Annotated in this window: 61 protein-coding genes and 2 tRNA genes (2 of these 63 running past the window's edge); 18 read left to right on the forward strand and 45 right to left on the reverse strand. The window is 63.6% G+C overall.

Translation table 11 applies throughout. The features are described 5' to 3' along the window. The 3 genes in view from V0U35_RS11620 to V0U35_RS11630 are tightly spaced (each overlapping or abutting the next) and all read right to left on the reverse strand, a layout consistent with a single transcriptional unit that may run on beyond the window. Positions 1–77: the start of a phage tail assembly chaperone gene (locus V0U35_RS11620; RefSeq protein ID WP_330196888.1), read on the reverse strand. 97 nt of this gene lie to the left of the window's left edge; the window shows 77 of its 174 coding nt (coding positions 1–77); it begins with the start codon at positions 75–77; its stop codon lies off the left edge, out of view. Next, positions 74–364 carry a GTA-gp10 family protein gene (locus tag V0U35_RS11625; RefSeq protein ID WP_330196889.1) on the reverse strand — a complete coding sequence of 97 codons (291 nt, stop codon included), beginning with the start codon at positions 362–364 and terminating at the stop codon, positions 74–76. The genes V0U35_RS11620 and V0U35_RS11625 overlap by 4 nt, the downstream gene beginning before the upstream one ends. Continuing rightward, positions 361–777 (reverse strand): phage major tail protein, TP901-1 family, encoded by a 417-nt coding sequence (locus tag V0U35_RS11630; protein WP_330196890.1) that lies wholly within the window; start codon positions 775–777, stop codon positions 361–363. Before V0U35_RS11630 ends, V0U35_RS11625 begins: the two co-directional genes overlap by 4 nt. 54 nt (positions 778–831) lie before the next feature. On the opposite strand from V0U35_RS11630, the gene V0U35_RS11635 reads away from it, so the two are divergent. Next, positions 832–1,251, forward strand: coding sequence for a hypothetical protein (locus tag V0U35_RS11635; RefSeq protein ID WP_330196891.1), 420 nt, complete (start codon positions 832–834; stop codon positions 1,249–1,251). A 12-nt stretch (positions 1,252–1,263) separates the two neighbouring features. Here the strand turns inward: V0U35_RS11635 and V0U35_RS11640 are convergent, their stop codons facing one another. The 9 genes from V0U35_RS11640 to V0U35_RS11680 form a co-directional block, all read right to left on the reverse strand. Then, entirely contained in the window at positions 1,264–1,680 is a 417-nt protein-coding gene (locus tag V0U35_RS11640; RefSeq protein WP_330196892.1) for a DUF3168 domain-containing protein, read from the reverse strand. Then, positions 1,677–2,261: a head-tail connector protein gene (locus V0U35_RS11645; protein WP_330196893.1), complete on the reverse strand. Its 585-nt coding sequence runs from the start codon at positions 2,259–2,261 to the stop codon at positions 1,677–1,679. Before V0U35_RS11645 ends, V0U35_RS11640 begins: the two co-directional genes overlap by 4 nt. Positions 2,262–2,358: 97 nt before the next feature. Further along, a complete protein-coding gene (locus V0U35_RS11650) occupies positions 2,359–3,582 on the reverse strand; it encodes a phage major capsid protein (protein WP_330196894.1) in 1,224 nt (407 codons plus the stop codon). Positions 3,583–3,612: 30 nt separating this feature from the next. Beyond that, positions 3,613–4,074: an HK97 family phage prohead protease gene (locus V0U35_RS11655; RefSeq protein WP_330196895.1), complete on the reverse strand. Its 462-nt coding sequence runs from the start codon at positions 4,072–4,074 to the stop codon at positions 3,613–3,615. A 23-nt stretch (positions 4,075–4,097) separates the two neighbouring features. Continuing rightward, complete coding sequence (locus V0U35_RS11660) at positions 4,098–4,346, reverse strand: hypothetical protein (protein WP_330196896.1); 249 nt, start codon at positions 4,344–4,346, stop codon at positions 4,098–4,100. Next, positions 4,343–5,506 (reverse strand): phage portal protein, encoded by a 1,164-nt coding sequence (locus V0U35_RS11665; RefSeq protein ID WP_330196897.1) that lies wholly within the window; start codon positions 5,504–5,506, stop codon positions 4,343–4,345. The genes V0U35_RS11660 and V0U35_RS11665 overlap by 4 nt, the downstream gene beginning before the upstream one ends. A gap of 12 nt (positions 5,507–5,518) precedes the next feature. Beyond that, on the reverse strand, positions 5,519–6,766 hold the full coding sequence (locus V0U35_RS11670; protein ID WP_330196898.1) for a DNA-packaging protein: 1,248 nt from the start codon (positions 6,764–6,766) through the stop codon (positions 5,519–5,521). Next, entirely contained in the window at positions 6,678–7,205 is a 528-nt protein-coding gene (locus tag V0U35_RS11675; RefSeq protein WP_330196899.1) for a hypothetical protein, read from the reverse strand. The genes V0U35_RS11670 and V0U35_RS11675 overlap by 89 nt, the downstream gene beginning before the upstream one ends. Positions 7,206–7,322: 117 nt before the next feature. After that, entirely contained in the window at positions 7,323–7,766 is a 444-nt protein-coding gene (locus V0U35_RS11680) for a YcgN family cysteine cluster protein (protein ID WP_330196900.1), read from the reverse strand. Between the two features lie 67 nt (positions 7,767–7,833). Here V0U35_RS11680 and V0U35_RS11685 point away from each other — a divergent pair, with 67 nt between their 5' ends. Further along, a complete protein-coding gene (locus V0U35_RS11685; RefSeq protein WP_330196901.1) occupies positions 7,834–9,795 on the forward strand; it encodes a transglycosylase domain-containing protein in 1,962 nt (653 codons plus the stop codon). Here the strand turns inward: V0U35_RS11685 and V0U35_RS11690 are convergent. After that, positions 9,738–10,625 (reverse strand): ion transporter, encoded by an 888-nt coding sequence (locus V0U35_RS11690; protein ID WP_330196902.1) that lies wholly within the window; start codon positions 10,623–10,625, stop codon positions 9,738–9,740. The genes V0U35_RS11685 and V0U35_RS11690 overlap by 58 nt on opposite strands. A 147-nt stretch (positions 10,626–10,772) precedes the next feature. Here V0U35_RS11690 and V0U35_RS11695 point away from each other — a divergent pair, with 147 nt between their 5' ends. Next, the gene (locus tag V0U35_RS11695) at positions 10,773–11,852 is read left to right on the forward strand and encodes a DUF2336 domain-containing protein (protein ID WP_330196903.1); all 1,080 of its coding nucleotides are present in this window, start codon (positions 10,773–10,775) and stop codon (positions 11,850–11,852) included. Here V0U35_RS11695 and V0U35_RS11700 read toward each other — a convergent pair. The 3 genes from V0U35_RS11700 to V0U35_RS11710 all read right to left on the reverse strand — a co-directional run bounded on the left by V0U35_RS11700 (position 11,849) and on the right by V0U35_RS11710 (position 15,090). Next, positions 11,849–13,072, reverse strand: coding sequence for a mechanosensitive ion channel family protein (locus V0U35_RS11700; RefSeq protein ID WP_330196904.1), 1,224 nt, complete (start codon positions 13,070–13,072; stop codon positions 11,849–11,851). The two genes, V0U35_RS11695 and V0U35_RS11700, sit on opposite strands and share 4 nt — an antisense overlap. Beyond that, on the reverse strand, positions 13,069–14,673 hold the full coding sequence (locus V0U35_RS11705; RefSeq protein WP_330196905.1) for a peptide chain release factor 3: 1,605 nt from the start codon (positions 14,671–14,673) through the stop codon (positions 13,069–13,071). Before V0U35_RS11705 ends, V0U35_RS11700 begins: the two co-directional genes overlap by 4 nt. Before the next feature lie 78 nt (positions 14,674–14,751). Then, positions 14,752–15,090: a DUF1491 family protein gene (locus tag V0U35_RS11710; RefSeq protein WP_330196906.1), complete on the reverse strand. Its 339-nt coding sequence runs from the start codon at positions 15,088–15,090 to the stop codon at positions 14,752–14,754. A gap of 58 nt (positions 15,091–15,148) precedes the next feature. Between V0U35_RS11710 and V0U35_RS11715 the strand changes: the two genes are divergently transcribed. Together V0U35_RS11715 and V0U35_RS11720 are read left to right on the forward strand one after the other, a co-directional pair. Next, positions 15,149–16,744, forward strand: coding sequence for a hypothetical protein (locus V0U35_RS11715; protein WP_330196907.1), 1,596 nt, complete (start codon positions 15,149–15,151; stop codon positions 16,742–16,744). A 35-nt stretch (positions 16,745–16,779) separates the two neighbouring features. After that, on the forward strand, positions 16,780–17,664 hold the full coding sequence (locus tag V0U35_RS11720; RefSeq protein ID WP_330196908.1) for a hypothetical protein: 885 nt from the start codon (positions 16,780–16,782) through the stop codon (positions 17,662–17,664). Here V0U35_RS11720 and V0U35_RS11725 read toward each other — a convergent pair. Next, on the reverse strand, positions 17,644–19,281 hold the full coding sequence (locus V0U35_RS11725) for a sensor histidine kinase (RefSeq protein WP_330197061.1): 1,638 nt from the start codon (positions 19,279–19,281) through the stop codon (positions 17,644–17,646). The genes V0U35_RS11720 and V0U35_RS11725 overlap by 21 nt on opposite strands. 267 nt (positions 19,282–19,548) lie before the next feature. Here V0U35_RS11725 and V0U35_RS11730 point away from each other — a divergent pair, with 267 nt between their 5' ends. From V0U35_RS11730 to V0U35_RS11740, 3 genes are all read left to right on the forward strand, one after another. Continuing rightward, positions 19,549–20,583, forward strand: a complete 1,035-nt coding sequence (locus V0U35_RS11730) for a hypothetical protein (protein WP_330196909.1) — start codon at positions 19,549–19,551, stop codon at positions 20,581–20,583. A 199-nt stretch (positions 20,584–20,782) separates the two neighbouring features. Continuing rightward, positions 20,783–21,061, forward strand: a complete 279-nt coding sequence (locus V0U35_RS11735; protein ID WP_330196910.1) for a hypothetical protein — start codon at positions 20,783–20,785, stop codon at positions 21,059–21,061. A 39-nt stretch (positions 21,062–21,100) separates the two neighbouring features. Next, on the forward strand, positions 21,101–21,532 hold the full coding sequence (locus V0U35_RS11740; protein ID WP_330196911.1) for a SufE family protein: 432 nt from the start codon (positions 21,101–21,103) through the stop codon (positions 21,530–21,532). Here V0U35_RS11740 and V0U35_RS11745 read toward each other — a convergent pair. Both V0U35_RS11745 and V0U35_RS11750 read right to left on the reverse strand, forming a co-directional pair. After that, a complete protein-coding gene (locus V0U35_RS11745; RefSeq protein WP_330196912.1) occupies positions 21,502–22,251 on the reverse strand; it encodes a DUF6456 domain-containing protein in 750 nt (249 codons plus the stop codon). The genes V0U35_RS11740 and V0U35_RS11745 overlap by 31 nt on opposite strands. A gap of 23 nt (positions 22,252–22,274) precedes the next feature. Further along, complete coding sequence (locus tag V0U35_RS11750) at positions 22,275–22,625, reverse strand: helix-turn-helix domain-containing protein (protein WP_330196913.1); 351 nt, start codon at positions 22,623–22,625, stop codon at positions 22,275–22,277. A 327-nt stretch (positions 22,626–22,952) separates the two neighbouring features. On the opposite strand from V0U35_RS11750, the gene V0U35_RS11755 reads away from it, so the two are divergent. After that, positions 22,953–23,636, forward strand: coding sequence for an NYN domain-containing protein (locus tag V0U35_RS11755; RefSeq protein WP_330196914.1), 684 nt, complete (start codon positions 22,953–22,955; stop codon positions 23,634–23,636). Here V0U35_RS11755 and V0U35_RS11760 read toward each other — a convergent pair. After that, positions 23,633–23,758 (reverse strand): hypothetical protein, encoded by a 126-nt coding sequence (locus tag V0U35_RS11760; RefSeq protein WP_330196915.1) that lies wholly within the window; start codon positions 23,756–23,758, stop codon positions 23,633–23,635. The genes V0U35_RS11755 and V0U35_RS11760 overlap by 4 nt on opposite strands. Here V0U35_RS11760 and V0U35_RS11765 point away from each other — a divergent pair. Beyond that, positions 23,757–24,404: a hypothetical protein gene (locus V0U35_RS11765; RefSeq protein WP_330196916.1), complete on the forward strand. Its 648-nt coding sequence runs from the start codon at positions 23,757–23,759 to the stop codon at positions 24,402–24,404. The genes V0U35_RS11760 and V0U35_RS11765 overlap by 2 nt on opposite strands. 69 nt (positions 24,405–24,473) lie before the next feature. Here the strand turns inward: V0U35_RS11765 and V0U35_RS11770 are convergent, their stop codons facing one another. The 11 genes from V0U35_RS11770 to V0U35_RS11820 form a co-directional block, all read right to left on the reverse strand. Further along, positions 24,474–26,186 (reverse strand): Na(+)/H(+) antiporter subunit D, encoded by a 1,713-nt coding sequence (locus V0U35_RS11770; protein WP_330196917.1) that lies wholly within the window; start codon positions 26,184–26,186, stop codon positions 24,474–24,476. Further along, on the reverse strand, positions 26,179–26,511 hold the full coding sequence (locus V0U35_RS11775; protein ID WP_330196918.1) for a hypothetical protein: 333 nt from the start codon (positions 26,509–26,511) through the stop codon (positions 26,179–26,181). The genes V0U35_RS11770 and V0U35_RS11775 overlap by 8 nt, the downstream gene beginning before the upstream one ends. Further along, positions 26,508–27,971 (reverse strand): proton-conducting transporter transmembrane domain-containing protein, encoded by a 1,464-nt coding sequence (locus V0U35_RS11780; protein WP_330196919.1) that lies wholly within the window; start codon positions 27,969–27,971, stop codon positions 26,508–26,510. Before V0U35_RS11780 ends, V0U35_RS11775 begins: the two co-directional genes overlap by 4 nt. Next, on the reverse strand, positions 27,968–29,497 hold the full coding sequence (locus V0U35_RS11785; protein WP_330196920.1) for a monovalent cation/H+ antiporter subunit D family protein: 1,530 nt from the start codon (positions 29,495–29,497) through the stop codon (positions 27,968–27,970). The genes V0U35_RS11780 and V0U35_RS11785 overlap by 4 nt, the downstream gene beginning before the upstream one ends. Continuing rightward, positions 29,494–29,961: a cation:proton antiporter subunit C gene (locus tag V0U35_RS11790; protein WP_330196921.1), complete on the reverse strand. Its 468-nt coding sequence runs from the start codon at positions 29,959–29,961 to the stop codon at positions 29,494–29,496. The genes V0U35_RS11785 and V0U35_RS11790 overlap by 4 nt, the downstream gene beginning before the upstream one ends. 1 nt (position 29,962) lies before the next feature. Further along, a complete protein-coding gene (locus tag V0U35_RS11795) occupies positions 29,963–30,406 on the reverse strand; it encodes a Na(+)/H(+) antiporter subunit B (RefSeq protein WP_330196922.1) in 444 nt (147 codons plus the stop codon). Then, the gene (locus tag V0U35_RS11800) at positions 30,403–30,981 is read right to left on the reverse strand and encodes a DUF4040 domain-containing protein (RefSeq protein ID WP_373696409.1); all 579 of its coding nucleotides are present in this window, start codon (positions 30,979–30,981) and stop codon (positions 30,403–30,405) included. The genes V0U35_RS11795 and V0U35_RS11800 overlap by 4 nt, the downstream gene beginning before the upstream one ends. Then, complete coding sequence (gene mnhG, locus V0U35_RS11805) at positions 30,981–31,349, reverse strand: monovalent cation/H(+) antiporter subunit G (RefSeq protein WP_330196924.1); 369 nt, start codon at positions 31,347–31,349, stop codon at positions 30,981–30,983. The genes V0U35_RS11800 and mnhG overlap by 1 nt, the downstream gene beginning before the upstream one ends. Next, entirely contained in the window at positions 31,346–31,663 is a 318-nt protein-coding gene (locus tag V0U35_RS11810) for an MrpF/PhaF family protein (RefSeq protein WP_330197062.1), read from the reverse strand. The genes mnhG and V0U35_RS11810 overlap by 4 nt, the downstream gene beginning before the upstream one ends. Then, complete coding sequence (locus V0U35_RS11815) at positions 31,663–32,154, reverse strand: Na+/H+ antiporter subunit E (RefSeq protein ID WP_330196925.1); 492 nt, start codon at positions 32,152–32,154, stop codon at positions 31,663–31,665. The genes V0U35_RS11810 and V0U35_RS11815 overlap by 1 nt, the downstream gene beginning before the upstream one ends. A gap of 167 nt (positions 32,155–32,321) precedes the next feature. Continuing rightward, entirely contained in the window at positions 32,322–33,431 is a 1,110-nt protein-coding gene (locus V0U35_RS11820; RefSeq protein WP_330196926.1) for a DUF2336 domain-containing protein, read from the reverse strand. A 139-nt stretch (positions 33,432–33,570) separates the two neighbouring features. Between V0U35_RS11820 and V0U35_RS11825 the strand changes: the two genes are divergently transcribed. From V0U35_RS11825 to V0U35_RS11835, 3 genes are read left to right on the forward strand one after another with little or no spacing between them, the layout of a single operon-like run. Next, entirely contained in the window at positions 33,571–34,845 is a 1,275-nt protein-coding gene (locus V0U35_RS11825) for an MFS transporter (protein WP_330196927.1), read from the forward strand. After that, positions 34,842–35,249, forward strand: a complete 408-nt coding sequence (msrB, locus tag V0U35_RS11830; RefSeq protein WP_330196928.1) for a peptide-methionine (R)-S-oxide reductase MsrB — start codon at positions 34,842–34,844, stop codon at positions 35,247–35,249. The genes V0U35_RS11825 and msrB overlap by 4 nt, the downstream gene beginning before the upstream one ends. 54 nt (positions 35,250–35,303) lie before the next feature. Then, positions 35,304–37,586 carry a S9 family peptidase gene (locus V0U35_RS11835; RefSeq protein WP_330196929.1) on the forward strand — a complete coding sequence of 761 codons (2,283 nt, stop codon included), beginning with the start codon at positions 35,304–35,306 and terminating at the stop codon, positions 37,584–37,586. Between the two features lie 77 nt (positions 37,587–37,663). On the opposite strand, the gene V0U35_RS11840 is transcribed toward V0U35_RS11835, so the two are convergent. The 9 genes from V0U35_RS11840 to V0U35_RS11880 all read right to left on the reverse strand — a co-directional run bounded on the left by V0U35_RS11840 (position 37,664) and on the right by V0U35_RS11880 (position 44,885). Continuing rightward, the gene (locus V0U35_RS11840) at positions 37,664–38,266 is read right to left on the reverse strand and encodes an energy transducer TonB (RefSeq protein ID WP_330196930.1); all 603 of its coding nucleotides are present in this window, start codon (positions 38,264–38,266) and stop codon (positions 37,664–37,666) included. A gap of 242 nt (positions 38,267–38,508) precedes the next feature. Then, positions 38,509–40,056, reverse strand: a complete 1,548-nt coding sequence (locus V0U35_RS11845) for a tetratricopeptide repeat protein (protein ID WP_330196931.1) — start codon at positions 40,054–40,056, stop codon at positions 38,509–38,511. A gap of 35 nt (positions 40,057–40,091) precedes the next feature. After that, the gene (locus V0U35_RS11850) at positions 40,092–40,712 is read right to left on the reverse strand and encodes an energy transducer TonB (protein ID WP_330196932.1); all 621 of its coding nucleotides are present in this window, start codon (positions 40,710–40,712) and stop codon (positions 40,092–40,094) included. Positions 40,713–40,723: 11 nt separating this feature from the next. Next, positions 40,724–41,128, reverse strand: coding sequence for an ExbD/TolR family protein (locus V0U35_RS11855; protein WP_330196933.1), 405 nt, complete (start codon positions 41,126–41,128; stop codon positions 40,724–40,726). Positions 41,129–41,145: 17 nt separating this feature from the next. Next, positions 41,146–41,553 carry an ExbD/TolR family protein gene (locus V0U35_RS11860; RefSeq protein WP_330196935.1) on the reverse strand — a complete coding sequence of 136 codons (408 nt, stop codon included), beginning with the start codon at positions 41,551–41,553 and terminating at the stop codon, positions 41,146–41,148. A gap of 3 nt (positions 41,554–41,556) precedes the next feature. Then, entirely contained in the window at positions 41,557–42,078 is a 522-nt protein-coding gene (locus tag V0U35_RS11865; RefSeq protein ID WP_330196936.1) for a MotA/TolQ/ExbB proton channel family protein, read from the reverse strand. Between the two features lie 15 nt (positions 42,079–42,093). After that, positions 42,094–43,497 (reverse strand): MotA/TolQ/ExbB proton channel family protein, encoded by a 1,404-nt coding sequence (locus V0U35_RS11870; protein ID WP_330196937.1) that lies wholly within the window; start codon positions 43,495–43,497, stop codon positions 42,094–42,096. A 24-nt stretch (positions 43,498–43,521) separates the two neighbouring features. Beyond that, positions 43,522–44,292, reverse strand: a complete 771-nt coding sequence (locus V0U35_RS11875; RefSeq protein WP_330196938.1) for a DUF3450 domain-containing protein — start codon at positions 44,290–44,292, stop codon at positions 43,522–43,524. A 518-nt stretch (positions 44,293–44,810) separates the two neighbouring features. Beyond that, positions 44,811–44,885 (reverse strand) — tRNA-Gln (locus V0U35_RS11880). 121 nt (positions 44,886–45,006) lie between these two features. Here V0U35_RS11880 and V0U35_RS11885 point away from each other — a divergent pair. Both V0U35_RS11885 and sppA read left to right on the forward strand, forming a co-directional pair. Further along, positions 45,007–45,083 (forward strand) — tRNA-Pro (locus tag V0U35_RS11885). Positions 45,084–45,199: 116 nt separating this feature from the next. Continuing rightward, entirely contained in the window at positions 45,200–47,011 is a 1,812-nt protein-coding gene (gene sppA / locus V0U35_RS11890; protein ID WP_330196939.1) for a signal peptide peptidase SppA, read from the forward strand. A 6-nt stretch (positions 47,012–47,017) separates the two neighbouring features. Here the strand turns inward: sppA and V0U35_RS11895 are convergent, their stop codons facing one another. Next, positions 47,018–48,232 (reverse strand): DUF3667 domain-containing protein, encoded by a 1,215-nt coding sequence (locus tag V0U35_RS11895; protein ID WP_330196940.1) that lies wholly within the window; start codon positions 48,230–48,232, stop codon positions 47,018–47,020. Between the two features lie 76 nt (positions 48,233–48,308). Next, positions 48,309–49,961 carry a peptide ABC transporter substrate-binding protein gene (locus tag V0U35_RS11900; protein ID WP_330196941.1) on the reverse strand — a complete coding sequence of 551 codons (1,653 nt, stop codon included), beginning with the start codon at positions 49,959–49,961 and terminating at the stop codon, positions 48,309–48,311. A 137-nt stretch (positions 49,962–50,098) separates the two neighbouring features. Between V0U35_RS11900 and V0U35_RS11905 the strand changes: the two genes are divergently transcribed. Together V0U35_RS11905 and V0U35_RS11910 are read left to right on the forward strand one after the other, a co-directional pair. After that, the gene (locus V0U35_RS11905; RefSeq protein WP_330196942.1) at positions 50,099–50,713 is read left to right on the forward strand and encodes a hypothetical protein; all 615 of its coding nucleotides are present in this window, start codon (positions 50,099–50,101) and stop codon (positions 50,711–50,713) included. 23 nt (positions 50,714–50,736) lie between these two features. Beyond that, a complete protein-coding gene (locus V0U35_RS11910) occupies positions 50,737–51,459 on the forward strand; it encodes a hypothetical protein (RefSeq protein WP_330196943.1) in 723 nt (240 codons plus the stop codon). Positions 51,460–51,535: 76 nt separating this feature from the next. Here V0U35_RS11910 and V0U35_RS11915 read toward each other — a convergent pair whose 3' ends face one another. Genes V0U35_RS11915 through V0U35_RS11925 form a run of 3 tightly spaced genes read right to left on the reverse strand, consistent with a single transcriptional unit; the run spans position 51,536 to position 53,613 of the window. Next, entirely contained in the window at positions 51,536–52,441 is a 906-nt protein-coding gene (locus tag V0U35_RS11915) for an ABC transporter permease (RefSeq protein WP_330196944.1), read from the reverse strand. Next, a complete protein-coding gene (locus V0U35_RS11920) occupies positions 52,438–53,373 on the reverse strand; it encodes an ABC transporter permease (protein WP_330196945.1) in 936 nt (311 codons plus the stop codon). The genes V0U35_RS11915 and V0U35_RS11920 overlap by 4 nt, the downstream gene beginning before the upstream one ends. Positions 53,374–53,427: 54 nt before the next feature. Next, positions 53,428–53,613 carry a hypothetical protein gene (locus V0U35_RS11925; RefSeq protein ID WP_330196946.1) on the reverse strand — a complete coding sequence of 62 codons (186 nt, stop codon included), beginning with the start codon at positions 53,611–53,613 and terminating at the stop codon, positions 53,428–53,430. Between the two features lie 102 nt (positions 53,614–53,715). Between V0U35_RS11925 and V0U35_RS11930 the strand changes: the two genes are divergently transcribed. After that, positions 53,716–53,812 carry the 5' end (the start) of an ATP-grasp domain-containing protein gene (locus V0U35_RS11930; RefSeq protein WP_330196947.1) on the forward strand. 845 nt of this gene lie beyond the right edge of the window, so only the first 97 of its 942 coding nucleotides appear in the window; the start codon lies at positions 53,716–53,718; its stop codon lies beyond the right edge, outside the window.

Below are 53,812 nucleotides of genomic sequence, written 5' to 3' on the forward strand. Positions count from 1 at the left end.
AGCCGCCAGAACGCCGCTGGCATCAGGCCGAGCCGCAGCGCCAGGCACAGCCAGTCGTCAAAGGGAATGGCCGTCACAACGCCCGCTCGAAGGCGTCCGCCACGGCGCGCGCGGCCTCGGCGAAGTCGAGCTGCGCCGCTACCAGCGTCCGGGCCGCATCCGCCTCCCCGCCACCGCGCAGCAGCGCCGCCAGCACGGCGGCAAGATCGCCCGCCGAAAGGGTCTTGAGACGGTCGGCGAGCGCGGCGAAGCCGCTCGCGCCCAGCGCCGTCTCGATTTCGGCGAGCGCCCCCAGCGTCAGGCAGAGCGTGCGCTCCATCCCGTCGATGACGAGGCTCACCTCGCCGCGATGCGCGTTGGTCATGCCGCGGCGAAGCTCAGCGCGCCGGCGGACGCGAGGCTCATCGCATAGGCCGCCTCGCCGTCATGGCGGCCGGAATATTCCAGCGCCGCGATCAGGAAGGGACCTTCGATGGTACCGAAGTCGGGAATGACCAGCCGCCAGGTGTCGGCGCTCTGCGCGAAGAAAGCCTGGCGCACCGTCTCGTCGGCCGCCGCATCGACGAAAATGCCCGAGCCCGATACGGCACAGGATTTCACGCCCGCTCCGGCAATCAGTTCGCGCCAGGCGCCGGGACTGTCGGCATGGGTCGCATCGACCGTGCGGGCGTTGAGGCTGATCGTCTTGGCACGCAGCCCGGCGACCGAGGCGAAGCTTTCCGGCTCGCCGCCATCGCCGATTTTCAAGAGGATGTCTTTTCCGCTTTGGGCGGTCATGGGTTAGCCTTTCGGTTCGGATGGTTCTGAAGCAACGGGAGGTCTTCGGCCGCGGTGGACAAGTTTCGGGAATTTCTCGGTGCCATCGCGATCTACGCGGCGATGTTCATCGGCGTCATGGCCGCGAATTGGGCGGCGCGTTTCGAATTGCAAAACGGTCTGGACAGCCAGATGCTCTGGCTCATCCCTCTGGCAATTGCTGTTTTCGGCTGGGGTCTCGCCGCTGCCATGTGGAAGGCGATGATCGAGCTGGGCCTGCCCCGAGCCGTCATCCGCTGGCCGCGCTGGGCGATTATTCCCGTGCCCGTCCTCATCCTTTTCACAATCGCAATCTACGGCGTTGTCGTATTCCTGCCGGCCATATCGCGCCGGGAAATGCTGTGGGCGCTCGCCGTGATCCCATTGATTCCGGCCGGACAAATGGCGTACCGGCGCTTGCGCCGCGAATTCGACGAGGACTTCGAGGCCGAGTGAAAGGCGGCCCGTTCAGCTCTGCCTCGCGATCAGCGCCTTGAAGCGCAGCACGCCGTGGGCGATGCGCGCATCGGCGGTGCGAAAGGCGTCGGCATAGACCGCGCGGCAGGAAACGAGACTCCACCCGCCCTCGAGCGCGAAGACCTGTTCGTGCGCGGCCTCGCGCATCGCCGCGACGATGGCCTTGGCCTCGTGCCGCCCGCCATGACGGGTCCAGACATGCAGGGTCAGCCGGTGCTCGATCATCATCGCACCGTCCGCGCCGCGATCCTCACTCACCGCCCGGCCAAGCGTTGCAAACGGATAGGCCGCGCCCGCCGGGGCCTCGTCATAGAGCCGCGCCGGATCGCCGATCAGGGCCTGCACGTCCGCATCACCGGCCAGGCGCGCGGTCAGCGCGTCCTGAAAGGCGGCTTCCGGCCCGCTCACAGCCGCACCCGGCGGTAAGGGGCGATCAGGCTGACGACGCTCAGGGGCAGCGGTCTTGAAAGAGCGCCATCCCGGTCGGGATAGCCTTCGCCGACAAGGCGCAGCACCGCCTCTTTCAGCGCCGCCGGAACGTCCTCGGGGCCGTCGCCATATCCGGCGGTGAAATCGATCCTTATGCCCGCGATGCGCCGGCCCGGACGCGGAAACCCTGACCGCCCACGCACCGCAATCCGTCCCGGGTCGGAGTCGGTATCCACAATATAATCGTCCGCGCTCCACACCGTTTCGCTGTCATCGGCGGCGATCAGCGTGATGCCCGTCACCGCCTGCAGGGGCGGCGATGGCAGTTTCAGCGTGCCGGGCGGCGAGAACCGGCCCTCCACCGCCCAGTCGTCGAGCGTTTCGCGGCAGGTCCGAGTGATCAGCGCGCGGCCCGTTTCGGCCTCGACACGTTCGCGTGCCGCCACGATCAGATCGGTGATAAGCTGGTCTTCATCGGCGTGGGTTACACGCAGGAAGGCCTTCGCCTGGTCGAGCGAAACCGGCTCGACGCCCGGCGGCGCGAGAATCTGGAGTGTCATGGAAATCGGCTTTCAGATCATGGAAAACCCGGACGCGGCCCAGTCCGGAGACTGACCCGCGCCCGGAATCCGGCTGTCGTCGTCAGGGAGGGGGGACCTACGACTCGCCGAATTTCATCAGCTTGATGGCGTCGAAATTCTGCACCCCGCCGCCAACGCGCTTGGTGGTGTAGAAAAGGACGTAGGGCTTGGCCGAATAGGGATCGCGCAGTACCTGCACGCCCTGGCGGTCGACGATGAGATAGCCCTTCCCGAAATCGCCAAAGGCAATCGCGAAACTGTCCGACCCGATATCGGGCATGTCCTCGGCCTCGGTCACCGGATAGCCCAGGAGCGTCGCCTGCCCGCCCTCGGTCAGCGAGGGCCGCCAGATATAATCGCCATTGGAATCCTTGAACTTGCGCACCGTCGAGACCGTGCGCCGGTTCATCACGAAGCGCGCATTGGCGCGGTAACCGGGTTTGGGCGCATAGATGAGGTCGATCAGGTCGTCCGCCGGATCGCTGGCAGCGAAATCACCATCGACTCCCGTCGCGACATAGCCGATCTCGCCCCACACCGCCGAGGCATCCGCCGTCTTGGTATAGGCGAGGAAGCCCTTCGGCTTGTTGGTGCCATTGCCGTTGACGAAGGCCGCGCTCTCCTGCGCCGCGAAAACGTCGCGCACCTCTTCGGCGAGCCACAGGTCGATATCGACCAGCGCATCGTCCAGCAGGGCCGTCGTCGCTGCCGGCATGGCGTAGAGTTCAGCCGTCGGGAAATCGAGCAGGTCGAGGCCCGGGCTGTCGGTCTCGGGCCGTTCGGCGGATTCCGCCACCCAGCCGGAGGCCGCACCACCGAGGCTGACCGGCTTCTTGAACACGTTCGCCGTGGTCTGGCGCACACCGGCAATCGCGCGGATCGGCGAGGCCTCGGTCAGCAGACGGTCGATGGCCGCCTGCGTCTCCGCCGGCGCGACATAGCCGCCATCGCCGGGCGTTCCAACAGACAGTGACTTGCATTCTGCAAGTTTGTGAGTCTGACCGGTTCGCATGAACCCGTCCCAAGCCGCTTTTGCTTCGCTGATACCGGCCTGCCCGGCCTCCAGCCCCGGCCGTCCGGCATCGAGCGAGAGCCGGTCGAGCCGCGACTGCGCGGTGTTCAGCGCTGCGTCTATCCGCGCCAGTTTCTCCTCCAGCAGCGGATCGGCCGCACGTTTCGCCTCGATTTCGCCGAGACGCCTGTCATTGGCGTCCTTGAACGCCTCGAAGGCGCACAACACTTCGCTCAGCGCCGCGCGGGTTTCCGCCGACGGCACCGCCATCTTGGTTTCTTTCGTCATGGATGTCCTTTCAGGTTCGACGAATTCCCGTCACGCCGCGATCAGCGCCGCCGGTTTCACCAGCCGCAGGCGGGCCTGCGGCAGCATCGGGAAGGTCACGATCGACACCTCCCAAAGATCAATTTCGAGAAGCTCGCGCCCGCCGCCCGTGCGTGGGGCAAACCGCCGCGTGCGGAAGCCAATGGAGAGACCATCGACAGCCTCCTGCGCGACCAGTCCTGCCGTCGCCCGGCCGCGCGGCCCGGCAGTCAGGATACGCCCACTGACGAAGAGGCCGCGCGCGTCCTCGCGCAGTTCGTCCCACACGCCGACCGGTTCGCCCGCCTCGTGCTGGAACAGCATGCGCACACCGCGCGCGCCGCTGCGTTTCAGGCTGGCGGTAAAGGCCCCTTTCCGCACCACGTCGCCATTGAGGTCGGCGAGGTCAAAAAGGCTCGCATAGCCTTCAATGCGTACCGGGGCGCTCTCCGGCGCGGGCGAGTCGGGCTCCATCGCATTTCTCCATGTCTGTTAGGTCAGTCCCGGTCGAGCCGGCGTTCGATCCGCGCGAGGCTTTCGCGCGCCTGTTCCATCTGTTCTTCAAGACGGGCGAGGCGTTCGCTGGTCGCGGCCACCGGAGCCATCTCGCGTTCCAGCCGGTCGAGCCGCTCGCCCGCTGCGCCCGCCCAGATGAGCGCGCCGCCGGTCTGCAGCGCCAGCGCCACCACGACGCCCAGCGTCACAGAACGCTCCACCCGCCACTGCCGCAGAGCCGTCTCGGTCATGCCGCGCCATCCGACAGGCCCAGCAGGGCGCGCTTTTCCGCATCGCTCAGGAAGTCGGCCATCGTGATCCTCGCCCAGCGCGAGGCTCGTTCCTCGGCGAGCGCGGGCAGGCCATCCTCGTCGCAGACAATATCGAGATCATCCCCGAACCAGGGCCGTAGCCATCCGGTCATCGCCGCGGCAGACTTGCGCGCCAGCGGCAACACGGTCTGGCGCCAGAAGGCGAGATTGGCCTCCTTGTAGTTCGCATACGTATTATCGCCGGGGAGGCCCAGCAGAAGCGGCGGCACACCATAGGCGAGCGCGATCTCGCGCGCCGCCTCGCGCCTTGCGGCGATGAAGTCCATGTCCGCCGGGGTCAGCGCCATCGGCTTCCAGTCGAGCCCGCCTTCCAAGAGCAGCGGTCGCCCGGCATTCGACGGCCCGGTGTGCAGCTCGGATAGTTCCTCTTTCAGGCGTTCATACTGGTCGTCGGTCAGGCGGCCCTCGCCCTCCTTGGCCGTCACCACCAGCGCGCCCGATGGCCGCGCCGCATTGTCGAGCAAGGCTTTGGCCCAGGCCCCGCCCGCATTGTGAACATCGACCGCCATCGCCGCGGCCTCCAGTGGTGAGAAGCCGTAATGATCGTCGCCGGGATGGAAGAGCCGCATATGCAGGATCGGGCTGCGCCCGTTCGCCTTGTCGCGCACGAAGCGGACCGAGCGCCCGCCGGTCGAGTATTCCCAGCCATCGGGCCAGCCCCGCGTGCCGGGCAGAACCTTCATCCGGTCGGGCCGCAGCGCGTAGAGCTCGCGCGGCACGCCGTCGATGGCCGCGAGTTCCGCATAGGCATTTCCGGCGACCTGCAGGAAGCCGAAATGGGTTTCCAGGAATTCCGCGCCGGACTGGTCCGGATTGGGCTCGGCGAGCAGGCGCGCTGCCGGGTCATTGTCGCGTTCCACGCCAGCGCGGCGCACGGTCAGCGGCACCGATGCCCCGGCCTCTGCGATCAGGCGGACGCAGCGATGGGCTATCGGGTTTTTCGAAAACCCCTCCCGCGCCAGCGCGCCATAATCGCGCGGCGTCCACGCCGCCCGGCCCCCGAAGGTGAGCGCGATCAGCGGCTTGGCCGCACTGGTCTTGGTCTCGCGCCCCAGCGCGAGTTTCATCCCGTCGAACATTCGTGTCTCCGTTTACAGCCGCCGAAGGCGCGGTTCGCGCCCGGTATTGAGCAACAGCACCGAGACCGCCCAGACCAAGGCATCGACCCGATCAGGACTGGACTTCGGCGCGTCAGGCGCGCCAAACGCGCACATCTGGTCTTCCAGCTCCCGGAACCGCCCAGTGTGCTTCACCCGGCCCGCCGCATAGAGCGCGGCGACCGGCTCGGCCCTCACATGCTTGCCCCGGCTGGCACGCACCGCGCTCACCGGTAATCCGGCCCCGGTCGCGGCCAGCACCGACATCACCATGTCGCCACCCTGGTTGACCTCGGCGACCACGCGGTCGGCCTCGAACTCCTCGTAAGACTGCGCCACGACCCGCGCCCAGGCTTCCGGGCTCGCCGGTCCGAAAGACTTGTCGGCGAGAATAGTCGCCACCCGTCCCGGCCCGCTGCCGCGTGCCCCGGCGACGACAATGCCGCACTCGTCCGACCCGGCATGCGCCGAGGCGGGCGGATCGACTGCGACGACGATGCGGTCGAAGTCTCCCCGCTCTCCCGTGATCGCCGCCTCGATATCATCGCGCGTCCACAGCGCGCCGGGCGGATCCTCGATCAATTCGCCGTCCAGCTCCTGCCGGCCCAGCCGCGAGCCGCCATAACTTGCCTCCATCGCCGCCAGGAACCCCGGCGCGAGATTGTTAGCGTTCTGCGCCGTGCCGCCCCGCGTCACCGCGACGCCGGGCTGCGTTATCAGGCGTTTCAGCGCCGGGATCGGGCGCGGCGTTGTTGTCACCGCCAGCCGTGGATTGTCACCCAACCTCAGGCCCAACCGCAGATTATCGAGCGTCGCCTGAGGTGCCGCCCAGGCGGCAAACTCATCGGCCCAGGCACAATCAAATTGCGGGCCGCGCAGCGAGTCGGCGTCCTCAGCCGAAAACACATAACCGATCGCACCATTCGGCCAGACCAGCCGGCGGCGCGAGACCTCAAACACCGGGCGCTCACCCCAAGGGCTCACCTGTTTCAGGCCCGAGGGTCCGTCGACCATCACCTCGCGGGCATCGCCCAAAGTCGGCGCGACCAGCGCCACTCTGCGGCAGCCCGCCCGGACCTGCGCCGAGACCCACTCGGCTCCGGCGCGGGTCTTGCCCGCACCCCGCCCGCCCAGGAAGAGCCAGATCGACCAGTCAGTCTCCGGCGGGTGCTGTTCGGTCCGGCCCCAGAACGTCCAGTCCGCCAGCATCGCCATCAGCTCGCGCTGGCCCATTTTCGCCATGACCGCACGCCGCTGCTCTGCCGGCATCGAGTGCAGCAAAGCGGCGTTCGAGTTCGGCGCAGAGGTCTTCGACGCTGGGCATGTCGTCATCCGTTGGTTCGGCCTTCGTGTCCTTGGGTGTCATCCATCCCTCCAGATCCTTGCTGGCTTTCAGAACCGCGCTGAACGCCCGCGCCCGGCGCGCGACATCGGCCGGGGCCTCGTCGCGGAACGCCGCCTGGATGCGGGCGAGGTCTGCTTCCATCGCCGCGCGCTGGCGCGCTAGCCGCACGGCGGGGGTGTCCTTGGCCATCTGACCGAGCTTCCTGTAGGTCCAGCTTTCCGACAGCCCGGCACGGTCGGCGATCTCGCCCACCGGAACACCCGCCAGTCTCAATTGCTCGAGAACGGCCCACTCACCCGGGGAGAGTTGCCGCTTCCTGACGCGTTTTCCGACCATGCCGGTTTATAGCCTGAAACCGGATCAGCCGGATTATTCGCCTGTGAAATAAGTTAGACGTTTGAAGCGGCGATGCTTTTCTGGGAGGGCCGCGGGGATAGCGGCCTGCCTATCCCCTCATTCGCCCGGCCAGGACCGGATCCGGGTGTCCAGATCATCCTCGTCCACCGCCAGTTCGCTGACGACAAACCCCTTGACCGCCATGCCGGCTTTCGCCGTGGAATTCGGATCGCCTGTCACCAGCGGATGCCAGTCCGGCAAATCCTTGCCTTCGGCGAGCAGGCGGTAGGCACAGGTCTGCGGCATGAAGTTCAGCTGCGCGACATTGTCCGGAGTCAGTGGCACACAATCGGGCACCCGGACCGCGCGGTTTGCATAATCCCGGCACCGTCCGGTCGAACAGTTCAGAAGCCGGCACGCCACATCGGTGAACTCCAGCCGTCGGTCATCGTCTTCCAGCTGGATGAGGCAGCATTTCGCGCAGCCATCGCACAGCGATTCCCATTCGCCTTGCGTCATGTCTGACAGGGCTTTCAGCTTCCAGAAGGGTTGTTGGGACATGACTGCCTGAATTATGCCGCTATGTCCGGGCGTCTTGCCCGGATGCTGGATTGGTCCCGACCCTAACATGCCGTTTCGCGCCGACATATTGAGAGATGATCACCGGCGGCGTGAGCGCCGCGCGTGGATCATCACGGCTGTTGCCGCGACCATCATCCTGCTCGCTGGCCTTATCGCCGGCGCATTCTGGCGTTGGGCCTTCCATGACCTGCCGTCCCTGCCCGAGGACCCCGAGACTTTCTGGAGTATCAGGCGGGAGGCCTCCGCGACACTCCTTGATCGCAATGGCGATGTGCTCGATGTGCGCGGGCCGCTCTATGCCAGCTCGATCACGCTCGATGATCTGCCGCCGCACGTCATCAACGCCTTCATCGCCATCGAGGACCGGCGCTTCTACGAACATGATGGCGTGGACTACCGCTCAGCCGGCCGCGCGGTGCTCGCAAATTTGCGCGCCGGAGCGACGGTCCAGGGCGGCTCGACCTTGACCATGCAGCTGGTGAAAAACCTTATCCTGTCACCGGAGCGCTCATTGCGCCGGAAGATCCAGGAAATGCGCCTCGCCCTGGCGCTGGAGCGTCAGCTCTCCAAGACGCAAATCCTCGAACTTTACCTCAACCGGGTCTATCTCGGGGCCGGGGCCTATGGCGTTGAAGCCGCGTCACGGCGCTATTTCGGCCGCTCCGCTTCGCAGCTGACGCTTTCCGAAGCCGCCCTCCTCGCCGCCCTGCCCAAGGCCCCCTCACGGCTCGACCCGACCACCAATATCGAGGCCGCCCGCGAACGCGCCGCGCAGGTCCTCCAGGCGATGACCGAGGCCGAGTTCATTACCGCCGAAGAGCGCGATGCCGCCCTCGCCGCCCCGGCCCAGCTTCAGCCCGCCGCCGAACAGACGCTGCGCGACGGCGCGCTCTACGGCTACATTTTCGACGAAGCACTGGCCCAGGCCGAAGCCCTCATTGCCTCCCGCCCCGCCGATCTTGTTATCCGTACAACCATTGACCCCGAACTTCAGGGCATGGCGCATAGCGCCCTCAATGCCCGGCTCGACGAGGAAGGCGAGCGCGAGAATGCCGGGCAGGCGGCGCTTGTCGCACTGGCCAATGATGGCTCCATTCGCGCACTGGTCGGCGGACGGAATTATGCCGACAGCCAGTTCAATCGCGCGGTTCATGCCTATCGCCAGCCCGGTTCCGCCTTCAAGCCGATTGTCTATGCCGCCGCCTTCGAGGCCGGGCTTTCGCCCTTCACCGCCTTCTATGACGAGCCCATTGATCTCGAAGGCTGGAGCCCGCGCAATTTCGGCGGCAATTATCGCGGCCGCGTTACGCTGCAAGAGGCGCTGCGCCGGTCCATCAACACGGTCGCCGCCCAGGTCGGGGTTGAAATCGGCCCCGAAGCCGTTGTCGACATGGCTCACCGTCTCGGGATCGAGACCGAACTGCCGCCGCTTCCCGCCCTGTCGCTCGGTGCGGTCGAGGTCAATCTTCTTGAACTAACCGGGGCGTATTCGACCATCGCCAGCGACGGTATCCGCCGCCGCCCCTTCCTCATCCTCGCGGTGACCGACAGCCGGGGGCGCGTCCTCTATGAACGCCCTGAGACTGAAGGTTCGGGCGAGCGCGCCATCGAAGCAAATATCGCCCAGACCGTCTCGACCCTGATGCAGGACGTGGTGATCTCCGGGACGGGTCAGAATGCCCGGCTCGCCGACCGCCCGGTCGCTGGCAAGACCGGCACCAGCCAGGATTCCCGCGACGCCTGGTTTGTTGGTTTCTCTGCGGACTACACGGCCGGCGTCTGGGTCGGCAATGACGATGACACCCCGACACGCGACGTCACCGGCGGCGGCCTGCCGGCCCGCATCTGGCGCGATTTCATGACGCTGGCTCACGCCGAGCTTCCGGCCCGGCTCCTGTCAGCCCCGGCCCCGCGCGAACGCACCGAGCGTGAGGAACGCCTCGCGGCCTACTACTCGTCCCTGTCCTCGGCTTTCGCCGCGGAATTGGGCGAGGCCGCCGAACCCTGAGTCACCGCCTCACGCAGAGCCTTGATCTCGGCCCGGATCGCCGTCAGCTCGCGGTGCATCTCGTCGCGGTCTGCCTGGGCGTCGGCCTCGGATTTTTCCGCGCGCTCCTCTTCCTCGTCGAAATGCTTCGACTGCAGGGAGTCGACAATCACCGCGATGAACATGTTCAGCACCGCGAAACTCGTCAGCACGATGAAGATGACGAAGAAGACCCAGGCAAAGGCCTGCGCCTCCATCACAGGCCGCGCGACATCCATCGCCCAGCCTTCCAGCGTCATCACCTGGAACAGGGTGAACGCTGACCCGCCCAACGTCCCGAACAGGTCCGGATTGGTCGGCCCGAAGAGTTTCGTGGCCATCACCGCGGCGACGTAGAACATCAGCGACAGGACGGCGAGGATCGCGCCCATACCCGGGATCGCGCGCATCAGCGCTTCGACCACCTTGCGCATGTCCGGCATCACCGAGAACAGGCGGAACACCCGCATGATGCGCAGCGCCCGCAACACGGTGAACGGGCCAGCGTCGGGGAAGAGCGAGATGCCGACAACAATCAGGTCGAACCAGTTCCAGCCCGATTTGAAGAATTCGCCCCTGTAGGCGATCATTTTCAACAGCAATTCGGCGACGAAGATCGCGACGATGATCCGGTCCACCACGGGCAGGACATCGGTGAACCAGACGGCCTCAAACGGATAGGCTTCCAGCCCCAGCGTCACGGCGTTGAACAGGATCAGGCCGGTAATGGAGTTGAGGAAAAGCGGCGTTTCAAGGAACGCGATCAACTTTTGCCGCCAGGCCGCGATTTGCGTGTCGGATTGCTCGGTCATCGTCCTCGTCCCCTGCGCGCCTCTCCTAGCCCTGCCCGGACCGGCGTGCAACTGCGCTGCGTCAGGCCGTTAACCCTTGCCGCGCACCGAATCTTTACATCTTTGTTATTGGCTGGTCCGGACGGATCGGGATGAACTGGAACACCCATGGCCATAGAATCGAGACTCCACCAGCTCGTTGACCTCGCCAAGGAGAAGTCCAGCGACCGCCGCCGCGAGCTTCTGCGCAACATTACTGACTTGTTTTTCGAGACCACGCCCTCTGCCGATTCTACCGAGCATGGCGAATTTGACGAAGTGCTCTCGCGGCTTGCCATGCAGACCGCAAAGGAAGCGCGTCAGGAACTTTCGCGCCGGTTTTCGGAAGCGCCGCTGGCCCCGCGCGGCCTGATCCTGCAGCTGGCCCGCGACGCGATCGAGGTGGCCGCCCCCATTCTGCAGAAATCGACGGTCCTGACCGAGAAGGACATGACCTCGCTCGCCGAGGACTCCAGCCAGGCGCACCTGAAGGCCCTGTCAGGCCGCGATACCGTTCCCGAGAGCGTTTCCGATGCCATCGTGCGGCGCGGTGACGATCACACCGTGGCCGCCCTTGTCCGAAATGAAGGCGCGCGCCTGTCGCGCAGCACGTTTGAAGCCGTGACCGAACGCGCAGAATCCAGCCCTGTGCTTCAGGCCCCGCTGGTCCAGCGCGAGAATACGCCGCCGGACCTGCTCCAGGACCTGATGACGGTTGTTGAATCCAATCTTCGCGACCAGATCATGGAGCGGTTCGACAAGATCGACCCGGACGTGCTCGAAGACGCGCTGGCCGCATCCCACGCCCGCCTCGAAGCCCGCATGAGGGCCGATAGCGAGCTGGAACAGGCCCGCAATTTCATCAATGCCAAGAAACTGCGCCGACAGCTTGATGGGGCCCTCCTCGCCCAGCTGCTGCGGGAAAAGAAAATGGCGCATTTCTGCGCCGGTCTGGCTGAACTCGCCGGTGTCGACATGGCCGCTGCCAAGCGTGCGGTCGAGCATCCCAGCATCGATCCGCTCTGCCTGATCTGCAAGGCAGGCGGATTTGAACGCTCGCTCTTCGTCACGCTCGCCGTGCTGCGCAATGCCGGAAAGGGCGATGCGTTACGCGACGCGCGCGAGTACGGCCGGATCTACGACGCCCTGTCCGATAGGGACGCCCAACGCGCGATCCGCTTCATGATGCTGCGCAAGAACGCAGCCTAGGCCCCGTCGTCGGATTCAAAACGCGCGTCGGGGTCTTCCGGCCGGACCTTTTCCGGGCGTTTCACGGACGGTCCGCTTGGCGGCGAGAATATCTCCACGCCATCATCGAAATAGAGGGTCTGCGACGGGAAGGCGAAGCCGGTGCCGGCCCCTTCCACGATCTCCTTGATCGCGAAGGCCAGGCGTTCCTTGATCTCCATCCACTCGGTCCAGACCGTCGTCTTGGTGAAGCAGTAGAGCTTGAAATCGATCGAGGACGGCCCGAAGGAATCCACCCGCATGAAGGTGGTCACGTCCGGCGGCGTCGCGAATTCCTCATGGGACTCGATATAGTCGAGCACGCCATCGCGGATCTGCCGCAGCTGCTCGGTCGTGGTCTTGTACTCCACCCCGATCACCCAGGAGATCCGGCGGTGGGTCATGCGGGAGAAATTGACCACCGCATTGTCTGACAATTCCGAGTTCGGAACATAGACAGGCCCCTTGTCAAAGCGCCGCACGACGGTGGAGCGGAAATTGATCCGTTCGACCGTCCCTTCAACGACGCCGTCGACCTTGATCCAGTCACCGGGGAAGAAGCGTTTCTCGGTCAGGATCAGGAAGCCCGCGATCAAATTCTTGAACAGGTCCTGCGCGCCAAGGCCGACTGCCACGCCGAACAGGCCAAGTCCGGCGACAATCGGCCCGACCGGAATGTCCCAGATTTCCAGGACCGCTGCGGCCCCGACCACGACGAAGACGATCCGGAAAAATTTCGTCGTCCAGTCGATCATCACTGGTGACAGATTGCGCTGCAGGCTGCCCAGCGACCGCGCGAAAGGCGTCACCAGATTGTGCAGGGACCAGAACAGGGCCACGGCGATCAGCGACTGGATCAGGCGTTCGCCGGGCGACGCCGTTCCGTCCAGGCCGAGGATCAGGATGGCGATATAAAAGGCCGCGATGACCGGCACCAGCTTGATGGGTTCGGACAGCGCTTCGGCGAAATCATCATCCAGTGTCGTCTTGGTCTTGCTCGTGACCTTCAGCACCAGCCCGATCAGCCAGCGTGCGAGCAGCCCGCGAACCAGCAATCCGAACAGCAGGACAAGAATGGCGACAAGGCCATATCCGACGCTGGTCCCCAGGAAACTCGTATTCCACACATCCAGAACGATGTCCCACAAACGCACCGCTTCGCCGACGGCGGCTTCGGACAGGGTCTCGGTTGGTGCACTCACTGGCCACGCTCCTTGGCCCGAAGGAATTTCAGGTCGGGCCACTTTTCTTCCGAATAGCTGACTTCCCACGCGCTCTTGGCGAGGAAGACCGGGTCACCATCAATATCTTCGGCCATCGCCGATTTGTGCCGGTCTGCAAACCGCTCAATTTCGGCGTCGGATCCTGTCACCCAGCGCGCCGTGTCATAGGGCGCGGCCTCGAACGTCACCTCGATCCCGTATTCGGTCGCGACGCGCTCCGACATAACCTCGATCTGCAGCTGGCCCACCGCCCCGACGATAAAGTCGCCACCCAGGACCGGGCGGAAGAGCTGGGTGACGCCTTCCTCGGCGAGACTTTCGAGCGCCTTCTTCAAATGCTTGGCTTTCAGCGGGTCTTTCAGCCGCGCCCGGCGCAGGATTTCCGGTGCGAAATTCGGTATGCCGGCAAAGCGGATTGCCCCGCTTTCGCTCAGCGTATCTCCGACCCGCAACGCGCCATGGTTCGGCACGCCGATGACATCGCCCGCAAAGGCTTCATCGGCGATCTCCCGGTCCTGGGCAAAGAACAGGATGGGTGAAGACACGGTGATGGCCTTGCCCTTCTCGGTCTTCAGCTTCATGCCGCGTTTGAACTTGCCCGAGGCGAGCCGCAGGAAGGCCACGCGGTCGCGGTGGTTCGGGTCCATGTTGGCCTGGACCTTGAAGACAAAGCCCGCCACCTCCGGGTCGGACGGCTGAATGGTCGCCGGTTGTCCCTTGACCACGGCCGGTTCCGGCTGCGGTCCCGGTGCGACTTCAGCCAGCGCATCCAGCAGTTCCCGAACGCCGAAATGGCGCAGCGCCGAACCGAAGTAGACCGGTGTCAGATGACCTTCGCGGAAGGACTGATCGTTATAGGCGGGGCAAACCTCGCGGGCCATCTCCGCGCCCTCGCGTAACCGCGCCAGTTCGCCGTCCGGCACGATCCGCTCTAGATCAGCCGAAGACATCGGCGTGCGCGGGGCGCGATCTGCCGGTGACCGGTCATCATCAGCGTGTCCAAAACTCAGGAACTCGTCGCGCTTCAGGTCCAGAACGCCTTTGAAGCGACGGCCGGACTCGGCGGGCCACTGCATCGGCGCGGCATCGAGCGCCAACTTGTCCTGGATATCATCAAGCAGCGCTTCCGGATCGAGCGCCTCGCGGTCCATCTTGTTGATGAAGGTCAGGATCGGGATATCGCGCAGGCGGCAGACTTCGACCAGTTTCAGCGTGCGTGGTTCCACGCCCTTGGCTGCGTCCAGTACCATGATGGCGCTGTCCGCCGCCGTCAGTGTCCGGTAGGTGTCTTCGGAAAAGTCCTCGTGGCCCGGCGTATCGAGCAGGTTGAAGAGAAGGCCCTGATGTTCATACGTCATCACCGAAGCCGAGACCGAAATCCCCCGGTCCTGCTCGATTTTCATCCAGTCCGACTGGGTACGCCGGTTCTCACCGCGCGCACGGACCTGGCCGGCAGCCCGGATCGATCCCGCAGACAACAGCAGGTTTTCTGTCAGGGTCGTCTTGCCGGCGTCCGGGTGCGAGATGATCGCATAGGTGCGGCGGCGGGCCCATTCGCCCGTCTCGGTCGGCTTCGTCATCGGCGTATCGCTCGGTATCGGGGTGTCATTCGCGGCGCGGCGTAGCGGCTTGAGCGATGCTTCGCAAGGCTTGTCGGCCTATTCCCCTTCAACCGGCTCGGTCAGAAAATGCCGGCCGGCCCGGTCCTCGATCTCGACGAGCCAGATATCCGGGTCGCTGTCGTGACGCCGGGTGGCGTAGGCATCGGCCTCGTGCTCCGGTACGGGGTCTCCACCCAGCGGCTGGGTCCAGATGCGTTCGCCCTCGAAATCACGCGCCCCGGCATACAGGCGGGCCAGCCGGTCCGGCAGCGCGACCTTGACCAGAACCGCCCCGGCATCGGGATCGCCGGACCGCAGGACATAGCCGGCCGCCCCGCCCGCCTCCGCACGGCGTATCAGCGCCTGCACCCAGATTTTTGTCTTTAATTCCGCCATGACCCGTTGATGGCCGCCCAATTGCTTAATAAAGTGTAAATGGGGATGGGGGCGTATCATGTTTGTACGGGTTCTGGGTAGCGTATTCGCAGGAATTCTTCTGTTTTTCAGCGGGTTATCGCTCGCGTTCGCGGATATGGGCGACCGGCGGGCCGAAGCCGTAACCCTCGCCGATATCGACCCGGGACGGGACACTGTCCTTATCGACAGCGATTTTCCGGTCTCCGCGATCACCGTCCGCCTGCCCCGTCATATCCAGCCTCACAGCGCACTTCTGACCATTGCCGCCCGTCCAACCGATGGCGAACGCGGTGAATTGCGCCTGCGCGTCAATGGCCGCGATATCGACCGTGACGGCCTGCCAGGCGAACCCGAAACCCGGTTTCAGATCGACGGCGACATTCTTCAGCCTGGCGAAAACGAATTCGAATTGCGTGTGGATACCGCGTCAGATGCCGGTGTCTGGCTGGTCGATGGCCGCCGGTCGCAGATCCGGCTCGACTATTCGGTTGCCGGTGCCATCGAAACGCTCGACGGGATTGATCTTGCCCTGTCTGCCGATTTTGCCCGGCTCGAGCGTATTCACATCGCCAATAGCGAGCAGTACCCGACCCTGGAAGTCCTGTCCGCCCAGGCGGTCGCCCTGCGCAGCGGTAACGTCCCGATCTTCGCCGCCGCAGACGAGGCCCACGACCTTGCCGTCAGCTTTGATCTCGCAGCGATTGACGGCGTAACAGGGCCGGAAATTCGCCTCATCCCCGGCGCCCGGCCCGAACTGGTTATTACCGGCCGCGACGCCGGTGAGACCATCGCCGCAGCCCGGCTGTTCGCTGCACGCAGCTTTGCCGGCGTCGGCTCGGTCTTCGACGTGGCTGCAGCACTGGACGCGCCCCAGCTGGGAAGCGGACGCGCGGGAATGGCTGCCGAACCGACCGATCTCAGCCTCTTTGCGCGCCACACGGCACCGTTCGGCGCACAAGCCGGCGCGCGCACCGCAGTCGTCCTGGCCGGTCTGGATGGCGAGACCCGGACAGCCGCTTACTCGATACTGTCACGCATGGCGCTCGCCAGCGATGCTGCCTGGATTTACGCGTGGTACGGACCAACAGCAGCCGCTGCGCCCGAAGGCCGGCATCTGCTGGTCATTGGACCCGACGCCGCCCGCGACCGCGATCTCATGGACGCTGCACCGCCTGAATTGCGGGCGGCGCTCCGTGCTGCCGCACAATCAGGCCCGTCCCGCCCCGGCCTTCGCTTTGCGGCTGCCGCTTACGCCGATGCCGGCACGGGAAGCGGAGCCCCCTATGGCGTGGCCGCGATTTTTGCCGACAGCCGGGACGGATCCCGCCTGATAGCGACCTTCACCGCCGGTGAAGGGGCCGCATTTTCCCAGGCCGCCCAGTCGCTGACCCGCTCCAACCTTTGGGACGCGCTGGAAGGCCGTGCCGCGATCTGGAGCCCGCGCGGTGTGACGCCATTCGACTTTGACACCGCCGGGGCCGGAAGCCTTTCGATCATGGACCGCTTGACCGGACTGGAACTGCATCCGCGCGAAGCTGCTGTCCTGCTCTTCTCACTCGCCCTGCTCTTCATGTTACGCGGAATTTGGCACCGTCAGCGGCGGATTCACTCCGCATCAAAGGATTTGCGCTAGCGTCCCGGGCCTGACTGGCCAACCGGGATGTGTGAATGCGCCTGCGACCCTTGTCACTTGCCGCGCTTGCCGCGGCCCTGCTGTGCGGGCCCGCGCAGGCGCAGTCGGTCGCTGAAGTGTTCGGCGAACGGTCGCTGGCCATCGCCATTGATGATCGCTGCCACGTCTTTTCCGATAATGAGCGTGACGCACTGACTGCCTCCTGGCTTCAGGCCCGGGGGACGCTTCTGCGTGCGGGCCATTCCAGCGAAGACATCCGTTCCACCTTCGACGTCATTACCCGCCGCGCCTCGACCCGCGCCTGCTCCAGCCCCGAAGCCCAGGGCGTCATCGCCGGGGTTCGCAGTGCCTACACGGCATTCTCGCGCATGTATGCGCTCGACTATCCGGGCGGGGCGCGGGTGTGGATGGCCCAGCGCCGCCGGGGGGAAATACCCGTCTGGACCCTGTCCCAGACACTGGCAGACGAGCCCCAGCCCCCGCGATTTGGTCTGTATTCCGACCCGGCCGGCGAGGTTTTGAGCCTTAGTCTCGTCCCGGCCGAACCACCCTCTGGCGTGGCAATCGTCCTGCGGGATCCGGAACGTGCCTCTGAACCCGTCGATCCGACGCTGGGAGGACTGCTGGCTGTTTCCGGCCGTCCGGCCTGGGCCCGCCTCGCCCCGCCGCGCCATGCCGAAGCCCGCTTCTGGGCGAGCGGACGGCGCATGGTCGAGGACCGGCTTCACTTTGCGTTCCCGGAGAGTGCCACCGAGGCCATCGCCCGGCTTGACCCGCGCGAGGCCGCACGGATCGAGCTCTACGATGCCCGGGGCCGGATTACCGGACAGCTCTATGTGGAAATCGGGGATTTCGCGGCCGCGCTGGCTTTCCTCGCGGCTGGTATTGATCCGTCAGCCTCAGCTGCCCCCGGCGGCTGACGCCAGCGCATCACCCGCAGCCTGCGCCCGCGCGATCCGCTCATGTACTTCCAGCGGAACATCATCCTCGGCCGGCGTGGCCGTTTCGGCGACGACCGGCAGGCGGATCGTGACCGTCGTGCCCTCGCCAAGACGGCTTTCGATCTTCATGTCCCCGCCATGCAGTTCGGCCAGCGAACGCACCAGCGACAGGCCGAGGCCCGTGCCGCGCTCATCGGTTGTTCCCGCGCTTGAACCTTGCGTATAGGGGCGGCCCAGCCGGTCAATGTCGTCCTTGGAAATTCCAACACCGCTGTCGCCGACGGCGACGATCAGATTGTCGCCTTCCCGGCGCGCCATCGCGATGACAGCCCCGCCTTCGGGCGTGAATTTCACCGCATTGGACAAGAGGTTCAGGAGGATCTGGCGCAGCGCCTTGCGGTCGGCATGAACCGGCAGGGCCTCGTCGGGCAGATCCACATCCAGATTGATCCGGGCGTCCTCGGCGCGCTGGCGCAGCAGTTTCGCGCAGATGTCGACGACGTCGCGCGCATCGAAATCCTCGCGCGACAACTCGTACCGGTCTGCTTCGATCTTGCTGATATCAAGGACATCCCCGATCAGCTCGAGCAAATGCCGTCCGCTCTCATGGATCAGGTCGGCATATTCGGCATAGCGCGCCGGCATCGGCCCGAAGAGGCGCGATTTCATCACGTCGGAAAACCCGATGATCGCATTCAGCGGCGTGCGGATTTCATGGCTGACCGAGGCCAGGAATTCACTCTTGGCGCGGGTTTCTGAAATCGCGGCATCGCGTTCGACAGCAAGCTGGGCATCGCCCGACGGTGCCGGAGACAGCGCCGCGACCCAGGCATCATTCAACTGCACGGCGTCGATCTTCACCGGAGCTGCGCGTCCCCCCGCGCCCCGGATTTCGATATCAGAAGACAGGCCGCGTGCCGGGTCATAGCGCTTCAGGCGATTGCGATCATCCTCGTCAAAGCCGAGATCACTGAAGGACAACCCGTCCAGACGCCGGGGCAGTCCGGGAACGAGGGTGTGAAGCCCTTGCGACACCGCCGCAATCTCACCATCGCGGCAGATTGCCAGCGCGGACGGGGCCGCATCAAAGGCGGCGCTGCGCAGCGCGAAACGGTCGGCTTCGGCGCGGAACCGGTCATGCGCCGCAATCGCGCGCAGCCCGGCAACACCGAAGCCCAGCGCGATAAAGAGCGTGGCCGCCGGGAAGCCATGCTGGAAAACCAGGAGCGCACCGGGCGGCTGCGGCAGGAAGCCGCCATATTGCAGGCCGCCGACAGCGATCGCGGTGATGCCCGACAGGGCAGCGGCCTCGACCACCGGCCGGCGCGAACCATAGGACGCCGCGGCGGCCACCGGCAGCAGAAAGGCCACGGCCCCGGCTCCTGTCAGCCCGCCGCTCGCCGCAGCGATTCCGGCGGCCAGTGCCGTCCAGACCAGCGCCAGGGCGAATCGGGAGAATTCCTCGTGCAGACGGCGCGCGACAACCAGGCCCAGAAGCCCGGGCAACGCCGCTGAGGCCACCGCAACCCCAGCCGCGAGCGGCTCCAGCCCGCTTGCGGCCATGATGGAAGAGGCACAGAGCGCCAGACCTGCCACCCAGGACAAGTGTGCGATCCAGCCTCCATTTCGCGCGATGGCTATGGTAGTTTTCTCAAGCAATTCGGGTTCTCGTGCCTTGCCGCGACTCGCTTTTCCGGCCAGCCCGACTCTTTGCCGGGAGTCTTAACAAGGTGTGAATCGCTAAGGTTGTCAGATTAACGAATCCCTGACGCTCCGGACCTGATAATCTGCGCGAGGCATCTGGCGGAAAAAAGCGTCAGGGCGCAAGATGTTGAAAGCTGCACTTCGACGGGGAGATTGATCGTGCTTGCCATTCTTACTGCGACGGCGCTCGCGCTGACGGCCTATCAGGACGCCGCGACCCAGGAGGAGCCGCAGGCGGGCGAAACCCCCGTGCTCCGTCTCGATGTGCCGGCCGAACGTCCGGCCCCGGGCGGCGACAGCGATATCGTGCTCCGGTCTGCCGGTGAATATGCCGGTTATCACCGCACGCTGGGTGAAATCCGCCGCGCCCCGATAAGCTCAGGCGATGATCTCGACCACGCCATGGACTCCCTGTCCGCCTATCTCGGTGAGGAACGCCTGGCCCAGGCCTGGCTGGCTTACGCTTCGCTGATCGCCGAACAGCACCCCGAATTCCTCGACGATGTGCGCGACGTTGCCGACTACTACGGCCGTGACGCGGCCATCCGCGGCCTCCTGAATGACCCGGCCTATGCGACCGCCTTTCGCCATTCCGGCGAAGCGAGCAGTTCCGTACTCGAGGTGATCGAAGAGGATTCAGGCGAGATCCGCGAAGTCGGCGAACAATTCCGCATGGCCGCCTACGATCTGCAGTCCGCGCGCTGGGCCAATGCCGTGGCCCGTGACCGTCAGGCTCGCCTGGCGGCCATCCAGCTGGCGGGCCAACGCCCGCTCCCGCCAGGCCTGAACCTGTTCTCGACCCAGTTTGTTGATGGAGCCGACGATCTCGGCGCGGCCTCCAGCGAGTTTTCCGGCCTGCCCCAGGCCCCCTCACCCAGCGTACGCCGGTCCGCGCCCGAGCTCGCTCTGGAAGTCGGTGTCGCCTATGAACCCGACCGCGTCCGGGTTGGCCGCATTCTCTCGATTGCCGCCCTGCGCGCCATTTCGACGGACTCTGTCTATTCCGATGAGGCGCTGGCCCAGCTGCTGGCCGACCCCCTGGCACAGCGTTGCCTGGCCTGGGCCCGGATCAATCTCGAGCAATGTGTCGCGGCCGGTCATTTCAAGTACGAGGATTCCTTCTGCATCGCCCAGCATGCGCTGATCGACGTCTCGGACTGCCTGCAGGCGGCACAATCCCGCCGGGGCGGCTAAAGGTTAACAAAATTGTACCGGTACGAAACAGGGTGTATCAAACGTAAACAGGAAGTATCGAATTTTATTTATTAGAATTTTTTCCTTTGTGTTTGATCTCCATTTCTTATTAATTTGGCTTTTTCTCGCTTTTTCGGGAACACGCGTCTAGCCTGAGAGTTGCAGGTCAGGAAACCTGTAAGTTCGAGGACAGACGCCCATGATGTTCGTATTCCGCGCCGCCTTCTGGATTGCCGTCGTCAGCGCCTTCGCGCCGTCTGCTCTTCTCGGGCACGGCGAAGCGAATGCGGACGCCGTCGTGGCTGATGCCCAGGACATGACGCGCCAGGTCACGGAATTCTGCGATCAGGCCGGAGCGATCTGTGAAGCGGGTGCCGAAGCCGGTGACTTCCTCGACATCCTGGCCGACGTCGCCGCCGTTCGGGTCAATCGCTGGCTAGAAGAACGCGAAGCCGCCTCGACCGCGTCCGACTCCTGAAAGCTTGCGTCAGCTGCCTCCGCGCCTTAGGTGCGAGGCATGAGCACCGGCATACAGACAGATATCCAGTCCATCATCGACGAATTCGACTTCCTGGGCGACTGGGAGGAGCGATACCGCTATCTGATTGATCTGGGCAAAGCCCTGCCGGCACTCCCGCCCGGCGAGATGACCGACGCCAATCGCGTCAAGGGGTGTACCAGCCAGGTCTGGCTGATCAGCGACGTCGAACACAGCTCGCCTCCCCGCCTGACATTCCGCGCCCAGTCCGACGCCCATATTGTTCGCGGCCTCGCCGCGCTTCTGCTGCGGCTTTACTCGGGACGCACCGCCGAGGAAATCCTCTCGGTCGACGCCCGGAAAGTCATCGAGGCAATAGGCCTGGCCGAGCACCTGTCACCGCAACGCTCGAACGGGCTGAACTCCATGATCGCCCGCATTCAGCGCGAGGCCGGCTCCGTCGCCGCCTGACGCGCGGGCTGCGGCGCAAGGCCGTAGTGAAGCGCGAGACGCTGCAGGGCGAGTTTCAATGCCAGTTTTCCTGACCGGCTGGGCCAGGACAATTCCCGCTCCACGCCGTCCATCGGCAATTCGCGGATGCACACCGCCATCACGACCCGGTCGAGCCCCGGCCCCAGTGCATCCAGCGCATCCATGACCCTGTCCCTGGCCGACAGCGCCGCCACCGGCGCATCAGCCGGATCCCGTACCGACCGGCCGGGGCTGCCGGGTTGTGCGGACCAGTGGCTCGTCACCCGCGCGGACAGGGTCGAGCGGTGATAGTCCGCCCGGAACCGCTCCCCGGCTGCAAATTCCTCGGGTGTCAGAAAGGGTGAACCGCCCCCTGGCAGTGGCCGGGACCATCGCGCCAGTGGCGATTCATCGAGATTACGTTTCGCCGTCTCGATCCGTCGCCCGACCATGACGGGGGTGTCCGCCAGTGTGCGATGACGAGCGGCGAAATCGGTTTCGTTGTCGCGCACCTGCAAAACGGCGCGGCCGTCATCCGTCAAGCTGAAGGACGCCCCGTCCGCAACGATCCATCCGGCGGCCCGGGCCTGCCGCACGGTCTCGGCCGGGACGCGTGCCATGGGCCTGCGCCGCCGGTCACCGCCCGGAAACACGCCATAGGACGTTGCAGCGGCATCCAGGGCGCACAGGCGCGCGGTTCCCTTGGCGAGGCGTTTCATCCACCGCGGGGCGCTGCCAGACATCATGCGTGGAAATCGAGGCCAGGCCCCGGTTCCGGTGCAGCCCGCAGAAATCCTTCCAGCCGGTCCAGACAGGCGTCGAATTCGGGATCATCCCGGCGGTCTTCGACGACATGGCAGGCGTGAGACGCCGTCGTCCGGTCCCGTCCGAAAAACACCGCCACCTGGGACAGGCTCAACTCGAACGCGACATGGGTCAGATACATGGCGACCTGCCGGGCCAGCGCGACAGAGGAGGATCGTCGGGTCGGCGCGATCATCTCGTCAGGCGAGACATTGAAGGCATACGCGACGGCTTCACGGACCAGCCGGGCGCGCGGCGCGTCAAACTCTGTCAGGTCGGCGTGTTTCATCACCTCATCCATCTCTGGCTTCGCGCTAATGCTAGGAAGCGCCGGACGGGTGAGGATAACTTTCCTATTGATTGGTGTCAGCTGCAAACACACGCATGCGTTGCGCCAGGCAAAATAGGAGGATTTCTTTCCTATCCGGCTTTCCGTTTGGAAAGCGCGCAACGAAAAAATGGCTTTTCGAGCGCCGCACGTCTCCAGCTAGTGGATTGAAGCCCCCTTTGCAGATTGAAATTCTACAGGTTAAAGTAGATATGGCGAGTCAGGCAGTGGTAGAAATATTGACATTTCGGGGGTTTTGGACTACTTGAAGCCTGTCAACGTTTCCGAGTGATCGGGAACACCCCCGCAGGCGCAAACCTGCGGGGTTTTATTTTGCCCAATCGCGCCGGATTTTATGTCGACGGATTTAATGTCCACGGTGGCCTTGATGAATTTGGCGCACCGCATCTGAAGTGGCTGAACCTGCGTTTGCTTTGTCAAAAACTGGCAGGAGAAAACGGCCATATGGTTGAACGCGTCGTTTATTGCACTGCCCGGCCGAGGCATTTCGCCAACGCCGCTCGAATACACCGATGGGGCGAATACAAGTCAGCGCTGGAAATCGTCGGATGTGAACCGGTTCTGGGAACGTTCGCTCTTGCTGACATCAACTGCCGCGCAAAATGTCGCGAGACGTTCCAGAAAGCCGAGGAAAAACAGTCCGACGTTAATCTCGCCATCATGCCGATCGAAGACTTGTTCGACCAACGTATCGACCATGTCTATCTGGTCACTGGTGACTCGGACCAAATCCCGACTCTAAGGCACATCGCTACGCGCTACCCCGACTGTGAACGGATAGTTGTCTTTCCGCCAAATCGAGGCGGCAGCAGCGCATTGGCCCAGGCCGCAATAAAAATCCGCCATCTAAGCCGGGAGGATATCGCTTCCTGCCTTTTCCCCGAAGTTGTCCGTCTGCCCGGTGATCGCCGGTATGCCACGCGGCCGCATGAATACGCGCCGCCTGGCTAGCCTTTTTCTTGAAATTCCTTGTGCGGCTTCGGCGGTGCCTTCAACATGCGCTTGACGATCTCGTCGCGATTGCGCGCCGTTTCCTCGTCGCTGCGCTCGTCATTCTTATTTGGATCTGACATGGCTGGAAAACCCAATCCTGCTACCGAGGCCGACACCCACTTGGCTGTAGGCGTAGCCACAACCGCCTGGGGCAACATAGAGGTCTTACTCCACCACGTCTTCGTTCAAGCTGTTGACCCGTCAGGAATCGGCGGTGGCGCTGCCGCGCGGGCCTTCTGGGAGGTCGTATCATTCAAAGGCAAGATCGATATGACCCATGCCGCTGTCAGCTACGCGACAAGAAATAACCCGGGATTACACGCTCGTTGGGTTAATCTGCGCAAAAAGGCAACCCGTGAAAGCAAGAAACGCAATGAACTTGCTCATGGCGAAGTGATGAGAGAAAGCTTCAACAAGGGCGGAGTCGAAACCCACTCTGAAGTCGTATTCCGCCCCTATTCCTTCAAGGAGATTTATAAACGGCAGGACAACCGGGAATACGCGCCGCTCAAACGAACCGCACAAGATATCATCCAATTTGTCGGGAAGCTCTACGAGCTAAGCGACGACATTAAGCGCTTTCTCTACGATCTCCGGACAATGCAAGCTGAAGCGCTTCCTGAACAACTGGAACGTCAGCTGGATCGAGTGAGGTCTGGGCGATACCACCCAAAAGGCCCGCTTCAATCAAAAACTGCCCAGCCAGACGAGCCATCTCCGGAGTGACGGTAACCCCCTGTTTTTCCCCGTCTGTCATGCCGTTGCCAACACAAGCCAACAGCCGCCATTTCTTTCCTATCCGGCGAGATAGGCGACGAGCAGGACAATGCCGAGCAGGACGCTGGTCCAGATGGCCAGAACGCCGCTCGGAATATCCCGGCTGAGCGCGCCCGCGGGGCTGAACACCGCAAAGAAGCGCTCTCCCAGCTTGTGTCGCGCCTTGGTCAGCTGGTGTCCGCCAGCCGCCATCAGCCGGTCGAGCATCGCCCAGCTCCAGCGCACGAAACCGTCGCCGAGCCGGCGATAGAGCCAGTCGGTGTCAAGATTGATGCTGGGCCGCTCGGCCGGATAGAGGCCAAGCCGCATCAGCAGCGCGAAGGCGAACATGGCTGCCAGCAGGAGCTGCATCTGCCCGACGATATGGTCGAACGTGTAGGGCTGATAATCGACTGCATAAGGCAGGATGGCATAGAGATATTGCGGCCAGATCCCGATTGTGATGCACAGCGTCGCGGCGATCCCCATCGCCAGCAGCATGTTCGCCGGTGCTTCCTTGACCCGCTTGCCGCTGTCATGAGCGAAGAAGGCGAAATACGGGATCTTGATGCCCGAGTGCTCCAGCACACCGGCCGAGGCGAAGACCAGGATCAGCCATACGACCCAGTGGCCTTCCTGGGCAGCAGCGGCGAGCGTCAGAGACTTCGCGACAAAACCGGACAGCAACGGGAAGGCCGAGATCGACGCCGCGCCGATCAGGCAGAAAATGGCCGTAAAGGGCATCGACTTGAACAGGCCACCGAGCTCGGACGCCTTGACGGTCCCGACCCGGTAGAGCACCGCGCCCATGCTCATGAACAACAGCGCCTTGTAAATGATGTGCACGAAGGCGTGGGCCGCCGCGCCGTTGAGCGCCAGCTCGGTCCCGATACCGACACCCACGACCATGAAGCCCAGCTGGTTGTTCAGCGAATAGGCCAGCACCTTGCGCAGATCGTTCTCGATCACCGCGAAGAAGACCGGGAAGGCCGTCATGACCGCGCCGAGATAAATGAGGATTTCGGTGCCCGCGAAGGACCGCGCCAGCGCATAGACCGCCAGCTTGGTCGTGAAGGCAGAGAGCACGACCGCGCCGACGACCGTGGATTTCGGATAGGAATCCTGCAGCCAGTTGTGCAGGAGCGGGAAGGCGCACTTGATCCCGAAGGCCAGGAAGATCAGCCAGCCGCCCGGGGCGTCCAGCCCGATGGCTCCGAATTCCCACGAACCGCCCGACGTGGCGTAGATCACCGATCCGCCCAGCAGCAGAACGCCCGACAGGACGTGGATCACGAGATAGCGCAGCCCCGCCCGGAAAGAGGCGGGCGTTCCGGTCGCCCAGATCAGGAAGACCGAGGACAGCGCCGTCAGCTCCCAGAAGAAGAACAGCGTCAGCAAATCGCCCGCAAACACTGCGCCCAGCCCGGCCCCGGCATAGACCAGCGCCGAGGCATCCTGCATCCGGTCGCGGTCGTGCAGACCGTAAATACTGTTGAGGAAGGCCGCGATGATGAAGACGAGGCCCCATATCCGGCTCAGTGCATCGAAGCGGAAGGTCTCGAACTCGAATCCGGCCGCGGCAATGACCCCGTAGGTTCCGGGAATATCGACCGCGAACCAGAGTGCCGCCGCCACGAGGGGGCCGAGGAGCGTGACGACCTTGCGAACCGAATAATTCGGGATCAGCCCGGCGATCAGCCCGGCCAGAATGACCGGCAGTGCCGGCGTGATGAGCGGGAGCGCGTCAATCATCCCCGGCCGCCTTCTCGTAATAATCTTCCTTGCGGCCGAGCAGCGCCCGCAACGGCCACCCCATCAGGACGGCAAAGGCAAAAGACGCAAAGCCGAACCAGGCGTAAAAGCCGTGCCATTCCGCCCAGCTGACATATTCATGCCGGTGGTGGATGAAATCGAGCGCGCCGAGCCCGATCGAGGCGATACCAATCGCAAACAGGAAACCGGCTTTCACGGCCGGCGATTCCAGCCACAGGAAATAGCGCGCGGCCGGATGGATGGCGTCGGACGCAGCGGTCGTTCCGCCCCTGGCTTTGGATTTGGGTTTGGGCGTGTCGGTCATGGCGTGGGGACTCCCGCGTCAAATACCGGCGCAAGGAAAGCGCGGATCGGCTCGATCAGGAAGAAGAGCGCGGTTGCGCCCGCCGCCGTGATTACGGGCGGCAGCACGACCAGCATGGGCGTCTTCTTCGGCAGCGTCTCTTCGGCCGGTTTCTCGTAAAAACCCCGGCCCGGAATTGGCAGCAGATAGGCGACATTGAGGATGGACGAGATGATCAGCGCCGCGATCAGGATGGCCTGACCGGTGTCGATTGCGCCCAGCATCAGGAAGAGTTTGGGCCAGGTCCCGCCAAAGGGCGGCAGGCCGATGATGGAAAACGCCCCGACGGCGAACGCGCCGAACGTCCAGGGCATCAGCCGTCCCAGCCCCCGCATCTGGGAAATCTCGGTCTTCTTGGTCGCGGTGTAGATTGCGCCGGCGCACATGAAGAGCGTGATCTTGCCCCAGGCGTGCATGACGATCTGCAGCGCCGCGCCCATCAGGGCCAGCGGTGTCGCCAACATTGCGCCGAGCGTCACATAGGACAGCTGGCTGACCGTGGAGAAGGCGAGCCGGGCCTTCAGATTGTCCTTGGTCAGCGCAATCAGCGAGGCCAGCACGATGGAGATGGCCGCGATCCACGCCAGCGCATCAGCGGCCCAGAGCTGCTGGACCAGGGCGGGTCCGAAAATATAGGTCACGACCTTCAGGACCGAGAATACACCGGCTTTCACGACCGCCACGGCATGCAGGAGCGCGCTGACCGGTGTTGGCGCGACCATGGCGTTTGGTAGCCAGGGGTGGACCGGCATCAGCGCCGCCTTGCCGATCCCGAATGCGAACATGATCAGCAGGATGGATGACACCAGCGGCGACACCTCGCTGCCGAGAATTCCGCCGAGCGTGAAGTCCGTGGACCCGGCGAGGTACTGCACCGTGATGATCGCGGGCAGCAGCAGGCCGATCGAGGTGCCGAGCAGGATCGACAGATAGATCGCTGCGCCGCGCCGCGCCTTGGCGTCGCCCTTGTGCGCAACCAGCGGATAGGTCGACAGGGTCAGCGCCTCGTAGAACAGGAACATGGTCAGGAGGTTGGCTGACAGCGCGATGCCCATCGCGCTGAGAATGGCGATGGTGAAGCAGACATAGAAACGCGTCTGGTTCTTCTCGCCATTCCCGCGCATATAGCCGATGGAATAGAGCGAATTGACGATCCAGAGCCCGGCTGCAACTGCAGCGAAGAGCGCGCCCAGCGGTTCCAGCTCGAAGCGCAGCGACAGCCCGCCGCCCATGTCGAGTATGTTGAGTTCAGGCCGCGCACCCGTCACTGACACCAGATAGGCAACATTGGCGGCAAGCAGGACGGACGCAACCAGCGTGACCGCCTCGCGAATGTTCGGGAACCGGCCGAGCAGGCTGATCAGCACCCCGGCAAAGGCGGGAATGGCCAGCGCGAGGCCAAGGGAGAGTTCCGGCGTCATTGTCCCGCCCCCGTGATCGCGGCATCGGCGGCGGCACGCGCCAGCGCCAGGAGCGGTTCGGGATCAAAGAAGAACCAGATGTTTGCCGCTGCCAGTATCCACAGCGGCACGATCATCATCATCGGCGAGCGCGCCCGCGCCGGTACGCCATGGTGTTCCGGCGACTTCGCGATCCACACCGCCAGCAACAGCCGGCCTGCATAGAAGAAGGCGAGAATGGACGAAATGATGATCGCCGCGAGCGCCCACCACCAGCCCTGCTCGAGCGCGGCGATGCCCAGATACCATTTCGACCAGAAGCCGATCGTTGCGGGCAAGCCCACCAGCGACAATGCGGCAATGGTGAAGGCGACCGCTGTCGCGGGCATCGTCCGCCCCAGCCCGTTGAGATCGGAAATCCGGCGCACGCCGAAACGGATCGCAAAACCGCCAAGCGCCATGAAGAGCGCACCCTTCATCATGGCGTGGTTCATCAGGTGCAGAAGCCCGGCCGAGATACCGGCTGCTGACCCCATGCCGAGGCCCAGCATCATGTAACCGACCTGCGCCACCGAGGAGAACGCCAGCAATCGCCGCGCATCGCTCTGGAAAACCGCCTGGACCGAGGCCGCGATCATGCCGATCACGCCCAGCACCGCGAACACCCAGACGAAGGAGGCCTGCACGAAGGCCGCATCGGGATAGAAAACGTCAAACAGGAATCGGATCAGCGTGTAGAACGCCACCTTGGTGGCCGTCGAGGCCAGGAAAATGGTCACGAAATTCGGCGCGAACGCATAGGCGTTTGGCAGCCAGAGATGCAGCGGGAACATCGCGGCTTTCAGACCCAGCCCCACGATGATGAATGCAAAGGCCGCCTGGACCACGCGGCTGCCGCTCAGGTCCGGCAGGCGCGTGGCGATATCGGCCATGTTAAGCGTGCCGGTCGCCATGTAGAGAAAGCCGACCCCGATGACGAAGAAGGTCGCGCCAATCGTACCGAGGATCAGGTAGTTATACGCTGCGGTCAGCGCCCGGCGGTCCTGCCCCGCCCCCATGCCGACCAGCACATAGGTCGAGATCGAGGAAATCTCGAGGAAGACGAACATGTTGAAGGCGTCGCCCGTGATCGCGACGCCAAGCAGGCCGGAAAAGCACACCAGGAAAGCCGAATAGAACAGGGCGCGCTTGTGCGGCTCGATCTCGTCGGCAACGCTCGGCAGGGCGTAGACCACGCTTAGCAGGCCCAGGCCTGAGACCAGCAACAGGAGCGCCGCATTCAGCGCATCGGCGCGGAACTCGATCCCGACCGGGGGCTCCCACCCGCCGAGTGCGTAACTCACGACCCCGCCGGTCTGGACATCGACCGCCACGACAATGGATAGCACGGCGGACACGAGCGTTCCGACCAGCGCAATGGCCCAGGCGCTGCGCCCTTCGGGCATCAGGGCCGCGACCGCGGCGAGCAGCAGCGGAGCCACGACCAGAACGGCCGGGGCATGCTCGGTCAGAAGCGCCGGCACGAGAGCAGCAATCCACTCCATCATGAGGATTTCTCCTCGCTGTCGATGGCATAATCGGCGCGGTTGATGGCTTCATCCTCGATCGTGCCATAGGTCTCGCGGATCCGGACAACCAGGGCGAGTCCCACCGCGAGCGTTGCCACGCCGACCACGATCGCGGTCAGGATGAGAACGTGCGGCAGCGGGTTGGAATAAATGACATCCGTGCCCTGCGCTGCAGCCTCGCCATAGGCCGCGTCGCCGCCATGAGCCGCGTCACCACCATGTCCGCCCTCTCCTCCATAACCGGCATCTGCCGGCAGGATGGGCGGCAATCCGCCCGCAACATTGCTGAGCGTGATGTAGAGCAGGAATACCGAGGTCTGGAACAGGGACAGGCCGACCAGGCGCTTGACCAGATTTCCGGTCGCCACGACGGCATAGAGGCCCGTCATCATCAATATGATGACGACGATGAAGTTGAAGCGTTCGGCGATCAACTCGACCATCTCACCACTCCTCTTCGGGGATGTCGGGCGCACGGCCAGCAAAGGCATAGAAGATCGCGAGCATCACCGAGAACACCGTCGTCAGTACGCCCAGTTCGACCAGCAGAATGCCGATATGCTGGCCGGTATGGTGGGCCTGATCGGGGTGCAGCACGTCATAGTCGAGATAGTTCTCGCCCATGATCAGCGTTGCCACGCCGACGCCACCATAGATCAGGACACCCAGGGCCGCCCCGATCCGGACCACCAGCGGGGGCACCGCATTGCGGGCAGCCTCCACGCCGAAGATCAGCGCATAAAGGATCACGGCCGAGGCGATGATGACACCGGCCTGGAAGCCGCCACCCGGGCTGTAGTCGCCATGAAAGTGTACGTAAAATCCGAAGACCACGATGATCGGGATCAACAGCTTGGAAACGACACGGAGGACCAGATGCGGGCTCATGCCTCATCCTCCTCCTCGGTGTCCCGGCGCGGCTTGCGCCCGCCCAGGCCGAGCAACAGCATGACGCCGAGACCGGCCGCGAAAATCACCACCGTTTCGCCGAGCGTATCAAAGCCCCGATAGCTCGCCAGAACCGCGGTCACGACGTTCGGAACAGCGATTTCCTGCGGTGTCCGGATCAGGTAATCCAGACCCACATAGGCATTGGCCGGCGAATTCGGATCGCCATAGGCCGGCATGTCCCCAATGGCGTAGAAGAGCGCGGCACCTGTCGCCAGAACCACGACCAGAGCCGCCCAGTGCCGGCCGGCCTTGACCGGTTCGGCTTCACGCGCCGTCAGCAGCATCGCCCCGAGCATCAGGACGGTGGAAATGCCGGCACCCACGGCCGCCTCGGTGAAGGCGACATCAACCGCGTCCAGCGTCACGAACCAGGCTGCCGACAGAAGACTGTAGACGCCCATCAGCATGACTGCGGCAAACAGATTGCGCAGCCGGACGATGGCAATGCCGACGGCCAGCAGCATTGCCATCAGCGCGAAATCGAGAAGCTGGGTCCAGTCAAAACCGTCCATCATTCGCCACCCTGTTCGACACGGTCACGCGGATGCGCCGGGTGGTGACGCGACAGAAGCGGCTTCTGTCCCGCCCGGTGCGCGGCGTTCGCCACGGCGTGGGTCGCCGTCGGGCTGGTCAGGAACAGGATGAAGCCGACCAGCAGAAGTTTTGCCGACAACAACGTAAATCCGGACTGCAGGATCAGACCAAAGATGATCAGCTCGGCTCCAAGCGTATCGGTTACGCCGGCCGCATGCATGCGCGTGAAGAAGTCCGGCAGGCGTAGCACGCCCAGGGCTCCGGCCAGCACGAACACCATGCCGGTCGCCATCATGCCGATACTGGCCGCATCAAGGACCAGACGAAGAATTTCCATCCCGGTCATTCGTCATCCTCCCCGCCAATGGCCCGGCGCAGGGACATCTGCGCCAGCGCAATCTCCAGCGAGCGGTACCGGAAGAATTTCAGGATCGCGATCGTCGCAATGAAATTGATCAGCGCATACAGCAAGGCGATGTCGACCCCGTCCGGTCGGCCAGTCAGAAGGCTGAAAATCAACAGCAGAAGCACGGTCTTGGTGCCGAAACTGTTCGCCGCCAGAACACGGTCATACAGTGATGGTCCCGCAAACAGCCGCGCGAGCATCAGTGCCATCGCCACCGACATGCAGAGCGCTGCGGCGAGATTGACCCAGAACATCACGAGGTCCGCTCCCGCCCGTCAGTCGCGTTCGCGGCCTTGGCGTTCATGTCCGCAAAGCCTTCCGGAGCCGTGAAGTCCGGTGTCAGCGCATGAACAAGAAATCCGTCTTCCTCGACCTCCACAGTCACCGTGCCCGGCGTCAGCGTGATCGAGTTCGCAAAGACACAGCGCGCCAGGTCAGACCGGGCCTCGACCGGCACGCGCACCAGCCGCGGCGTGATGTCGATGGACGGCTTCAGCGACGCCTTCACCACGGCGACATTCGACTTCGCGATCTCGCCGCCAAGCCAACCGTAGAAGGGGATGAGTGTTGGCAAGCGCAGGAAGGGCGCGGCCTCGCGGTCAACGATCCGCATGCGGATCGCAAGGAAGAGCGTCACCAGGATGCTGACGGCACCCAGACCCAGCAGCAGCGGCTTGTCGAAATAGCCGGACAGGACGGCCCACAAGATCGCCAGAATGATGCTGAGGCTTACGCCGTAGAGCATGCTGCTTCCCCAAATGCGCGAATCCGGTGCGGAGCCGCCCCTCTCAAGGGCGGTTTTAGCTGCGCTGGCCGGGGAAGACCAGACAAAGTGGGGACGAGATTCAGTTCAGCAGGCAGAAAATCGCCGCCGTCGGCGTTGTGAGGCGCGGCGGCTTCCCGTCAGCATTGTCAGCCGGTCGAGCCGCCCTGGATATTGGCCCAGTCCCAGTAGCGCAGAATGGTCTGCGCTTTTTCCACCGAGAGCGTGTCGTAAACGATCCGCGCCTGCTCAATGCCATCCGAGCCTTCCGGACGGCCCAGCCCGGCCCAGAAGGCATAAAGCGTATCCCGGTCAGCACCCGTCGCCTTGCAGAGCACGGCAAGCGGCTCGCCGCCCATATCGTCGAACATGCGGGCCAGCAGGGGACGTGCAATCCCGGCGAGCCGGGCGATCTCCTCGATCATTTCCGATGTCGGCCCGCTTTGCCGCATGGCAGCGACCGCGCCCTCCAGGGAACCAAACCGGCTGCGTTCTGCGGCACGCCGGTTGCGCTGCCGCCGGTCGACGAATTTCAGGGCGCGGGTCACCAGTGCGTCGGCCTGACCTTGACGGACTTCGGCGGCAGCCAGGGCAAACACGTCCTCAGCCGCCTCGATCATGACGGTCCGATCAACCCCGAACCGCTCCAGCAGCGCCAGCCGGTCCTTGTGTTCCGACCACCAGAACAGGCGGAAGGCCTGCCGAGGGCGTAGTTCGAGCCGTTTGATGACCAGCCGCGCATAAGCCGTCTCGTCCTTCGCGGCCGAGACGATGAATTCCATTGTCGGCGGGGCGAGATGAGCCTGCGGGTTCTTCAACAGCGCATTGATGACCGGAGCCTCGCCGGTCGCGGCGAGCGCCGCGGCAATGGTCTCCGATACGGTTTCGCGACGGGCGATGGCCACACGGTGATCGGTCTTGCCGGCCCGGATGACTTCCAGCAGATCGAAATCCGTCAACGCGGCGGAACGGTCCAGCAAGGGTTCGGCGACCTCATAGGCGTCGCAGGCCAGCATCCGCACCAGCGCGGCAGGCGCGTCGGCGATATCCGCCAGGCGGCGGGCGCAGCGGCGGCGTTCGCGGCTGTCGCTGTTGCGCAGGACCTCGAACAGGAGATCGCCGACAATCCAGCGCTCCTGCGGGCTGATCCGGCTGGACGGAAGGCAGACGATATCGGCCAGCCGGCGCGTCAGCACTTCGCGCGCCTTGCCGGACAAGGGCTCGCTTTGCGTCAGATCGTAGGGTTCGGCGTTGGCCATCGGTTCATCCGTCGGGAATCACGGAGCGCAACTTGCGGCCCGAGGCGTTAAGGAAGCGTGGTCTGCAAGCATCCGCACCCCTATCCTCGTGGCAGCCCGCCGCATTGTGACCGGGCGGCAAATCCCGCATATGGTCCCGATGACCGCGACCAGCGCTCCTCCGTTCCGTGCCTATCTGGCGATCGTCGCCGGCTGGTTCTTTGGCTTCGGGCTTCAGACAACGCTGTTCCCCGGTGTCGTCTATTTCACGCTTGCCGAAACGCCGGAACGCCTTGGCCTCGCCCAGATGGCCCTGACCCTGCCCATGCTTCTACTCCTGCCGGCAGCTGGCGTACTGGCCGAGCGCCGTGACCGGCGCATCCTTCTGATCCTCTTTTACGGGCTGGCGAGTCTCTTCGCGGCCATTCTTGCCGGCCTGTTGATGTTCGGCCTCCTGACCTATTCAGCCCTGCTGGTCTATGCGCTCGCAGTCGGGACGTGCGGAGCTTTCGTCATGCCGGCCCGGGATTCGGTCATCAACCCGATCGTCCGCCTGTCCAATCGCATGGGAACGCCGGTTAGCCTGCAGAAGGCGGTGATCATCACCTCGCTGGTCCAGTTCGGGGCCCAGATCGCCGGCATGGCCGCCGGCTATGTCGCACAGCTGATCGGGCCGGGTCCGCTGTTCGCAGTTCAGGCGGGTGGCTTTGCGCTTGGCCTGATGGCCGCCATCCTGATGCCACGCATGCTGTCGCGCCGGGCCGACAAGCCGCATGCGCTCCAGGACCTGGTCGACGGCATCGGCGCCGTTATCCAGTCCAATGTCCTGGGGCCCATGACGGCCATCATGGTCGCTGTCGGATTTTTCGTCGTCGGCGGCGGCTTCTTCGTCATCATTCCGGTGCTGGTGAAGGACGTCTACCACGCCAGCTATGGGGCGTTGTCGAGCCTGCTTGTCGTGTTCTGGCTGGGGGCCTTTATCGCCAATGCCGCGCTCGCCCGTTTCGGACATATCGACCGGCCCGGACGGGTCATCGTCGCGGCCCAGCTGGTCACTGTGGTGTCCCTCGCCCTGCTCAGTTTCGACATGCCGTTTGCCGGCCTTTACCTGCTCGACCTGTTCTGGGGGCTGGGAGCCGGTGTCGCGATTTCCTTGAGCCGGGCCGTGGTCCAGGAACACGCCGCCAAGGACAAGCTCGCCCGGGTCTTGAGCGTCTACCAGCTCGGCCTCTTTGGCGGTATGCCGCTCGGCGCGGTTCTGATGGGCTATGTCGTGGCCCATGTCGGCCCGCGCGATGCCGCCTGGATCCCGGTCATCGGCCTTTCCGTCGTGCTGGTCGCGATTTCGCTGCTAACCCCCATATTAAGGATCGAACGCCGCGATCCGGGTCAGGCCATCGAGGCCCGGCGCAACAGCCAGGGAGACGAGACATGAGCCGATTGCCCAAAGACAAGATCGAAAGGCTGCGCAAGGACTTGCCCGGCAATGTCGACCGCATCGCCTTTGCCGAAGGCACCGAACCCCCTTTCTCTCACCCGCTGAACAGTGAAAAGCGGACGGGCGACTTTGCCTGCCGCGTCTGTGGCGAAGTGCTGTTCAAGGGCGACGCAAAATACGACAGCGGCTCGGGCTGGCCATCGTTTTTCCGTCCTGCCGACCCGGCCAGCGTCGAGACCAAGACCGACCACAAGCTGGCCATGCCCCGGACCGAGATTCATTGTGCCAATTGCGGGGCGCATCTGGGCCACGTGTTTTCCGACGGACCGGCGCCGACCGGTCAACGCTATTGCGTCAATGGAACGGTGCTGGACTTCCGTCCCGGAGACGCCGAGAAGTAATTCAGAAGCACGTATCAACGGTCAGTGGTGAGGGACATGAGACCTGTGAAATTGGTGAGCAAGTTTGCCGTGTTCGGCGCGATTGTCGCGCTGACTGCGGCCTGCAGTCAGGAGAATGACATGGATGATCAGACCGTTGCCGCGCCGGCCGAGACCGAAGCCGCGCCCGACAGCCTGATTGCACGGGCCCAGACGCTCAACGCCCCGGTGGCCGAGCGCCGCCCGGTCGAGATCGAACAGGTCGGCCGCACACGCGTCGACAATTATGGCTGGCTGCGCGACGACAACTGGCAGGAAGTCATGCGCGACCCGTCGGTCCTGCGCCAGGACATCCGCGACCATCTCGAAGCCGAGAACGCCTATTACGAAGCGGTGATGGAGCCCACGGCCGCGCTCCAGGAACGCCTGTATCAGGAAATGCGTGGCCGTATCCTGGAAGACGATTCCACCGTTCCGGAAGCAGACGGCCCCTACGCCTACTACACGCGCTTCCGCGAAGGCGGCCAGTATCCGATCTATGCCCGCCGCCAGGTCAATCCCGAAACCGGGGAACCGGAAGGTGACGAGGAAATCTTGCTCGACGGCGACGCCGAGGCCGGTGACTTCGAATACCTCGACTTCGGCAATGTCGATCACAGCCCCGACCACCGCTATCTCGCCTTTGGCGTCGATACGCGCGGCTCGGAATATTACGAGGTCCGGATCAAGGACGTCGCCAGTGGCGCGATCATCGCCACGCTGACCGACGAAAGCACGGGCAATTTCGCCTGGTCGAATGACTCGCAAACCCTGTTCTGGGTCTGGCGGGACGACAATGGCCGCTCCAAGCGCGTCTATCGGCAGTCGATCGACTCCGCCGAAGCCGACCTCATCTATGACGAGGCCGATGACGGCTTCTTCGTCAATGTCGGGCGGTCCGATGGCGACAGCTTCATCGTCATCTCGACCTCGGGCCACACCACGTCGGAACTGCGCCTGATCGATGCCAACAATCCGACGAGCGATCCCGTCCTCGTCGCCGAGCGTGAAACCGATGTCGAATACGACCTGATCGAGGCCGGCGACCGGCTCTACTTCCGTACCAATGCGGACGGAGCGGTCGACTTCAAGATCGTCGAAGCGCCGATGGATGCGCCGGGCCGGGAAAACTGGGTCGATGTCGTTCCGCACCGGGCCGGCACGCTGATCAACACTGCCATCGGTTTCCGCGACTGGATGGTGCGGCTGGAGCGTGAAAACGCCCTGCCGCGCATTGTCGTGCGCAACCTGGAAAGCGGCGAAGAACACGACATCGCCTTTGACGAGGAAGCCTATTCGCTCGGCATTGATGGCGGATACGAGTTCGCCGTCGACCGGCTGCGCTTCTCCTATGAATCACCCTCTACACCGGAGGAGACTTATGACTACGACATGGCGACGCGCGAGCGCACGCTGTTGAAGCGTCAGGAAATCCCGTCCGGTCATAATGTCGAGGATTATGTCGTGCGCCGCATCATGGCCCCGTCCCATGACGGCGAGATGATCCCGGTCACCCTGCTCTACCATCGCGATACGCCGGTGGACGGCTCGGCCCCGCTGATGCTCTACGGCTATGGCAGCTACGGCATCACCATCCCCGCTTCCTTCCGGGTCACGCCGCTCTCGCTGGTCGATCGCGGCATGATCTACGCCATCGCCCACATCCGCGGCAGCATGGCGCGCGGCTATGGCTGGTATCTCGACGGCAAGCTGGAGAACAAGATCAACACTTTCCGTGACTTCGTGTCCGCGGGCGAGGCGCTGATCGACCAGGGCTATACCAGCCGTGGCAACATGGTCGCCTATGGCGGTTCGGCGGGCGGCCTGCTCGTCGGCGCGGCGATCAACATGGCCCCGGACCTCTTTGCCGGTGCCATCGGCGCGGTGCCCTTCGTCGATGTCATCAACACGATGAGCGACGCGGAATTGCCGCTGACCCCGCCGGAGTGGCCTGAATGGGGCAATCCGCTCGAAAGCGCGACCGACTACGACACGATGATGGAGTACAGCCCGTACGATAACGTCACCGCCCAGGACTATCCCCATGTTCTGGCGACGGCGGGGCTGACCGATCCGCGCGTCACCTACTGGGAGCCGGCCAAATGGGTCGCCGTCCTGCGCCATGAGCGCACCGATGACGGGCTGACCCTGATGCGCACCAATATGGGCGCGGGCCATGGCGGTGCGTCAGGGCGCTTCGACTCGCTGCGCGAGACGGCCCAGAACTGGGCCTTCGCCCTGATGACAGTGGGCCTCGCCGATGCCGAAGTCGCTGCACTGGCGGCTGAAACCAGCGCGGAGGCTGAAGGCGGCGAATAAGCCCTCGCTCCATCCGGCAACGATCAAGGCCGCCGGAGACATCTCCGGCGGCCTTTTTCATGGGTTGGAATGCCGGTTCAATCATTCAGTTCGAAATTCAATCGGGTCTGGAGATTGCTCCGGACACGGGGCTCGCCATTGACCACCATCGGGTCATAGCGCCAGCGCTCGACAGCCCGGACCGAAGCCGACGTGAAGACCGCGCTCGTGCAGTCGGCCCGAACGTTCAGCGGAACACCATCGGTCCCGACATCAAAGCTCATGACACAATCGCCCTCGATCCCGCGCTGCAGGGCGGAATTCGGATAGACCGGCTCGATACGGATCACCGGACGCGCATCGCCATCGACCGTAAAGTTCGTGTTCTGGGTCTCGATAACAGGCGGATCCAGGCGGGGAAGCTCGCCGATAAAGTCGGTCAATTCACCATCCGGGCGCGGTGTCGGGTCGACTGGCACTTCCGGAATGGGAGGCGGCGGATCGAGCATTTCGATCTCGTCGGGGGTAGGACCGTCAGGCTCGACAATCTTCACCTCCGGATTGATATCGAATGTCAGCCGCGGCGTTTCTTCCGGCATCGCGCCCGGCTCCACAAGGATGAGCGTGCGCATCAGCAGGAAGAGCGCGGCCGTCACGCCGGCGGCAACAGGCAGGCCCATCGCAAGTCTGGAAGCGGTCATGGCGAAAAGTCTCCTTTCGCGAACTGCGCCCCCACGCAGCCATTCCCTTTATAACATAATTGTAATGTAAATGCTATAATATTTCGTTTCGAGACTGATCAAGCCGCCAACCATCTGATTGACCGCTATCGGCCGCCCCAACTGCTGTCCGTCCCCGAACGCACCCCCCTGTTGGGACCCGCGCAAAGAAAAAGCCCCGGCCGCAATGGCCGGGGCTTCCCCGTTTCAGGTTCGCAGAGGGCCTAGCCAGCTTCGCTGGCTTCGGCACCTTCGGCATCAGCTTCGGCGTCTTCCTCGACCTCGGCAACAAAGCCCGGGCCCGCAGTCTGATCGCCATACTGGTTGAAGTAAGGCTGGCAACGCTCCGGGATCGTGACGATCGCGCGGCCTTCCTCGTCGAACGAGTCCTCGTCACCGGTCAGCGTGATGATGACCAGTTCCTCGCGGATCGTGTTGCGGCACTCTTCGACCGTCACACGGATCCGCAACAGGCGTGCCTGCTCTTCAGCGGCCAGTTCGCCGTTGATGAAGGTCGTCCAGCCCTGACAGGTCCGGCGGCTTTCGGTCATGTTCGAGCAGCGGCCAAAGGCCTGCAGCGCGTCCTGACGGTTACCACGCTCATAGCGCACGGTGCCGAGCAGGGCCCAGGCATCGCCCGGACGGTTGAAACCGCCGCGTTGCAGGGCCTGTTCGAACGCCGTTTCGGCATCGGCCAGTTCATTTTCCTGATACAGCGCTTCGGCGAGCTTCAGGTAATCGTCGCCGGAATTGGACTGCTGGGCGAGTTGGCGCAGCACCGGGATAGCCCGGTCAAACTCACGCGCCTGACGCCACATATTGGCCAGCGTTTCCAGGTTCTGGCGGGTGCGGTTGACGCGGCCCGCATTCATTTCGCGCTCCAGGATCACGGCACCGCGATAGGGATACTCGAAGTAGCTGTAATACTGGGCGATACGAATGATCTCGCGCTCTTCATTGAGCATGCCGTTGAGATACATCAGCTTGTTGGCTTCAAACGCGCCCTGCTCGTCATTCGTCCGCGCCATCAGGGCCACGAGCGACGTCCAGTAATTGCGTTCACCCGGCCAGCGTTCAACCATCTCCTGGATCAGATCGCGCTGCTGCGGGACCCGGTCGAGTTGCTGCAGGAAGAAGAGCAGCAGGTCGTAATGCCGGCGCTCACGCGGGCTGGCCTGGTCAAAGGCAATCTGGGCATAGCGGATACCTTCGCTATACCGCTCGGCCTGGCCATAGGCCTGGGCCAGCATCATGGCCAGGTTCGCATTGAGCGTCGCACCCTCGCGGATCGCCTGCTCCATGGCCGCAATACCTTGCGAGTACTGCTCGTTGACGATGTAGAGCTGGCCGATATTCATGCGCAGCGCTACGCGCTCGTCGGTCGTCGCTGCACCGGTATTGATCGCCGCCTCGAAGTCCTGGATGGCCTGCTGGCTGCGGTCGGAACTGAAATAGGCCACGCCCCGCATCCGGTGGATGACAAAACGCTCGAAGTTATTCGGGCTCTGGCTCAACAACGGCGTCAGCGTGTTGATAACGCAGGTGAAGTTGTCGTTGTTCAGGCATTCCTGCGCTTCCAGAATGGGTTCACCCATCTGCGCGGACATTGTCCGGTCTTCTTCGCTACCTTCCTGATCTTCCTGCCGGTTGCGGCGCTGGGCCTCAGCATCGGCGATGCTCATGAAGATAATCAGCAGGGCGACGAGCGGCGCGGACATGGCCAGCATCCACCGGAAACGCCGGTCGGAACGGACTTTTGTTTGGCTTGTCATCTCGGTCCTCTAATCAAAACGTCCGGCGATCGGAATCACTCGGGGGCCATCCGGAATTCGATGTCGGTCACCACGCCGCGGCGGGCGACGGGCACGCCGTTCTCGACCTTCGGGCTGTAGCGCCAGCGCTCAACCGCGCGGATTGAAGCGCGTTCGAACATGGAGCTCGTGCACGACGTCGCCACGATATTCGTCGGCGTGCCATCCGGCGTCACGTCAAACTGCATGGTGCAGGTGCCTTCCAGCCCGCGCTCGGCGGCCCGGGGCGGATAGTTCGGCGGAATACGCACGAGCGGCTGGGCGTTCCGGTCACTGACGTTGAAGCTGACATTGTTGTTGTTCAGCTGCGGGGCCTCGAATTCCGGGATCCGGCCCACGATCGTGGTCAGGCTCTCGGTCGGCAGGTCAGCAGCCTGACGCTCGATCTGCGGCGGCGGAGGCGGCGGATCGACGCGATTGACGTCCTCGATCGAGGTGTCCCGCGAGCGCGCATTCAGGCGTTCGACCTCCGGGTTGATGTCGAAGCGCAGATCAGGCCGCTCTTCTTCATCGAAGGCCACATCTGTGAAAATCAGAACCCGCATCAACATGAAGAGGGCGAAGGTCACAATGGCGGCGATCGGGATTCCAACAACCAGTCTGACAATGGTCTGCATGACGGTCTCCCTTAGGTTTCGTCGCCGGAGATGGTGACGCGGACGCCCATCTCGGTCAGCATTTCCTGGACATCGAGAACAGTCCCGACCGGCGAGCCCAGATCGCCCTGGATCATCGCTTCGGCGCGCGGGTTCTCCTCAAGCAATTGCTCAAGCACACCCCGCAACTGGGCCATCTCGTATACGTCGCGATTGACCCAGATTTCATCGGAACTCGTAACGGCGACCAGGATTGTCGGACGTTCGTCGTCCAGAAGGATAACGTCGGGACGGTCAACCTCGACCCCCGGCTCCTTCACGAAGACAGCGGTCACGATGAAGAAGATCAGGAGGATGAACACAACGTCCAGCATCGGCGTCATGTTCAGCTCGATTTCCTCGTCGCTGGTTTCTACGCGGCTTTGGCGTCTTGCCATGTCTTCTCTCCCGTCCGTCAGCCGGCTTCGCGCTGACGCTGGATGGACACCGGTATCTCGTTGACCCGCATTTCGTCCCAGATTCCGACAATGATGCCCAGCTCGGCTTCATTGTTGGGCTGGATCAGAACGGCGCTGTTCGGCTCCTCGGCCCGGATCCGGGCCACGGCCGCCAGCACACGGTCGGCACTGGTCAGACGCTGGTTCACGAACACCCGGCTTTCCTCATCGACCTGCACCAGAATGACGACATTCTGCTCTTCTGGCTGATCGGGCGACGGCGGCGGCGGGACCATGTCCAGCCCCTGCTCCTGCAGGAAGGTCGCCGTGACGATGAAGAAGATCAGCAGGATGAAGACGATGTCGAGCATCGGCGTCATGTTGACGTCGGCCTGATCGGCAGCTCTGCGTGTACGTCTGCGCATCGTCTACTCCAGTTCAAGCTGGTCGGCGAGGCGGGCAGTCCGGCGCTTGGCCATCATTTCGATCTGGTTCGAGAAAACCAGACCGGACAGGGCGGCCACCATCCCGGCCATTGTCGGGATCGTTGCGCGGGACACGCCGGCGGACATGGCGCGCGCGTCGGACGATCCGGAAATCGCCATGACGTCGAACACCTGGACCATGCCGGTCACCGTACCCAGAAGTCCCAGAAGCGGGGCGATCGCGACCAAGGTCTTGACCAGCTCCACATTCTGCTCGGCGCGCTGCTTCACTTCCGAGACCAGCTGGTCGCGGATCGCATGCGCGTTCCAGGAAGTGTGGTCGGTCCGTGCCGACCACTGCCTCATGGCCCGTTGGGCGTCACCTTTGAAGGCGAACCCGAAATAGGCGAGGCGTTCCAGGATGAAGGCCCACATCACGAAGGTGGCAATCATGATGACTACCAGGATGGGGCCTCCCCGGTCGAGGAACTCCTGGAGACCTGAAAGGGCTCCTTGGAAATCCATAACCCGCGACCTCCCTTAGGCGTTGCCGCCGCCGGCACGCTCTTCAGCGTGACGGGCAACGATACCGGCAGCCTGCTCTTCCAGCGTCTGCTGCACGCCGCGCGCGAAGCTTTGCGCGAAGCTGTGAATGAACAGCAGAGGTATGGCAGCAACAAGGCCGAGCACCGTGGTCACGAGGGCTTCGGAAATACCGCCCGCCATGATCTTGGGATCGCCCGTACCGAACAGGGTGATCTGGGTGAAGGTCTTGATCATACCGGTCACCGTACCCAGCAGACCCAGGAGCGGTGCGATACCGGCCGCCAGCTTCAGGAAGTTCAGACCGAATTCGAGCTTCGGCGTTTCCTTCAGGATGGCTTCATCCAGCTTCATCTCGATCACTTCGTCGTTGTGATCCTTCACGCTCTCGTAGGCGAGCATGACACGGCCCAGCGGGTTCGAGCGCGACGGCGTCGACCGGCGCTTCTGGGCGGCCACCGCCGACGAGGTCATGACCAGCATCAGCAGGCGGTAGATGCCGAACAGGGCCGATACGGCCAGCAGGCCAAGGATGATCTTACCGACGATGCGGCCTTGCTCGATACGCTCGGCGAGATCAGGCACGTCACGGTAGATTTCCAGCAGGGCACCACGCGACGGGTCAACCGGGCCGGCGACAACTTCGCCCCAGTCGGCCTGGTAAAGATTGGTCGCGGCGGAGCGGAGGTTTTCCGGCGGCTGGGCCGGCAGCAGACGCAAGCGATAGCGGCCGGTGTTCGAGTTCTCGTCAGTGGTCCACTGCAGGAAGTTGGAATTCCCGCCCTGCGTCGCGAAGGCCACGAAAGTCCCCACGCGCGTCACCGGAACCGGACCATCGGAGTCGAGGTTCACGACGTTGGAGTTAAAGGTGGCGATTTCGCCCTGATAGATCATTTCCGCAATCGCCGAGCGCCAGATCTGGTCGAGCTCGTTGCGGGTCGGCAGCGTCCGGCTGTTGGCCAGCTCGTCGAGCGGAGCCGTACGGCCCGGGTGCTGCGAGCTGGTGACAGAGGCACCGATCAGTGCCGAGAATTCACCGGCGGTCTGACGGGCGGCACCGAAGAGTTCACCGAACGCGCCCTGCGCGACCCGGAGTTCTTCGGCGAGCTGGTCGATCTCTTCCTGGTTGGATGCGAATTGCGCTTCGAGCTGGTCGGCGCGGCCCTGAAGGGCGGCGAGTTCACCCCGGACCTGGCCAAGACGGGCCGTCTGCGTGTTGCGTTCGTTGCGGAACTCCTGAAGCCGGCGCTGGTTTTCCTGCGAGGCTTCACGGGCGTCGCTGCGCACGCGGTTGAGAAGTTCGTTGATGGACGAGGCCGGCGCGTTCTGGGCGGCGGCTCCGGCTGCAAACATGGCCCCGAAACCGACGGCCATAGCGAGTGCTTTGAGTGTGGTCTTCATCGCTTTATCTCCGTTCGATCCGGCCTACTGGTCTTCCGAGCCCGGCAGGGGCACCAGGAAGACTTCCGGGGTGGTGACTTCACGCGCGATGCGGAAAGCCCGTTGGACATTGTTGGTTTCGCTGGACGGGACATCGACCCAGTCGCTCGCGCCGCGATAGAGCAGGTCGAGATTGCCATTGCCGTCATCACGGATCAGCGCCACTCGGCCGACCTGCAGGAAGGACGTCGTCACTTCCTGGCCGTCCACCTCGGTGGTCTCTTCATAGGTTCGCAGACCACGGCCATAGGCGGCTTCGATCTCGTAGGCATTGAGGATGACCCGGTATTTTTCGGCCGGGCTGATTTCCGGATCGTCGACGATGTCATAGAGGTCGGCGATCTCGTCCATGCGTTCCTGTTGCTGGAACGGCAGATCAAGCTCGATGAAATTCTCGAGGTTCTCGATCATCTCGCGCAGCATCGGCATGATGTCGCGCTGGATGTTGCCGACGCTGTCGATCTGGAGGCGCAGCGAGTCGAGTTCGTTCTGCTGCGACTGGATGAACACTTCCTGCTGGGCGACATAGAGCCGTTGGCTTTCCACCTGCTGCAGGAGCGCGCGGTACTCGAGTTCCGCGTTGGACCGCTCGTCATCGATGTTGTCGATCTGCTGCTGGGTCGATGCGCCTTCCTGCGTCGACTGCTGCGCCACGTTCAACGCAGTCTGGAGCTGCGCCTGGGCGGTACCGCCGAGGGCCCCCGCCGCAATGACCGCCGCCAGCGACGTGCGGATCCAATCAGTTTTTCTCGCCATGTCTCGCCTCACAGTAATTCCGCGAACGCCGGACGACGCCCTGCGGTGCTCTGGTGGATGTTGATGGCTCCCCTTGCGGGCAGCCAAAGCCCCTTCGATGTGGCCGCCGCGCCAAAGGCCGACCGCCCGGAAAATTCCGGATACGCGCTTCCTGAACGTTCACGGAGATGAAAAGTTGCACCCCTTCCCCGTACCGCAGCGTTGATCCGCTGTCTCTCGTTCCGGACGTCACGCGTCCCAATTGAAGCGGACGCTAGCGCCGCGTGTCCCGGCAATCAAGCGCGCGTTGCGTCTTGAAACGGTCATCGAGCGCTAAAACACCGTCCAATGTCCTGTACGGCGCGCATTGCGGCGGCTGAATTCCCCTGAAACGCGAGGCAGGCCAGCCGAAACGCCATCGGCACGTTTCACAAAAACGTGTTGATCTGTCAGGTCAGCAGCGCCGGAATCCGGGCCCCTCGGAGGCCTCAGTGTCGGACAGCGTCTGCAGAATCACCGGGCGGTACCGGAAAGAGCAGTGGCTGGGGCGCCAGGATTCGAACCTGGGAATGTCGGTACCAAAAACCGATGCCTTACCGCTTGGCGACGCCCCAACTCTGCTCCACCGCATCAGCGGCGGAGGCGCTAGATAGCGGCTTGTTCGCCGGGATGCAACGGGCTGTCACGGACGCGTTGCACGTGCCAGAGGAAGTGGCTATAAGCCGCGCCTCGGTTCGGAGTATAGCTCAGCCTGGTAGAGCACCGTCTTCGGGAGGCGGGGGTCGCAAGTTCGAATCTTGCTACTCCGACCATTTCTTTCCCGCCTCACCCAATCCACGCGCATCCGGTTCGCACAGCCCGTGCGATTCCGGCTTCCATTCTGCGGCATGGCCTGTGCATTCTTTCAGCCGGAAACCCGGCGCGAGGCATGACGCACATGAAACAGTTCTGGATCACTTTCTTCGGTTCAATGGTGGGCGTCGTCGTCGCCTCCATTCTCGTTCCGGTTATCTTTATCATCCTGATCGTCGGGTGGGTCTCGTCCGCCGTGTCCGAGTTCGAAAGCGGGTTCGAACAGGCCAGCGGCGTGCCGTCATCCGGTGCCTTGGTGGTCGAGGTTGATCTGCGCGTCCCGCGCCGGGACCAGCCCAACCGCGCACCGTTCGGCTATGCCGATCCGCTGTCGCTGGTCGAGATCGTCTCCACGATTGAACGCGCGGAAAGCGACAGCCGCGTCTCGGGCCTGTTCATCCGGGCCAATGAGTACGGCATGGCTGCCGCCAATGCGGAAGAAATCCACCGCGCCCTCGCCGCTTTCCGCGAGACCGGCAAATTCGTTGTGGTCCATGCGCAGGGGTTCGAAGGCACATCCGTCACGAACTACTTCGCCATTTCCGGGGCCGACGAAATCTGGCTGCAGGACACGACGTCCTTCTCCGCTGCCGGACTGGCCGGTGAGATTCCCTTCTATGGCGGCCTGCTCGAACGGGTCGAGGCCGATGCCGAATTCGTGCGCTTCCTCGAATACAAGAACGCCCCGAATTCCTACACCGAGACCGGTTTCACCGAAGAACATCTCGCAGCAACGCAGTCCTATATCGACGCCATCTACGAAGACGCCCTGAGCGGTATCGCCCAAGGCCGCGGGCAGACGCAGGCCAGTGTTCAGGCCTTTATCGAATCAGCCCCCCACAGCGCCGAAGCGGCCCAGGAAGCCGGTCTGGTCGACCATCTGGGCCATGTCATCGACGCCCGCGAAGCCGTGATCGAGCGGGCCGGCGACGGTGCCCACATTGTCGACATCGAGGATTACGCCACGACGCGGACACCAGCGATGCGCAATTCGGGGCCGGTGATCGCGCTCATCGAGGGCCAGGGAGCCATCGTCACCGGCGAGATTGCCTACGGCCTCCTGGGCGGTGATCCGATGATTGCCGGCGACACGCTCGCCGAGACCATCATTGCGGCGACCGACAATCCGAATATCCTGGCCATCGTCCTGCGGATTGATTCGCCGGGCGGATCGGCCATTGCCTCTGACCAGATCTGGGACGCCATCACCCGGGCTCAGGAAGCCGGAAAGCCGGTGGTCGTGTCCATGGGCTCTGCTGCAGCATCTGGCGGCTATTATATCGCCGCCCCGGCCGACTACATCGTGGCCAATGGTTCAACCCTGACCGGATCCATCGGTGTCTATGGTGGGAAATTCTATCTGCACGACACGTTCGGACTGGTCGGCGTGAACATCGAACCGGTGTCGGCCGGTGGCGACTTTGCCCTCGCCTATTCCAGCCAGACGCGCTGGAGTGATGCCCAGCGGGACGGCATCCAGTCCATCCTTTCGGACATCTATGACGACTTCACCTTGCGCGTCTCCCAGGGCCGTGACATTCCGCTCGACCGGGTCCAGGAAATCGCCCGCGGGCGTGTCTGGACCGGCAATCAGGCACTGGAACTGGGCCTGGTCGACGAGATCGGCGGCTTGCGGGAGGCTGTTCTGGCGGCCCGCCGCCTGGCCGGAATCGGCGAGGAGGAACGGGTCCGCGTCCAACGTTTCCCGCACCTGCCGACGGGTCTGGAAGCTTTCCAGGCCCTGTTCGGCGCATCAGCGGAAACGGCAGAAGCCGCTGCCCGCCTCAATGCGCTGATGTCCCTTCCCGAAGTCCGTGCGGCAATTGAAGCCCGCGAAGCGATGGGGCCGGGTGCGCAACTGCGTTCCGGGCATGCCCGGCCGCAATAGGAAGCCTCAGGCCGAGACCAGCCCGACGACCATGAGCAGGAGCAGTGAAATCGTCAGGATCACCAGATAGGCGATGTCCAGCGTCAGAGTACGCAGAATGGCCATGAAGCGACCATTCTCGTACACGACACGGTGTATCCGGTAGAGATAGATATTGCTCCACACCAGGAAGATCAGCGTTCCAATGACCCCGCTTATCAGCGGAGCGATCAGGATCAGGATCGTCAGGAATATGAACAGGAAAGCGTGGAAGTGCAGCGACACCACCAGGTGGTCGTAAAGGTATAGTCCGCGCCGCCAGAAATTGAGCACGGCGAGCAACAACGCGTAGAGCGGCAACAGCAGGAAGACCAGCCGCGGCGTCCAGCGCTGCATCGCCTCGGACCAGCTCGCCGGATTGTCGATAATCCGCTCGGCCCGGGCAATTATGAAACGCCGCGCCGGCAGCGGCCAATCGCGCAATTCGTAGATGTTCAGCGTCATCCGGAAGCCATCGTTTGACCCGAGCTGCAAGGGTTCATCAGGCGCAGGCGCCGCAACATCGGGATAGTCTTCGGGCAGCAGGTATTCGCGGAGCTGCTGTTTGACTTCCTCGTTGCGTTCAGCACGGCTCAACGCCTGAATGGTCGGACTTTCGCCCACCTCATCGACCTCGCGCTGGGCCTGTTCCAGCGCCGCACGCGCGATGGCGATCTGGGCGGCGGCCTCGGGACTCTGCTCGGCTGCCGCATCGAGTTCGGCCAGCGCTTCATCTTGGACTTCCGCCGATGGCATTTCACCGTTGTCGTCGCCGCCGAAGATGTTGGAATACCCGCCATTCGTAAGAAAGAAGACGAGGAAGAAGATCACGCTCGCCGCGATCAACAGACGGAAGGGCTGAACATAACGGGCCCGCACACCTGACAGATATTGCCGCGTGATATGGCCGGGACGAATCAGAAGCGGCGGAATGGTCCGCCAGAACCGGCCATCGAACGAGAACAGCCCGTCGAGGATTTCCAGGACCAGGTGCCAGATCGGGCGGTGAAAATCGTCGGAATCCTGCCCGCAGGAGTGGCAGATCCGCCCGCGAAGCGCCGTGCCGCAATTCAGGCATTCACCCGCAGGTTTCTCCCGCCGGAAGAAAGTCCGGCGCCCCTTGCGCGTTCCCGCCACGGCACCGGCGGCCACGCCTTCGGCAACGATTCCCGCAGACGTGTCGATCAGATTTTCATCTGTCATGGCGAACCCCCTCCCCGCCTGACCAGTCTAGGCCAGGCAGGGCAAGGGGAAAAGCATGCTGTTACCGGGGAGAGGCTCAGTCGCCCGAGGCTGTGTCACCCGTCTCCGAAGTGTCGGCATCGGCGAAGCACAGGTAGCGTGACCGGTGAATGTGAAGCACGTTGTCCTCCCAGCCCGTCACATTCGGGTTCACCAGCGCGCGGTTGATGTAGAAGACGATCGGGATGATCGGCATGTCGTCGATCATCATCTGCTCGGCTTCCGCCAGCATCGACGCACGCACTTCCATGTCGAGTTCGCGATTGGCCCGCGCGACCAGCTCGTCATAGGCCGGATTCTGGTAGCGGGAATAATTCATCGGGATCGACTGCGATTCCGCGAGGAAGAGGAAATTGTAGGGGTCGTTGTAGTCGGCAATCCAGCCGCCATCGCCCACCTCGTACCCGGCCGCCCGCAGGTTTTCGTAGTGAATCTGGGTCTCGATCTGCGTGACCGTCACATTCACCCAGTCGGCAATGCTCTGCCAGTCCTGCTGAACCACTGGGGCGATACGCGGATTGTCCGCCGTCGCGCGGTAGGTGTATTCGAATTCCAGCGGGTTGTCGGGGCCATAGCCGGCTTCGATGAGCAGTTCCCGCGCCATCTCGCGGCGTTCATCGACCGGAATATCGGCCCATCGCGCCTGGACACCGCCCGCATAGTTCGCGACGCCCGGCGGCACCATCGAATAGGCCGGCGGGCGGCCATCGCGATAAATCTCGCGAGCCAGGAAGTCGCGGTCGATCGACATGCCGAGTGCATTGCGCACGCGCGCGTCTGACAGGTCTTCGTGCTCGGTATTGGCCGAGTAATAGACGGTGCCCATGTACGGATTGACGCGCACGAAGTCCGGGATTTCCTCGCGCAGCCGGTCGATGTGCTGGCCGGGGAATTCGTTGTTGAGGTCCAGCTCGCCATTACGGACGCGGCGGGCGGCCGCCGTGGAATCGACCGTCGGGTAATAGTAGATCTCGTCCAGGCAGACATTCTCATTGTCGAAGAAGCGTTCGTTGCGCACGACGTGGACGAAATTGTTCGTCGCCCATTCTTCAAGCCTGAAGGGACCGTTGGTGACGATGTTACGCGGCTGCACCCACTGGTCACCATGCTCCTCCACCACGTGACGCGGCACCGGGAAGGTCGTGTAGTGGGTCAGCAGGCCCGGCAGATAGGGAGCCGGGAACTCCAGGCGGATTTCCAGCGTCCGGTCGTCGATGGCCACCACACCCACCTCTTCAGGCGGAAGCTGGCCGGTATTGACCGCATTCGCATTCTGGATCGGGTAGAGAAGCGACGCGTACTGCGCCAGCGTGTTGGGATCGAGAATCCGCTGGAAGGCGTATTCGAAATCGCCCGCCGTCACCGGAACCCCGTCCGACCACGTCGCTTCACGCAGATGGAAGGTCCAGACCAGACCGTCTTCGCTGACGTCCCAGCTTTCAGCCATGCCCGGGATCGGGGACGCGTTTTCATCATCGGTGAACAAGCCGATGAACATGTCACCGATAATGTTGTTCTCCCAGGTGCCACTAGCCTTGTGAGGATCGAGTGTCAGCGGTTCGGCCGAATTGCCCCGGTGCAGGACCAGCAGCCCGCTGTCAGCTTCATTGCCACCGCCGCCGCAAGCAGCGAGGGTGAGTGACGATGCCCCGATTAACAGGGCTCCCAACAAGGTTCGTGTGCGGATCATGATGGCGATTCTCCCAATGGCATTCGAGTTACCGGCGCTTATAGGCGAGCCGCTTCAGGCAGTCGACAGGCTGCAGCCTGTCGCGCATAGTCTGGCACCGGCTTTCCGCAACGGATAGTGTTTGAACCAGTATGAACATGCGATTACCGATTGCTGCCCTGGCCTGTCTCGTGGCGGCTCCAGCCGTGGCCCAGGACGACACCTCGCCGCTTGACCCGCTCTATGCCTGCCGGGCGATCGAGGACAGCACCCAGCGCCTGGCGTGTCTTGACCGGACCGTGGACGAGCTCCGCGCCGAGGAAGAGGCCGGCGGCTTCATTGCGGTGCGCCGCGATGTCATAGAAGCCGCCGACGAAGCCTCCTACGGCCTCTCCATTCCGAATTTCAATCTGCCGCGGCTGCCCCGCATGCGCATGCCCAGTCTCTCCGGTTCCGAGAGTTCCGACATGGCCAGCGCCGCCATGGAGGAAACGAGTGACGAGGGTCACACGGTCTTGCGCAACGAACAGGGACAAATCGAACGCATTTCCGGACTGGCGGTGGCGTCACTGTCCGAAGGCCGGAGAGGCCGGGTCACCGTCCGCCTCGAAAACGGCCAGGTCTGGAACCAGATCGATGACCAGCATGTCCGCCTCGCCAGCGCGCGAAACCGCGATGACAACACGGTCGAAATCCGCAACGCAGCACTCGGATCCCACATGATGCGGCTGAACGGGACAGGCCGCTGGTTCCGCGTCTCCCGCTCCCGCTAAGCTCCATGAACAGGGTCGAATTCATGTCACGAAAAAGTGATCGTTCCAGCGTCTCCCGTCTTGCCTTCGGCCTGATCGCCGGCAGCACGCTGTCACTGACGGCCGCACCGGCCATTGCCCAGGTCACCACAGATCCGGTCGACCAGATTCTCGCCTGCCGCCAGATCAGCGACGCGCAAGCCCGCCTGAACTGTTTCGACGCCGCGTCGGGCAGTCTCCAGACCGCCCGCGACACCGGCGAGATTGCCGTAGTCATGCGTGAAGATGTCCAGGCGGTGGAACGCGATACGTTCGGCCTGGACCTGCCGAGCATGCCGCGCCTCAGCCTGTCCATGTTCTCTGGCCGCAACCGTTCCGCGCCCAATCCACTGGATCCGGCCACGTCGTCGGAGACGGTCCGCACGGGTGAAACCGCCGTCGCCTCCACAGATCAGGCACCGCAGGTTCCCGCAACATCGCGCGAGGCTGCACCCGATGAATCCAACGGTGTTCAGGTTGTCGAACGGGACGATGATGGCGGTGTGGAACGCGTCGTCATGGTGATCGACCGGATCGAGGCCTACACCTACAACAAATACATGTTCCATATGGAAAACGGCCAGGTCTGGCGTCAGCTCGACACGCTGCGTGTCCGGCTCAGCCGCAACCAGGTCAATGAAGCCGAAATCCGCCGTGCGGCGATGGGCAGTTATCTCTTGCGCATCAACGGACGCGGTCAGGCGATCCGGGTCATCCGCGAACGCTAGACGGTGCGAACGCCAAACAAGAAGGCCCGGACGGATTACCGTCCGGGCCTTTTTCTGTCTTCGGATTGGCTGCCGCCTACCGGTCTTTCGGGTCGATCGCGTCGCGCAACCCGTCACCGATGAAGTTGAAACAGAACAGCGTCAGCATCATCGTCAGGCCCGGCACGATCAGCGTCCAGGGCGCGACTTCCATGTCCTGGGCACCCGCGGCGATCAGGCGGCCGAGCGAGGTGTCCGGTTCCTGGACGCCCAGTCCCAAAAAGCTGAGGAAGCTTTCCGCGAGGATGACGACCGGAATGGTCAGCGTCACATAGACAACGACCGGCCCCAGCACGTTCGGGACGATGTGCCGGCGGATGATCGCGAACCGGGACACGCCGGCAGCCTCAGCGGCCTCGACGAATTCCATGCCTTTGAGCGCGATGGTCTGCCCGCGCACGATCCGCGCCATGGTCAGCCATTCGACCGCACCGATGGCGAGGAAGATCAGGATGATGTTCCGCCCGAACACGACCATCAGGATGATGACGAAGAAGATGAAGGGCAGCGAATACATGATGTCGACGAAGCGCATCATGGCCTGATCCACGCGCCCGCCGATGAATCCCGCCGTCGCGCCCCAGGCCACACCGATAACCAGCGACACGCTGGTCGCCGCCGCGGCCACGAAGAGCGACATCCGAAGCCCCACGAGCGTCCTGGCAAACAGGTCCCGCCCCTGCGCATCGGTTCCGAAAATATGCAGGTTCTCGAATGTCGGCGAGATCCAGACCAGATCACGGTAAATCGTCTCGTGACTGTGCGGCCAGACCCACGGCAGCACGATCACGCACAGGATCAGGAAAGCGATAACGCCCATGCTGGTGACGGCCGCGCGGTTCCGGAACAGGCGGCCGCGCGCATCATCCCACAGCGAACGGCCCTGAACCGCAGCCGATTCCATCGCTTCGGTGTTTTCGTTGGTCGCTGAAGTGTTGATCATTTCTCGAACTTCACTTTCGGATTCAGCGTGGCGTACAGCAGGTCAGCGATCAGGTTCAGCGTGATGATCAGGCTGGCGTAAAGAATGACGACACCCATCACGACCGTGTAGTCCCGCTGCAGCGCGGCGGTGACGAACTGCCGGCCGATGCCGGGCAGCTGGAAAACCTGTTCGATGACGATCGAGCCGGTCACGAGCGCCGCAGACGCCGGTCCGAGATAGCTGACCAGCGGCAGGACCGCGGCGCGCAGCGCATGGCGGAAAATCACCACCGGAGCGGCCAGCCCCTTGGCATAGGCCGTGCGGATGTAGTTGGAGCGCAGGACTTCCACCATGCTCGCCCGCATCAGGCGCGAGATGATGGCGATCTGCGGCAGGGCCAGCGTCACCACCGGAAGGATCAGCCGTTCGGCGGTCATGCCGTAGCGCGGATCAAGACCACCGGTCGGGACCAGCCCGAGATACAGGCCGAATACCAGGGCCAGCACTGGCCCCATGACAAACGGCGGTATGGTAATCCCCGCCATGGCAAAGCCCATGACGGCGAAGTCCCCGGCCTTGTTCTGTCTCAAGGCGGCAATGGCACCGAGCAAACTGCCCAGGAACAGCGCCAGTAGGATGGAAAGACCACCAATGGTCGCACTGACCGGGAAGCCTTCGGAGATGATGTCGGACACCGTCTTGTCACGGAATTTCAGCGACGGACCGAGATCGCCCTGAACAAGGTTGGCGAGATAGTCGACATATTGCTCGTGCAAGGGACGGTCGAGTCCGAAGTGGGCCAAGACATTTTGCCGCACTTCCTCGGGCATGGGCCGTTCAAGGTCGAACGGACCGCCGGGCGCAGCACGCATCATGAAAAACGCCACCGTGATGATGACGAGAATTGTCGGGATGGCGACGACGATACGTCGGGCGATATAACCGAGCATAATGCCCCTGCATTTTCCTAGCGGTGTGCCAGTTTCATGCGGGCGGGCGCTGTGTCAATCAAGTGAAGATCGCAGCCCGGCATTTGTAATGAAGGCGCGTTCATGGGCGGAAATGCCCTCACCGGCTCCCATGGCCACACCGGCATGCACGGCCTGTGCAGCGGCCAGCACCAGCAGAACGGCGACGCAGCGGCGCAACCGGGCCGACACGAAATTCATGATGTGAATCCACCGGGGCATGGGCAACCTTTCACGTTTACGGGGCTTCCCTCGCAATCCCCGTGCCGCTAAAGGGCTGTGTCCACTATCAGTGCGTCAGCTAATCCAAGGGGCGGAAAAGACGTGTACGGCAAGTCCGACATCAACAGCACGGCGTGGTGGACCGACTGGGACATTCGCGACGGTGTTGTTGCGGTCAAGAGCACCGGCCAGCGCCTGC

The sequence above is a fragment of the Hyphobacterium marinum genome (assembly GCF_036330325.1).
In the GTDB taxonomy this organism is placed as follows: domain Bacteria; phylum Pseudomonadota; class Alphaproteobacteria; order Caulobacterales; family Maricaulaceae; genus Hyphobacterium; species Hyphobacterium marinum.

What these genes read in the sequence shown, in the direction of transcription:
- mnhG (WP_330196924.1), bottom strand. Translation starts at nt 31,349, where the DNA reads ATGACCGGGATGGAAATTCTTCGTCTGGTCCTTGATGCGGCCAGTATC.
- V0U35_RS11765 (WP_330196916.1), top strand. Translation starts at nt 23,757, where the DNA reads ATGGCTGGAAAACCCAATCCTGCTACCGAGGCCGACACCCACTTGGCT.
- V0U35_RS11925 (WP_330196946.1), bottom strand. Translation starts at nt 53,613, where the DNA reads ATGCCCCGGTGGATTCACATCATGAATTTCGTGTCGGCCCGGTTGCGC.
- V0U35_RS11895 (WP_330196940.1), bottom strand. Translation starts at nt 48,232, where the DNA reads ATGACAGATGAAAATCTGATCGACACGTCTGCGGGAATCGTTGCCGAA.
- V0U35_RS11910 (WP_330196943.1), top strand. Translation starts at nt 50,737, where the DNA reads ATGTCACGAAAAAGTGATCGTTCCAGCGTCTCCCGTCTTGCCTTCGGC.
- V0U35_RS11715 (WP_330196907.1), top strand. Translation starts at nt 15,149, where the DNA reads ATGTTTGTACGGGTTCTGGGTAGCGTATTCGCAGGAATTCTTCTGTTT.
- V0U35_RS11845 (WP_330196931.1), bottom strand. Translation starts at nt 40,056, where the DNA reads ATGACAAGCCAAACAAAAGTCCGTTCCGACCGGCGTTTCCGGTGGATG.
- V0U35_RS11625 (WP_330196889.1), bottom strand. Translation starts at nt 364, where the DNA reads ATGACCAACGCGCATCGCGGCGAGGTGAGCCTCGTCATCGACGGGATG.
- V0U35_RS11795 (WP_330196922.1), bottom strand. Translation starts at nt 30,406, where the DNA reads ATGAGCCCGCATCTGGTCCTCCGTGTCGTTTCCAAGCTGTTGATCCCG.
- V0U35_RS11915 (WP_330196944.1), bottom strand. Translation starts at nt 52,441, where the DNA reads ATGATCAACACTTCAGCGACCAACGAAAACACCGAAGCGATGGAATCG.
- V0U35_RS11675 (WP_330196899.1), bottom strand. Translation starts at nt 7,205, where the DNA reads ATGGTCGGAAAACGCGTCAGGAAGCGGCAACTCTCCCCGGGTGAGTGG.
- V0U35_RS11815 (WP_330196925.1), bottom strand. Translation starts at nt 32,154, where the DNA reads ATGCTCTACGGCGTAAGCCTCAGCATCATTCTGGCGATCTTGTGGGCC.
- V0U35_RS11645 (WP_330196893.1), bottom strand. Translation starts at nt 2,261, where the DNA reads ATGACACTCCAGATTCTCGCGCCGCCGGGCGTCGAGCCGGTTTCGCTC.
- V0U35_RS11785 (WP_330196920.1), bottom strand. Translation starts at nt 29,497, where the DNA reads ATGATGGAGTGGATTGCTGCTCTCGTGCCGGCGCTTCTGACCGAGCAT.
- V0U35_RS11870 (WP_330196937.1), bottom strand. Translation starts at nt 43,497, where the DNA reads ATGAAGACCACACTCAAAGCACTCGCTATGGCCGTCGGTTTCGGGGCC.
- V0U35_RS11840 (WP_330196930.1), bottom strand. Translation starts at nt 38,266, where the DNA reads ATGACCGCTTCCAGACTTGCGATGGGCCTGCCTGTTGCCGCCGGCGTG.
- V0U35_RS11860 (WP_330196935.1), bottom strand. Translation starts at nt 41,553, where the DNA reads ATGCGCAGACGTACACGCAGAGCTGCCGATCAGGCCGACGTCAACATG.
- sppA (WP_330196939.1), top strand. Translation starts at nt 45,200, where the DNA reads ATGACGCACATGAAACAGTTCTGGATCACTTTCTTCGGTTCAATGGTG.
- V0U35_RS11710 (WP_330196906.1), bottom strand. Translation starts at nt 15,090, where the DNA reads ATGGCGGAATTAAAGACAAAAATCTGGGTGCAGGCGCTGATACGCCGT.
- V0U35_RS11810 (WP_330197062.1), bottom strand. Translation starts at nt 31,663, where the DNA reads ATGTTCTGGGTCAATCTCGCCGCAGCGCTCTGCATGTCGGTGGCGATG.
- V0U35_RS11655 (WP_330196895.1), bottom strand. Translation starts at nt 4,074, where the DNA reads ATGGAGCCCGACTCGCCCGCGCCGGAGAGCGCCCCGGTACGCATTGAA.
- V0U35_RS11820 (WP_330196926.1), bottom strand. Translation starts at nt 33,431, where the DNA reads ATGGCCAACGCCGAACCCTACGATCTGACGCAAAGCGAGCCCTTGTCC.
- V0U35_RS11825 (WP_330196927.1), top strand. Translation starts at nt 33,571, where the DNA reads ATGACCGCGACCAGCGCTCCTCCGTTCCGTGCCTATCTGGCGATCGTC.
- msrB (WP_330196928.1), top strand. Translation starts at nt 34,842, where the DNA reads ATGAGCCGATTGCCCAAAGACAAGATCGAAAGGCTGCGCAAGGACTTG.
- V0U35_RS11850 (WP_330196932.1), bottom strand. Translation starts at nt 40,712, where the DNA reads ATGCAGACCATTGTCAGACTGGTTGTTGGAATCCCGATCGCCGCCATT.
- V0U35_RS11695 (WP_330196903.1), top strand. Translation starts at nt 10,773, where the DNA reads ATGGCCATAGAATCGAGACTCCACCAGCTCGTTGACCTCGCCAAGGAG.
- V0U35_RS11685 (WP_330196901.1), top strand. Translation starts at nt 7,834, where the DNA reads ATGCCGTTTCGCGCCGACATATTGAGAGATGATCACCGGCGGCGTGAG.
- V0U35_RS11690 (WP_330196902.1), bottom strand. Translation starts at nt 10,625, where the DNA reads ATGACCGAGCAATCCGACACGCAAATCGCGGCCTGGCGGCAAAAGTTG.
- V0U35_RS11665 (WP_330196897.1), bottom strand. Translation starts at nt 5,506, where the DNA reads ATGTTCGACGGGATGAAACTCGCGCTGGGGCGCGAGACCAAGACCAGT.
- V0U35_RS11900 (WP_330196941.1), bottom strand. Translation starts at nt 49,961, where the DNA reads ATGATCCGCACACGAACCTTGTTGGGAGCCCTGTTAATCGGGGCATCG.
- V0U35_RS11720 (WP_330196908.1), top strand. Translation starts at nt 16,780, where the DNA reads ATGCGCCTGCGACCCTTGTCACTTGCCGCGCTTGCCGCGGCCCTGCTG.
- V0U35_RS11750 (WP_330196913.1), bottom strand. Translation starts at nt 22,625, where the DNA reads ATGAAACACGCCGACCTGACAGAGTTTGACGCGCCGCGCGCCCGGCTG.
- V0U35_RS11855 (WP_330196933.1), bottom strand. Translation starts at nt 41,128, where the DNA reads ATGGCAAGACGCCAAAGCCGCGTAGAAACCAGCGACGAGGAAATCGAG.
- V0U35_RS11865 (WP_330196936.1), bottom strand. Translation starts at nt 42,078, where the DNA reads ATGGATTTCCAAGGAGCCCTTTCAGGTCTCCAGGAGTTCCTCGACCGG.
- V0U35_RS11650 (WP_330196894.1), bottom strand. Translation starts at nt 3,582, where the DNA reads ATGACGAAAGAAACCAAGATGGCGGTGCCGTCGGCGGAAACCCGCGCG.
- V0U35_RS11735 (WP_330196910.1), top strand. Translation starts at nt 20,783, where the DNA reads ATGATGTTCGTATTCCGCGCCGCCTTCTGGATTGCCGTCGTCAGCGCC.
- V0U35_RS11740 (WP_330196911.1), top strand. Translation starts at nt 21,101, where the DNA reads ATGAGCACCGGCATACAGACAGATATCCAGTCCATCATCGACGAATTC.
- V0U35_RS11790 (WP_330196921.1), bottom strand. Translation starts at nt 29,961, where the DNA reads ATGGTCGAGTTGATCGCCGAACGCTTCAACTTCATCGTCGTCATCATA.
- V0U35_RS11920 (WP_330196945.1), bottom strand. Translation starts at nt 53,373, where the DNA reads ATGCTCGGTTATATCGCCCGACGTATCGTCGTCGCCATCCCGACAATT.
- V0U35_RS11660 (WP_330196896.1), bottom strand. Translation starts at nt 4,346, where the DNA reads ATGACCGAGACGGCTCTGCGGCAGTGGCGGGTGGAGCGTTCTGTGACG.
- V0U35_RS11680 (WP_330196900.1), bottom strand. Translation starts at nt 7,766, where the DNA reads ATGTCCCAACAACCCTTCTGGAAGCTGAAAGCCCTGTCAGACATGACG.
- V0U35_RS11670 (WP_330196898.1), bottom strand. Translation starts at nt 6,766, where the DNA reads ATGGCGAAAATGGGCCAGCGCGAGCTGATGGCGATGCTGGCGGACTGG.
- V0U35_RS11630 (WP_330196890.1), bottom strand. Translation starts at nt 777, where the DNA reads ATGACCGCCCAAAGCGGAAAAGACATCCTCTTGAAAATCGGCGATGGC.
- V0U35_RS11800 (WP_373696409.1), bottom strand. Translation starts at nt 30,981, where the DNA reads ATGGACGGTTTTGACTGGACCCAGCTTCTCGATTTCGCGCTGATGGCA.
- V0U35_RS11875 (WP_330196938.1), bottom strand. Translation starts at nt 44,292, where the DNA reads ATGGCGAGAAAAACTGATTGGATCCGCACGTCGCTGGCGGCGGTCATT.
- V0U35_RS11775 (WP_330196918.1), bottom strand. Translation starts at nt 26,511, where the DNA reads ATGACCGACACGCCCAAACCCAAATCCAAAGCCAGGGGCGGAACGACC.
- V0U35_RS11760 (WP_330196915.1), bottom strand. Translation starts at nt 23,758, where the DNA reads ATGTCAGATCCAAATAAGAATGACGAGCGCAGCGACGAGGAAACGGCG.
- V0U35_RS11905 (WP_330196942.1), top strand. Translation starts at nt 50,099, where the DNA reads ATGCGATTACCGATTGCTGCCCTGGCCTGTCTCGTGGCGGCTCCAGCC.
- V0U35_RS11770 (WP_330196917.1), bottom strand. Translation starts at nt 26,186, where the DNA reads ATGATTGACGCGCTCCCGCTCATCACGCCGGCACTGCCGGTCATTCTG.
- V0U35_RS11705 (WP_330196905.1), bottom strand. Translation starts at nt 14,673, where the DNA reads ATGACGAAGCCGACCGAGACGGGCGAATGGGCCCGCCGCCGCACCTAT.
- V0U35_RS11780 (WP_330196919.1), bottom strand. Translation starts at nt 27,971, where the DNA reads ATGACGCCGGAACTCTCCCTTGGCCTCGCGCTGGCCATTCCCGCCTTT.
- V0U35_RS11745 (WP_330196912.1), bottom strand. Translation starts at nt 22,251, where the DNA reads ATGAAACGCCTCGCCAAGGGAACCGCGCGCCTGTGCGCCCTGGATGCC.